Source organism: Umezawaea tangerina (assembly GCF_003002815.1).
GTDB classification, from domain to species: Bacteria; Actinomycetota; Actinomycetes; order Mycobacteriales; family Pseudonocardiaceae; genus Umezawaea; species Umezawaea tangerina.
Genome location: NZ_PVTF01000005.1, coordinates 344,403 through 401,367, shown reverse-complemented (window position 1 = coordinate 401,367; position 56,965 = coordinate 344,403). Strand labels below are relative to the sequence as shown.

Annotated in this window: 47 protein-coding genes (2 of these 47 only partly in view); 32 read left to right on the top strand and 15 right to left on the bottom strand. The window is 71.5% G+C overall.

The features are described from left to right. The 14 genes from CLV43_RS19285 to CLV43_RS19225 all read left to right on the top strand — a co-directional run. On the top strand, positions 1 to 457 hold the 3' portion of the coding sequence (locus tag CLV43_RS19285) for a GNAT family N-acetyltransferase (RefSeq protein ID WP_106188592.1). 137 nt of this gene lie to the left of the window's left edge; only the last 457 of its 594 coding nucleotides appear in the window; its start codon lies off the left edge, out of view; its stop codon occupies positions 455 to 457. Positions 458 to 478: 21 nt separating this feature from the next. Then, a complete protein-coding gene (locus CLV43_RS47845) occupies positions 479 to 1,186 on the top strand; it encodes an alpha/beta hydrolase (RefSeq protein WP_170155909.1) in 708 nt (235 codons plus the stop codon). A gap of 17 nt (positions 1,187 to 1,203) precedes the next feature. After that, positions 1,204 to 2,160, top strand: a complete 957-nt coding sequence (locus CLV43_RS47840) for a cupin-like domain-containing protein (RefSeq protein WP_170155908.1) — start codon at positions 1,204 to 1,206, stop codon at positions 2,158 to 2,160. Positions 2,161 to 2,221: 61 nt separating this feature from the next. Beyond that, positions 2,222 to 3,415, top strand: coding sequence for an ATP-grasp domain-containing protein (locus CLV43_RS19275; RefSeq protein WP_211304419.1), 1,194 nt, complete (start codon positions 2,222 to 2,224; stop codon positions 3,413 to 3,415). Then, positions 3,412 to 4,629, top strand: coding sequence for an MFS transporter (locus CLV43_RS19270; RefSeq protein WP_106188590.1), 1,218 nt, complete (start codon positions 3,412 to 3,414; stop codon positions 4,627 to 4,629). Before CLV43_RS19275 ends, CLV43_RS19270 begins: the two co-directional genes overlap by 4 nt. A 15-nt stretch (positions 4,630 to 4,644) precedes the next feature. Beyond that, positions 4,645 to 5,082, top strand: a complete 438-nt coding sequence (locus CLV43_RS19265; RefSeq protein WP_106188589.1) for a GNAT family N-acetyltransferase — start codon at positions 4,645 to 4,647, stop codon at positions 5,080 to 5,082. 377 nt (positions 5,083 to 5,459) lie between these two features. Further along, positions 5,460 to 14,795 (top strand): non-ribosomal peptide synthetase, encoded by a 9,336-nt coding sequence (locus tag CLV43_RS19260; protein WP_106188588.1) that lies wholly within the window; start codon positions 5,460 to 5,462, stop codon positions 14,793 to 14,795. Positions 14,796 to 14,803: 8 nt separating this feature from the next. Next, positions 14,804 to 21,439 carry a non-ribosomal peptide synthetase gene (locus tag CLV43_RS19255; RefSeq protein WP_106188587.1) on the top strand — a complete coding sequence of 2,212 codons (6,636 nt, stop codon included), beginning with the start codon at positions 14,804 to 14,806 and terminating at the stop codon, positions 21,437 to 21,439. Further along, a complete protein-coding gene (locus tag CLV43_RS19250) occupies positions 21,436 to 22,434 on the top strand; it encodes a beta-ketoacyl-[acyl-carrier-protein] synthase family protein (RefSeq protein ID WP_245886685.1) in 999 nt (332 codons plus the stop codon). Before CLV43_RS19255 ends, CLV43_RS19250 begins: the two co-directional genes overlap by 4 nt. 8 nt (positions 22,435 to 22,442) lie before the next feature. Beyond that, on the top strand, positions 22,443 to 22,697 hold the full coding sequence (locus CLV43_RS19245) for an acyl carrier protein (RefSeq protein ID WP_106188586.1): 255 nt from the start codon (positions 22,443 to 22,445) through the stop codon (positions 22,695 to 22,697). Between the two features lies 1 nt (position 22,698). Further along, positions 22,699 to 23,787 carry an acyl-CoA dehydrogenase family protein gene (locus CLV43_RS19240; RefSeq protein WP_106188585.1) on the top strand — a complete coding sequence of 363 codons (1,089 nt, stop codon included), beginning with the start codon at positions 22,699 to 22,701 and terminating at the stop codon, positions 23,785 to 23,787. Then, positions 23,784 to 24,815 (top strand): HAD-IIIC family phosphatase, encoded by a 1,032-nt coding sequence (locus CLV43_RS19235; RefSeq protein ID WP_106188584.1) that lies wholly within the window; start codon positions 23,784 to 23,786, stop codon positions 24,813 to 24,815. Before CLV43_RS19240 ends, CLV43_RS19235 begins: the two co-directional genes overlap by 4 nt. 25 nt (positions 24,816 to 24,840) lie before the next feature. Next, positions 24,841 to 25,758: a 3-hydroxyacyl-CoA dehydrogenase family protein gene (locus CLV43_RS19230; protein WP_106188583.1), complete on the top strand. Its 918-nt coding sequence runs from the start codon at positions 24,841 to 24,843 to the stop codon at positions 25,756 to 25,758. Between the two features lie 89 nt (positions 25,759 to 25,847). Further along, positions 25,848 to 26,840: an aldo/keto reductase gene (locus CLV43_RS19225; protein ID WP_106188582.1), complete on the top strand. Its 993-nt coding sequence runs from the start codon at positions 25,848 to 25,850 to the stop codon at positions 26,838 to 26,840. A gap of 31 nt (positions 26,841 to 26,871) precedes the next feature. Here the strand turns inward: CLV43_RS19225 and CLV43_RS19220 are convergent, their stop codons facing one another. Further along, complete coding sequence (locus CLV43_RS19220) at positions 26,872 to 28,122, bottom strand: sensor histidine kinase (RefSeq protein ID WP_106188581.1); 1,251 nt, start codon at positions 28,120 to 28,122, stop codon at positions 26,872 to 26,874. A 163-nt stretch (positions 28,123 to 28,285) separates the two neighbouring features. On the opposite strand from CLV43_RS19220, the gene CLV43_RS19215 reads away from it, so the two are divergent. Together CLV43_RS19215 and CLV43_RS19210 are read left to right on the top strand one after the other, a co-directional pair. After that, complete coding sequence (locus CLV43_RS19215; RefSeq protein WP_245886683.1) at positions 28,286 to 28,654, top strand: PadR family transcriptional regulator; 369 nt, start codon at positions 28,286 to 28,288, stop codon at positions 28,652 to 28,654. Next, the gene (locus tag CLV43_RS19210) at positions 28,651 to 29,613 is read left to right on the top strand and encodes a hypothetical protein (RefSeq protein ID WP_146174808.1); all 963 of its coding nucleotides are present in this window, start codon (positions 28,651 to 28,653) and stop codon (positions 29,611 to 29,613) included. The genes CLV43_RS19215 and CLV43_RS19210 overlap by 4 nt, the downstream gene beginning before the upstream one ends. 29 nt (positions 29,614 to 29,642) lie before the next feature. Here CLV43_RS19210 and CLV43_RS19205 read toward each other — a convergent pair whose 3' ends face one another. After that, entirely contained in the window at positions 29,643 to 31,043 is a 1,401-nt protein-coding gene (locus CLV43_RS19205; protein ID WP_106188579.1) for a zinc-binding dehydrogenase, read from the bottom strand. A 213-nt stretch (positions 31,044 to 31,256) separates the two neighbouring features. On the opposite strand from CLV43_RS19205, the gene CLV43_RS19200 reads away from it, so the two are divergent. Continuing rightward, positions 31,257 to 31,910 carry a TetR/AcrR family transcriptional regulator gene (locus CLV43_RS19200; protein WP_106188578.1) on the top strand — a complete coding sequence of 218 codons (654 nt, stop codon included), beginning with the start codon at positions 31,257 to 31,259 and terminating at the stop codon, positions 31,908 to 31,910. A 30-nt stretch (positions 31,911 to 31,940) separates the two neighbouring features. On the opposite strand, the gene rpmB is transcribed toward CLV43_RS19200, so the two are convergent. Then, on the bottom strand, positions 31,941 to 32,252 hold the full coding sequence (rpmB, locus tag CLV43_RS19195) for a 50S ribosomal protein L28 (protein ID WP_211304418.1): 312 nt from the start codon (positions 32,250 to 32,252) through the stop codon (positions 31,941 to 31,943). 106 nt (positions 32,253 to 32,358) lie between these two features. Next, positions 32,359 to 32,793, bottom strand: coding sequence for a MarR family winged helix-turn-helix transcriptional regulator (locus tag CLV43_RS19190; RefSeq protein ID WP_106188577.1), 435 nt, complete (start codon positions 32,791 to 32,793; stop codon positions 32,359 to 32,361). On the opposite strand from CLV43_RS19190, the gene CLV43_RS19185 reads away from it, so the two are divergent. Together CLV43_RS19185 and CLV43_RS19180 are read left to right on the top strand one after the other, a co-directional pair. Beyond that, entirely contained in the window at positions 32,758 to 33,612 is an 855-nt protein-coding gene (locus CLV43_RS19185; RefSeq protein ID WP_245886681.1) for an SDR family oxidoreductase, read from the top strand. The genes CLV43_RS19190 and CLV43_RS19185 overlap by 36 nt on opposite strands. Positions 33,613 to 33,649: 37 nt before the next feature. Then, on the top strand, positions 33,650 to 34,771 hold the full coding sequence (locus CLV43_RS19180; RefSeq protein WP_106188575.1) for an agarase: 1,122 nt from the start codon (positions 33,650 to 33,652) through the stop codon (positions 34,769 to 34,771). Here the strand turns inward: CLV43_RS19180 and CLV43_RS19175 are convergent. Continuing rightward, on the bottom strand, positions 34,746 to 35,558 hold the full coding sequence (locus tag CLV43_RS19175; RefSeq protein WP_106188574.1) for an SGNH/GDSL hydrolase family protein: 813 nt from the start codon (positions 35,556 to 35,558) through the stop codon (positions 34,746 to 34,748). The genes CLV43_RS19180 and CLV43_RS19175 overlap by 26 nt on opposite strands. A 484-nt stretch (positions 35,559 to 36,042) precedes the next feature. Between CLV43_RS19175 and CLV43_RS19170 the strand changes: the two genes are divergently transcribed. Next, a complete protein-coding gene (locus CLV43_RS19170; RefSeq protein WP_106188573.1) occupies positions 36,043 to 36,822 on the top strand; it encodes a winged helix-turn-helix domain-containing protein in 780 nt (259 codons plus the stop codon). A gap of 31 nt (positions 36,823 to 36,853) precedes the next feature. Here the strand turns inward: CLV43_RS19170 and CLV43_RS19165 are convergent, their stop codons facing one another. Beyond that, a complete protein-coding gene (locus tag CLV43_RS19165; RefSeq protein WP_170155906.1) occupies positions 36,854 to 38,653 on the bottom strand; it encodes a CocE/NonD family hydrolase in 1,800 nt (599 codons plus the stop codon). A 279-nt stretch (positions 38,654 to 38,932) separates the two neighbouring features. Between CLV43_RS19165 and CLV43_RS19160 the strand changes: the two genes are divergently transcribed. Both CLV43_RS19160 and CLV43_RS19155 read left to right on the top strand, forming a co-directional pair. Beyond that, positions 38,933 to 39,562 carry a nuclear transport factor 2 family protein gene (locus CLV43_RS19160; protein WP_106188820.1) on the top strand — a complete coding sequence of 210 codons (630 nt, stop codon included), beginning with the start codon at positions 38,933 to 38,935 and terminating at the stop codon, positions 39,560 to 39,562. Positions 39,563 to 39,655: 93 nt separating this feature from the next. Beyond that, the gene (locus tag CLV43_RS19155) at positions 39,656 to 40,288 is read left to right on the top strand and encodes a TetR/AcrR family transcriptional regulator (protein WP_211304417.1); all 633 of its coding nucleotides are present in this window, start codon (positions 39,656 to 39,658) and stop codon (positions 40,286 to 40,288) included. Positions 40,289 to 40,310: 22 nt separating this feature from the next. Here CLV43_RS19155 and CLV43_RS19150 read toward each other — a convergent pair whose 3' ends face one another. Beyond that, a complete protein-coding gene (locus tag CLV43_RS19150) occupies positions 40,311 to 40,835 on the bottom strand; it encodes an SRPBCC family protein (protein WP_106188570.1) in 525 nt (174 codons plus the stop codon). 178 nt (positions 40,836 to 41,013) lie between these two features. Here CLV43_RS19150 and CLV43_RS19145 point away from each other — a divergent pair, with 178 nt between their 5' ends. Continuing rightward, the gene (locus CLV43_RS19145; protein ID WP_106188569.1) at positions 41,014 to 41,622 is read left to right on the top strand and encodes a TetR/AcrR family transcriptional regulator; all 609 of its coding nucleotides are present in this window, start codon (positions 41,014 to 41,016) and stop codon (positions 41,620 to 41,622) included. A gap of 50 nt (positions 41,623 to 41,672) precedes the next feature. Here CLV43_RS19145 and CLV43_RS19140 read toward each other — a convergent pair whose 3' ends face one another. After that, complete coding sequence (locus CLV43_RS19140; RefSeq protein ID WP_106188568.1) at positions 41,673 to 42,254, bottom strand: HSP18 transcriptional regulator; 582 nt, start codon at positions 42,252 to 42,254, stop codon at positions 41,673 to 41,675. A gap of 102 nt (positions 42,255 to 42,356) precedes the next feature. Between CLV43_RS19140 and CLV43_RS19135 the strand changes: the two genes are divergently transcribed. Continuing rightward, positions 42,357 to 42,800: an Hsp20/alpha crystallin family protein gene (locus tag CLV43_RS19135; protein WP_106188567.1), complete on the top strand. Its 444-nt coding sequence runs from the start codon at positions 42,357 to 42,359 to the stop codon at positions 42,798 to 42,800. A 282-nt stretch (positions 42,801 to 43,082) separates the two neighbouring features. Here CLV43_RS19135 and CLV43_RS19130 read toward each other — a convergent pair whose 3' ends face one another. Continuing rightward, a complete protein-coding gene (locus CLV43_RS19130) occupies positions 43,083 to 43,805 on the bottom strand; it encodes a DJ-1/PfpI family protein (RefSeq protein WP_245886679.1) in 723 nt (240 codons plus the stop codon). Positions 43,806 to 43,875: 70 nt separating this feature from the next. Here CLV43_RS19130 and CLV43_RS19125 point away from each other — a divergent pair, with 70 nt between their 5' ends. Beyond that, entirely contained in the window at positions 43,876 to 44,862 is a 987-nt protein-coding gene (locus CLV43_RS19125) for a GlxA family transcriptional regulator (protein ID WP_106188566.1), read from the top strand. A gap of 154 nt (positions 44,863 to 45,016) precedes the next feature. On the opposite strand, the gene CLV43_RS19120 is transcribed toward CLV43_RS19125, so the two are convergent. Next, positions 45,017 to 45,628: a TetR/AcrR family transcriptional regulator gene (locus tag CLV43_RS19120; RefSeq protein WP_106188565.1), complete on the bottom strand. Its 612-nt coding sequence runs from the start codon at positions 45,626 to 45,628 to the stop codon at positions 45,017 to 45,019. A 92-nt stretch (positions 45,629 to 45,720) separates the two neighbouring features. Between CLV43_RS19120 and CLV43_RS19115 the strand changes: the two genes are divergently transcribed. Then, positions 45,721 to 46,893, top strand: a complete 1,173-nt coding sequence (locus CLV43_RS19115; protein WP_106188564.1) for an alpha/beta hydrolase family protein — start codon at positions 45,721 to 45,723, stop codon at positions 46,891 to 46,893. A 77-nt stretch (positions 46,894 to 46,970) separates the two neighbouring features. Here CLV43_RS19115 and CLV43_RS19110 read toward each other — a convergent pair whose 3' ends face one another. Further along, a complete protein-coding gene (locus CLV43_RS19110; RefSeq protein ID WP_106188563.1) occupies positions 46,971 to 47,630 on the bottom strand; it encodes a response regulator in 660 nt (219 codons plus the stop codon). Positions 47,631 to 47,636: 6 nt separating this feature from the next. Then, entirely contained in the window at positions 47,637 to 48,791 is a 1,155-nt protein-coding gene (locus tag CLV43_RS19105; protein ID WP_146174807.1) for a sensor histidine kinase, read from the bottom strand. Positions 48,792 to 48,911: 120 nt separating this feature from the next. Between CLV43_RS19105 and CLV43_RS19100 the strand changes: the two genes are divergently transcribed. Together CLV43_RS19100 and CLV43_RS19095 are read left to right on the top strand one after the other, a co-directional pair. Continuing rightward, a complete protein-coding gene (locus CLV43_RS19100; protein WP_106188818.1) occupies positions 48,912 to 49,655 on the top strand; it encodes an ABC transporter ATP-binding protein in 744 nt (247 codons plus the stop codon). Then, the gene (locus CLV43_RS19095; protein ID WP_106188561.1) at positions 49,655 to 52,114 is read left to right on the top strand and encodes an ABC transporter permease; all 2,460 of its coding nucleotides are present in this window, start codon (positions 49,655 to 49,657) and stop codon (positions 52,112 to 52,114) included. The genes CLV43_RS19100 and CLV43_RS19095 overlap by 1 nt, the downstream gene beginning before the upstream one ends. Positions 52,115 to 52,225: 111 nt before the next feature. Here the strand turns inward: CLV43_RS19095 and CLV43_RS19090 are convergent, their stop codons facing one another. Continuing rightward, the gene (locus CLV43_RS19090; RefSeq protein ID WP_106188560.1) at positions 52,226 to 53,197 is read right to left on the bottom strand and encodes an NAD(P)-dependent alcohol dehydrogenase; all 972 of its coding nucleotides are present in this window, start codon (positions 53,195 to 53,197) and stop codon (positions 52,226 to 52,228) included. A 213-nt stretch (positions 53,198 to 53,410) separates the two neighbouring features. On the opposite strand from CLV43_RS19090, the gene CLV43_RS19085 reads away from it, so the two are divergent. From CLV43_RS19085 to CLV43_RS19070, 4 genes are read left to right on the top strand one after another with little or no spacing between them, the layout of a single operon-like run. After that, complete coding sequence (locus CLV43_RS19085; RefSeq protein ID WP_106188559.1) at positions 53,411 to 53,833, top strand: ester cyclase; 423 nt, start codon at positions 53,411 to 53,413, stop codon at positions 53,831 to 53,833. Further along, on the top strand, positions 53,830 to 54,300 hold the full coding sequence (locus tag CLV43_RS19080) for a DUF1772 domain-containing protein (protein WP_106188558.1): 471 nt from the start codon (positions 53,830 to 53,832) through the stop codon (positions 54,298 to 54,300). Before CLV43_RS19085 ends, CLV43_RS19080 begins: the two co-directional genes overlap by 4 nt. Positions 54,301 to 54,355: 55 nt before the next feature. Further along, positions 54,356 to 54,673 carry an NIPSNAP family protein gene (locus CLV43_RS19075; protein ID WP_106188557.1) on the top strand — a complete coding sequence of 106 codons (318 nt, stop codon included), beginning with the start codon at positions 54,356 to 54,358 and terminating at the stop codon, positions 54,671 to 54,673. Positions 54,674 to 54,716: 43 nt separating this feature from the next. Further along, positions 54,717 to 55,985, top strand: a complete 1,269-nt coding sequence (locus CLV43_RS19070; RefSeq protein ID WP_106188556.1) for an alpha/beta hydrolase family protein — start codon at positions 54,717 to 54,719, stop codon at positions 55,983 to 55,985. Here CLV43_RS19070 and CLV43_RS19065 read toward each other — a convergent pair. Together CLV43_RS19065 and CLV43_RS19060 are read right to left on the bottom strand one after the other, a co-directional pair. After that, a complete protein-coding gene (locus CLV43_RS19065; protein WP_245886676.1) occupies positions 55,952 to 56,914 on the bottom strand; it encodes an AraC family transcriptional regulator in 963 nt (320 codons plus the stop codon). The two genes, CLV43_RS19070 and CLV43_RS19065, sit on opposite strands and share 34 nt — an antisense overlap. Positions 56,915 to 56,942: 28 nt before the next feature. Then, positions 56,943 to 56,965, bottom strand: the end of a protein-coding gene (locus CLV43_RS19060) for an MBL fold metallo-hydrolase (RefSeq protein ID WP_106188555.1). 892 nt of this gene lie beyond the right edge of the window; 23 of the gene's 915 nt are visible here — the last part of the coding sequence; its start codon lies off the right edge, out of view; the stop codon is at positions 56,943 to 56,945.

The window sequence follows — 56,965 nt, the reverse complement described above, 5'->3', positions numbered from 1 at the left end:
CGCGACGCAGGACGATCTCGACCAGTTCATCGAGACGTCGGTGCGCGACACGCTCACGGGGACCCGCATCGTGTTCGCCATCATCGACCGCGAGACCGGTCAGGTCATGGGGAGCTCCGCCTACGGCAACCTCAACGAGGCCGACCGCAGGCTGGAGATCGGCTGGTCGTGGGTGGCTCCGCAGGCGCGGCGGACCGGCGTCAACCGCGGGGCCAAGCTCGCGCTGCTGGACCACGCGTTCGACGAGCTCGGCTGCGAGCGGGTCGAGTTCAAGACCGACGTGCTGAACACCGGCGCCCGCGACGGGCTCAAGGGGATCGGCGCGACCGAGGAAGGCGTGCTGCGCAGCTTCAACTACATGCCGGGTGGCCGTCGTCGCGACGTCGTCTACTACAGCATCCTGCGCAACGAGTGGCCATCCGTGCGGCAGGAGCGGTTTTCCGCGCTCAGCACGTGAAGTGAGATCTGGGGGAGGACAATGAACACGGAAGAACTGACGTTCGTCGTCGGTGAGCACCGGCTCGCGGCGACGAAGGTCCTCGGCGACGACGGACGCGCGCCGAGCGTCGTGCACCTGCACGGACTCGGGCCCACCGCGGACCGGCACGGCGTCCGCTACCTGCTCGACGAGCTCGCCGAGCACGGCCACGGATCGCTGACCTTCGAGTTCTCCGGGAACGGGGACAGCACCGGGGTGCTGGAGGAGTCGACGCTGGGCATCCGGCTCGCGGAGTCACGGGCGGCGGCCGCCCAGCTGGGCGCCGACGAGGCGCCGGTGCTGATCGGCACCAGCATGGGGGCGCACCTCGGTGCCGCGCTCGTGCCCGAGCTGCGGCCACGCGCGCTGGTCCTGTTCGTGCCCGCCGCGTACCCGGCGGGCTCGGACGACGACCGCTTCTACGACACGCTCGCCAAACCGGGCAACCACCCGGATTCCCCCGCGTTCGCGGGCATCCGGGAGTTCGACGGCGACCTGCTGGTCATCTCGGCCGTGCACGACCAGGTCGTGCCCGCCGACGTCGTGGACGGATACGTGACGAACGCGGTGAAAGCCCGTTCCGTCGAGGTCGTCGAGCTCGACTGCGACCACTTCGTCCACCGCTGGCTGCCCGCACAGGACTCCATCCTGGAAGACGTCCACAAGGCGATCCTCCAGGTCGTTTCCGCATCCGTCCCACGCCGTTGACACAGGAAGGCAATCGAGTGGTCATCGAGGACAACATTCTCCGACGCCATGACCGGGAGAGCCAGGACGCCGTCGAGGCGGGCTTCCAGGCAGGCCCCCTCGCGGACGCACTGGCCTCGGCGCCCGTCCTGGAGACGCGCAGCGGCCTGTCGAAGGAGGAGTTCGACCGGGAGTACCGCGAGCGGCTCCGCCCGGTCGTGCTCAAGGGCTTCGTCAAGGACTGGCCGTCGGTGCAGACCTGGTCCTTCGAGCACCTCGCGCAGCGGTGCCCGGACGTCCAGGTCACCGTCAACAGCTACAGCTCGAAGGAAGCGCGCACGGTCACGTTCCCCGAGTTCGTCACGCTGCTGAAGGAGAACGAGGGCAACACGGAGTCGCCCCTGTACCTGCAGGAGTGGTACTACCAGACGACCGCGCCGCAGATCGCGGCCGACATGCCCGAGCTGGAGGTCGCGCGGTACGACTTCCGGCAGGACCTCTACGGCGAGAAGGCGTCCACCAACCACCAGTTGTGGCTGGGGCAGGAGGGCGGCGTCACCCGCCTGCACCAGGACTCGTACTCGGTGGACGTGATGCACGCGCAGATCGTCGGTTCGAAGCGCTGGTACGTCATGGGTCCGAAGGCCGAGCTGCGCCTGGGCGCGGACGGCGAGCCGGACTGGGACGGCCTGCTCGGCTCCCCGGAGACCCAGCTGCACCAGTTCGACCTCATGCCGGGCGACCTGCTGTACCTGCCGGCGAACTGGTTCCACCGCATCCGGTTGCTGGAGAACTCGATCGGCCTCGGTCGCAAGTGCCTGGACCAGGCGCACCTGCGGGTGCACATGAAGCAGCGGATGAACGAGCTGCTCGCGCTGCTGCTCAACTTCGACGAGGTCAAGGAGACGCACCCGGAGCTGGTGCCGGTCCTGATGTCCCGCAGCCGGGCGTTCGCCGACCGCCTGGGTGTCGACCTGTCGAGGCTGCGCCCGTAGTCACGCGAGTTCCCCGGACCCCGACGGGTCCGGGGAACTCGACTTTCCGAGGAGATTCGTCGTGAAGCACGTTCTGGTGGTCGGTGGGCCCAGCTCCACTCTGGACAAGCTGGAGAAGCTCGGGGTGCGGTACTCGATGGTGCAGATCCCGCGCATGGTGGACGAGCGGCAGTTCCGCGGCGCCGCGCGCTACGCGGTGCTGGACTACCGCGACCACGGCGAGCTGTCCGCGGTCGCGCGGGCGTGGCACGCCCTCGATCCGTTCGACGCCACGGTGTCGTTCACCGAGTACGGCCTGGAGCCCGCCTCCCGCATCGCCCGTGACCTCGGCATCGCGGGTGACAACCTCCGCGCGGTGCTGGCGACGCGGGACAAGACGAGGACGCGCGCGCTGCTCAACGAGCACGGCCTGAGCTCGGTCCGGCATCGGGTGTGCGCGACCGTCGAGGACGCCCGCGCGTTCCTCCACGAGCTCGGTGGCGGTCCCGTCGTGCTCAAGCCCACGGACGGTGGGCTCAGCGAGGGCGTCTTCGTCGTCGAGGCGGAGCACGAGTTGGACGAGCGGTGGGCGTGGACCAGTGCCGCCGCCTCGGGTGCCGTGCTGGCGGAGGAGTTCCTGAGCGGTCCCGAGTACAGCGTGGAGACCATCTCGTTGGACGGTGTGCACGAGATCGCGATGATCACCGAGAAGCTGACCACCGCGCTGCCCAGGTTCGTCGAGCTGGGCCACCAGGTGCCCGCGCGCCTCGACCCGGTCGTGCGCGCGCAGGTGGAGACCCTGATCCTCGACTTCCTCGACCTGATCGGCCAGACGACCGGCCCCGCGCACACCGAGATCCGCGTGACGGCGACCGGGCCGAAGCTCATCGAGTCCCAGACCCGCGTGGGTGGCGACCAGGTCTGGGAGCTGTGCGAGATGGTCAGCGGCGTCGACCTGATGGCCGAGGGCATCGCCCGGCAGGTCGGGCTGCCCGCACCGGCCAGGACCCCGGTCGCGCCGGCCGCGGCGATCCGGTTCTTCGGCTACGAGAACGTGCGCGTGCTGGACGTCCAGGACGTCGCGTCGGCCGAGAGCGCGCGCGGCGTGGTGCGCGTGCTGTGCTCGTTGGAGCCGGGGCAGGAACTCCGGTCGCTGGAGTCGTCCAACTCCCGGCAGGGCTACGTGCTGTGCACCGGTGACGACCCTGAGGACGCGATCGCGAACGCCGAGGCGGCTCGTCGCCTGGTGCGGGTGAAGGCGGAACCGCTGGCATGACCACGACCGCACCGCCGCCCGTCGACAGCGCGTACACGCGCCGGGCCACGACCTACGTCGTCACGCACTACCTGTTGGTGTACCTGGGTTACTACGGGGTGCTGTCCACCCTGGTGGTCGCGTTGACGGCGGCCTCGTTCGACGCGGGGCAGATCGCGGCGCTGGTCGTGGTGTTCTCGCTCACCAACAAGATCGCGAACATCCCGCTGGCGCCGTGGCTCGACCGCATACCGGCCGCGCAGTCGGTCCTTCTCGGCTGTTCGATGGCGGGCGTGGGCTTCGTCGGCCTCCGCTTCGCCTCCGGCATGACGATGACCGTGCTGTCGCTCGCGTTCGCCGGCGCGGGCATCTCGGTCAACGCGCTGGCCACCAAGCAGCTCGCGGCCGCGGCCAGCGACCGGATCGCCAACCACGCCAGGCTGTTCTCGCTGGTCAGCATCGGCGTGAACATCGCGGCCGCGGTCGCCGCACCGGTCGCGCTGTTCTTCGTCGACCGCGGCATGCACGGTCAGGTGCTGCTGACCATCGCGGCGATCTACGTCGCCGCCGGTGTCGTGGCGTTCCTGCGGCGCGACACCGTGCGGACGCGGCGGACGTCCAGGGCGACCTCGTTCCGCAGGTACCTGGAGGTGCTCGTGGAGCCGGGGATGCGCCGGTTCCTGCTGATCAACTCGTTCTACTGGATCATGTACGGCCAGCTGTTCACCGTGCTGGCGGTGTACGTCTCGTCCACGCTGGGGTCACCGGGGCGGCTGGGGTGGCTCTACACCGTCAACGCGCTGCTGGTGGTGTTCCTGCAACTGCTCGTCACCCGCTTCGCGAACAAGGTGGTGAAGGGCAGGACCCTCACCATCGTGGTGCTGTCCTACGGGCTGTTCGCGCTGTCGTTCCTGACGCCGCAACTGGTGCCGGGCTACCTCGGCGCGGTCGTGTTCGTCGTGCTGTTCACGGTCGCCGAGATGATGTTCGTGCCGAGCGGCGACGTGCTGATCGTCGGCCTGATCAACCCCGAGAGCCGGGCCGTCGGGTACAGCCTGTTCGCCATCAGCACCGCGCTGGGCGAGGCGCTGGGCTCCGGTGCCGGTGTCGCCGCGTACCGCCACCTGGTCGACCAGGGCCAGGGAGGCTGGTTCTGGGTGGCCGCCGCCGTGCTCGCCGTGGTGTTCGCCGTGATCACCCAGAGCCTGCGCGGTGCGTCGCTGGCCGGGAAGTGATGGTTGGATCGACGCATGATCGAAGTCAGCCCGTTGCGTCAGGACGATCGAGCGGCATGGGAGGTGCTGGCCCGCGCGTACAAGGACTTCTACGAGACCGAGGTGCCGGACACCGGGTACGACGAGGTGTGGCGCAGGCTCATGGAGGGCCCGGAGCTGTTCGGCCTCGCGGCCCGGCTGGACGGTGAGGTGGTGGGCATCGTGCACTACCTGTTCCACGCCAACGTCTGGTCGCCCGGTGCGTGCTACCTGCAGGACCTGTACGTGGACGAGAAGGCGCGAGGTCACGGTGCGGCACGCGCCCTCATCGAGCGGGTGGCGCGGGAGACGGGCGAGCGCGGGCTGTCACGGCTGTACTGGAACACGAAGCAGGACAACGCCCTGGCCAGGACGCTGTACGACAAGGTGGCCAGGTTCCGCGGCTTCATCACCTACGAGTACAGCTTCCACTGACGCCTCACCGCGATTCCCGCCCGCCGAGATCCCCTCCGCACGGAGCCCGGCGTCGGCACGGGCATGTGGCCCGAGCCCTCGCCGGGCGGCGGAGGTGCACAGGTGATCCGGCTGGCCTCGGTCAGGTGTGGGACCGCGAGCACAGCCATGGCAAGTCGATGGCGTGCTGCGCGATCGAGTGTCCACAGTGGAGAGAATGGTGCCCGCTCCGCGGGAGATCCCGTTTCGATGCGTGGTGATCATCGTGAGCAGCCCGTCTCCGGGTGCGGAGTGGCTGCGGCACAGGGGCGTTCTGCCGCCTGACCCGAGCTTATAGGCAATGTAGAGAGCGCACTGCGAGCCTGATCTTCCTCGTCCAGCTGACGACCGGAGGGCCGATGCGCAGACCGACGGTTATCGAGTTGTTCGCGGCTCAGGTCTCCCGCACGCCGGACGCCGTCGCGGTGGTGTCCGGCGAGACCAGTCTGACCTTCGCGGATCTGGACACCGGTTCGGCGCGGCTGGCTTGGCTGTTGGCCGAAAGGGGCGCCGGGCCCGGAGAGGTGGTGGCGCTGCACCTGGACCGAGGGCCCGCGATGGTGGTCGGTCTGCTCGCCGTGTTGCGCGCCGGGGCCGCGTTCGTGCCGCTGGACGTCGCTCAGCCCGCCGAACGGCGGCGGTGGGTGCTCGACGACTCGGGCGCACGGCTGGTGGTGTCGGATTCCCCGCTGCCGGGCGGTTTCGGGGACCGCGTGGTGCTGCGGGTCGAAGAGGACGACTCGGTGCCGGTGCTGCCGGAGCGTCGGGTCGATCCGGCGTCGGCCGCCTACGTCATGTACACCTCGGGGTCGACCGGCAGGCCGAAGGGCGTCGCGGTCGAACACCGCCAGCTGGCCTCCGTGTGCGAGGCCTGGGCTGAGCTGTACCGGCTGCGCGAGCGTCCGCTGCGCTTCGTGTCGATCACGAGCTTCACCACCGACCTGTTCTTCGCCGACTTCGCCCGGTCCGCCCTGCGCGGCGGGACGATGGTCCTGGCCCCGCGGAAGGCGGTCACCGACCCGGTGCTGCTGCTCGACCTGGTGGAACGCACCGGTGGGACGGCGCTGGAGATGTTGCCGTCGCTGGCGAAGGCGCTGGGTCGCGAGGCGGGACGGCGTGGTGGCGGGCCACCGCTGGAGCTGCTGTCGGTAGGCGCGGAGGCGTGGCCCGCGCAGGACGGTCGGGATCTGCTGGAGCTGCTGGGGCCGAGGACCGAGCTGGTGAACGCCTTCGGCACCACGGAGACCACGGCGGACTCCTGCGTGTTCCGCTTGGAGCAGGGGTCGGCGGAGTCCTGGCGCGAGGCGGCGACCGTACCCATCGGACGGCCACTGCCCGGAACCGTGCTCCACGTGCTGGACGACCGCCTGGAACCGGCCGCGGTGGGGGAGCTGTACATCGGAGGTGACGGTGTCGCGCGCGGCTACCACGGACGGCCGGGGCTGACCGCGGCCCGCTTCGTGGCCGACCCGTTCCTGCCCGGTCGGACCATGTACCGCACCGGGGACCTGGTCAGGCGCCGGGATGACGGTGTCCTGGAGCACCTGGGCCGGTCGGACGACCAGCTCAAGGTCCGGGGTTTCCGGATCGAGCCCGCCGAGGTCGAGGGTGTGCTCGCCCGCCACGCCGAGGTGGACCGGGCCGTGGTGGGTGTGCCCGAGGAACCGGGCCGTCGCAGGCTGGTCGGGTACTTCGTCCCGGCGGGCGCGCGGACACCCACGGCGGACGAGCTTCGCGACTTCCTCGCGGCCAGGCTGCCGGAGCACCTGGTCCCGACCGCGTTCGTCGCGCTGGACCGGTTCCCGACGCTGCCCGGCGGCAAGGTCGACCGCCGGGCGCTGCCCCCGCCGCCGCAGGTGCCCACCGGCACCGAGCCGCGCACGGAGGCGGAACGGGTGCTGGCCGGGATCTGGCGCGAGGTGCTGGAGGTCGAGCGGGTCGGGATCGACGACAACTTCTTCGACCTGGGCGGCGATTCCATCCTCGGCATCCAGGTCGCCGCACTGGCCAGGACGCGACTGGGACTCGTGTGGCCCTACCGGACCCTGTTCGACCGGCCGACGGTCGCGGAGCTCGCGGCGGCGCCGACACTCCCGGACGTCGAGCTGGAGGTTCGCGACGTCGAGTCGGAGGACCGGTTCCCCCTGTCCTTCGCCCAGCGGCGGCTCTGGTTCCTGCACACGCACTCACCCGGCGCGGAGCACAACCTCCCCAAAGCCCTGCGGCTGCGGGGCACCTTGGACGTCGGAGCGCTGCGGTCGGCCCTGACCGCGTTGGTGCAGCGGCACGAGATCCTTCGCACGAGCTTCCACGTCCAGCAGGACGAGCCGGTGCAGGTGGTGCACCCACCGGCCCCGGTGCGGCTCGAACTGGTCGATCTGCCCACTGGTCCTGACCAGGACGCCGTACTCGATGCCCTGCTGCACACCGAAACCGCCGTCGTCTTCGACCTGGCGGAACGGCCACCGCTGCGACTGACGCTGGCCAGGCTCGGGCAGCGGGACCACGTGCTGGTGCTCACCATGCACCACCTGCTGACCGACGACTGGACCAATGAGATCCTCCTGTCGGAGCTGGCGGAGCACTACCGCGCCGCGGTGTCGGCTGAACCTCCCCGGCTCGCGCCGCAGCCCGTGCGGTACGCGGACTTCGCCCGACGGCAACGGGATCGGCTCACGCCCGAGGTCGAGGAGCGGCAGCTGTCCTTCTGGCGCGGCACTCTCGCGGGGCTGCGGCCGTTCGAGCTGCCCGCGGACCGCCCTCGACCCGCCCGCCGGTCGACGGCGGGTGCGGCGCACCAGGTCCACCTCTCGGCCGAGGTGACCGCACGTCTGGTCGAGTTCGCCAGGACGCGGCGGGTCACCCTGTTCACCACGCTGCTCGCCGCCTGCCAGCTGGTGCACTCCCGGATCGCGGGTGACCCGGACGTGGCGGTCGGCACCGTGGAGTCCGGGCGGGGGCAGGCCGAGGTCGCGGATGTGGCCGGGTTCTTCGTCGGCACCCTGGTGATCAGGTCGACCGTGGACGAGGAGCTGGGCTTCGCCGACCTGGTGGCGGGTTTGCGGGAGACCGTCCTGGAGGCGATGGACCACGCGGACGTGCCGTTCGAGCAGGTGGTCAAGGCGCTCGCACCGAAACGCGACCTCACCGGTCTTCCGCTGGTCCGGACGATGGTGGTGCTGCAGAACGCGCCCGTCCGGCACCGCGACTTCCCCGGTCTGTCCTCCGAGGAGGTCGACCTGCCGGTCACCACGGCGACCTTCGACCTCACCACCGAGTTCCGGCTGACCGGGGACCGGCTGCGGATCGTCGTCATCTACAGCACCGACCTCTACGACACCGGCACCGTCGAACAGCACACCGCCCAGCTCGTCGACGTGCTCTCGATCGTCACCCTGGAGCCTGACCGTCCACTTCGGACTGTGATGTGGGCCGCGCCGGTGGTGCATCAGCCTGCCGTCGAGCCACCGCTGCCGGTAGCGTCGGTCCTGTTCGCCGAGGTCGCCCGTCGCCACCACGACGAGGTCGCGGTGGTGGCCGGAGCGGTCGAGCTGACCTACGGGCAGCTGGCCCGACGGGTGGAAGCGCTCGCCGACCGCCTGGCCGAGCGCGGTGTGCGCGCGGAAACCCTGGTGGGCGTCTGCCTGCCGCGCGGTGTGGACCTGGTCGTGAGCCTGCTCGCGGTGCTCAGAGCGGGTGGGACGCTGGTGCCGATCGACCCGGAGCACCCCGCGGACCGCATCGCTTTCATGCTGGCCGACTGCGGCGCGTCACCGGTGCTCGTGGACGTGGCGGGCGTGGACCGGCTGCCGGACGGGACGCCCGTGGTCCGGGTGGACGACGACGAGCCGGTCGCGCCCCGGCGTCAGGAAGTCGTGCCCCGGCCGGACAACCTGGCCTACGTCGAGTACACCTCGGGCTCCAGCGGTGTGCCGAAGTCGGTGATGGTCCCGCACGGGTCGCTGGTCAACTGCGTCGCGCACATGCGGGCCGACCTCGGTGTCGGTCCCGGCACGCGGATGCTGCTGCACTCACCGGTCACCTTCGACTTCGGGCTGATGCAGGTGCTGGCGCCCTTGCTGTCCGGGGCGACCGTCTGCCTGAGCGAGGCGGGGGAGCGGGACGGCACGCTGACGGTGGACGAACAGGTCCGCCGCGACCGGATCACCCTGCTCGCGCTGCCGCCTGCCCTGTTGTCCACAGTGGATCCGCGGTCGGTGCCCGGCGTGGAGCAGGTGATCGTGGGCGGTGAGCTCTGCTCGGCGGACCTGGCCCGCAGGTGGCTGCCGCACGCCGGTTTCGCGAACCTCTACGGTCCCGCCGAGACCACGATGCACGCCACCGGTCTGGTGCTGCCACGGGCCTCGGATCCGGGGCCGGGTGCCTCGATGCCGATCGGCACGGCCATCGCGGGCAACCGGGCCCACGTGCTCGACAGGTACCTACGTCCGGTGCCGCCGGGCGTCGAGGGTGAGCTGTACCTCGGTGGCGAGGGCGTGGGCCGCGGGTACCTCGGACGTCCCGGCCTGACCGCCGAGAGGTTCGTGGCCGATCCGTTCGGCCCTCCCGGTGCGCGGATGTACCGCACCGGGGACCTGGCCCGCCGCCTGGCGAACGGGGCCCTGGAGTTCCGCGGCCGGGTCGACCGCCAGGTCAAGACGCGGGGGTTCCGGGTCGAGCCCGCCGAGGTCGAGGCGGTGCTGTCCAAGCACCCCGCGATCGCCGAGGTGGCGGTGGTCGCCGATCGCGGCGGACGGCTGATCGCCTACGTGGTGGCGGGTGACGGCGCCCAGGTCCCGTCGACCGAGGAGCTGCGGCGGCACACCGCTCGGGTGCTGCCGGAATTCATGGTGCCCTCGGTGTTCGTCGCCATCGACGAGGTACCGTTGACCGAGAACGGGAAGCTCGACTTGGAGGCGCTGCCCGCACCGGAGGTGAGGTCCGGGAACGAGTACCGCGCTCCCCGCACCCCCGGTGAGGTCGTGCTCGCGCGGGTGTTCGGTGAAGTGCTCGGCGTGGCACGCGTCGGTGTCGACGACAACTTCTTCGAGCTGGGCGGCGACTCGATCCTCAGCATCCGGGTGGCCGCGGGTGCCAACCGGGCCGGTCTGCGGCTGTCCTCGCGCGAGGTGTTCGAACGGCAGACGGTGGCCGATCTCGCGGCAGGCCTCTCCGTCGAGCCCACCGCGGGAGTGGCGGAGAACGGTCCTGTCTCGGGTGAGGTGGTCCTCACCCCGATCCAGCGGTGGTTCCTCGACCTGTTCACCGTCCACCCCGAGCAGTTCACCATGTCCCGGTACCTCGAACTCGTCCCGGAGGTCGAGCGTGATGCCGTGCGCACCGCGGTCCTCTCGTTGGTCGAGCACCACGACGCGCTGCGCGTCCGGGTCCGCAGGCAGGACGGGCAGTGGCGGCAGCACATCCCCGCCACCGAGACCGGACCGGTGTTCCGGGCCCACGACCTGTCCGATGTGGACGACGTGGACACCGAGCTCGCACAGCGGGTCGACACCGCTCGCGCCGAGCTCGACCTCGCCGAGGGGCCGCTGCTGCTGGCCGACTACTTCGAGCTCGGCGCGGCGCGACCGCCGAGGCTGCTGCTGACCGTGCACCACTTCGTCGTCGACGGCGTCTCGTGGCGCATCCTGCTGGAGGACCTCCGCACCGCCTGCGCCCAGGCCGCCTCCGGAGCGACGATCGACCTGGGGCCGAGGACGACCTCGTTCCAGCGCTGGTCTCGATTGCTCCACGACCAGGCGGCGGCGGGCGCGCTCGACCACGAACTGCCGTACTGGAGCCGAGTGCACGAGCGCACCGCGCCGCCGTTGCCGCTGGACGGGTCCGGAGTGGATGGACGTGCCGAGACCTGCACCGTCCGGTTGACCGCCGGGGAGACCACCGCGTTGCTGCGCCAGGTCCCCGGTGTCTACCGGACCCAGGCGAACGACGTGCTGCTCAGCGCGCTGTCGGTCGCGGTGGCCGAGTGGACGGGCCAGGACCGCGTGCTGGTGAACCTGGAGAGCCACGGCCGGGACCAGCTGGCCGGCCTGGCCGACCCGTCCCGGACTGTTGGCTGGTTCACCACCCAGTTCCCCGTGGCGCTCGACCTGCCATCGACCAGGGACTGGCGGGCGGTGCTGAGGTCGGTCAAGGAGCAGCTGCGCGAGATCCCCGGCCGTGGGCAGGGCTACGACGCGCTGCGCCACCTGTCCGGCACCCGGTCGCTCGACGGGGGCCACCGCGCGGAGATCAACGTCAACTACCTCGGCCGGTTCGCCGACTCGGCCAACGAGCTGTACCTGCGCCAGCTGCCGGTCGCCGACGGCGCGCACCCCGACGAGGTGCGGCCGTTCCCGCTGGAGGTCACCGCGGTCGTGGTGGCCGGGGAACTGGTGCTGCACTGGGACTACAGCCCCGGCACCCTGGCCGCGTCCACCGTGCGCCGACTGGCCGAGCGCACCGCGGCCGCGTTGCGGGAGATCGTCGAGCACTGCCTGGCCGAGGGCGCGGGCGGCCGCACCCCTTCGGACTTCCCGCTGGCGCGCCTCGACCAGTCCACTGTGGATGACTTGGTGGGGGACGGGCGGGCCGTGGAGGACGTCTACCCGCTCACCCCTATGCAGGCCGGAATGCTGTTCCACGGGCTGGCGGGCGGCGCCGAGGACATCTACGTCCGCCGGATCGAGATGGTCGTCGACGGGGTGACCGACCTGGACGCCTACGTCGCCGCGTGGCGGGTGGTGGTCGCCGCGGTGCCCGCGCTGCGCAGCACCGTGCACTGGGCAGGTCTGGCCGAACCCGTGCAGGTGGTGCGCCGGGACGTGGAGCTGCCGGTGACCCGGTACGACTGGCGCGGGTTGTCCGCGGAGCAGCGTCGCGACGAGGTGCGGCGGCTGTGGGACCGCGACGAGCTCGACGGCGTGGACCTCGCCGCCCAGCCGCCGACCCGGCTGGTCGTCGCGCGCCTGCCCCACGGCCGGGTGCAGGTGCTGCTGACGACGCACCACCTGTTCATCGACGGCTGGAGCATCGCACGCCTGCTCGCCGGAGTAGCCGCCGCCACGGTGGCGCTGAGTCGGGGCGCAACGCCCGACCTGCCGCCCCAGCGGCCGTTCCGGGACTACTGCGACTGGCTCACGGCGCAGGACCACGACGCCGCGTCGGTCTACTGGGCCAAGGTGCTCGCCGGCGTGCGCGAGCCCACCCCGCTGCCGTTCGACCGGCGGCCCGCACCGGGCCACCTCACCCGGCGGGTGGGCAGGAAGGCCTTCCGGCTGACCGAGGAGCGCACCACCGGGCTGCGGGAGTTCGCCCGCCGACACCGGATCACGCTGCACACCATCGTCCAGGCGGCCTGGGGGCTGCTGCTGTCCCGGCACAGCGGCGCGCACGAGGTGGAGGACGTGGTCTTCGGCACCACGATCACCCTGCGACCGCCCGAGCTCCCCGGCGTCGAGACCATCTTCGGCCCGCTGATCAGCACGCTGCCGGTGCGGCTCACCGTCGATCCGGGCGCCACGGTGCTCAGCTGGCTCTCGCGGATCCAGGACGGGCAGCTCGACTCCCGTGAGCACGGGTTCTTCCCGCCCGCCCGCTACCAGGAGCTCACGGACGTCCCGCCGGGCGTGAACCTGTTCGACAGCGCGATCGCCTTCGAGAACTACGCCGACGAGCCGGTCGCCGACGACGGGGACGAACCGCGGGTGGTGGAGGTCGACAGCCACGAGACGACCAACTTCCCGCTCGGCCTGGTCGTGCTCCCCGAGTCGGCGCTGTGCTTCGAGCTGGTCTACGACGTGGACCTGTTCGACGACGTCACCGCCGAGCGGCTGTCCGCCCGGCTGGTCACCGCGATGTCCTCGATGGTCGACGCACCGGACCAGCCACTGGGATCGGTCGAGGTGTTGCCGCCCGCGGAACTGGCGCTGATCACGACCTGGAGCCGTTCGCCGCTGGAGCCCACCCAGCCGCGGACCGCCGCCGAGCTGTTCGCCGACCAGGTGCGCCGAGTGCCGGGCGCGGTGGCGGTGTCGGCGGGCACCGAGCTCACCTTCCGCGAGCTGGACGAACGGGCGGGAAGGCTGGCGCACCGGCTCGGCGCGCTGGGCGTCGGCCCGGAGTCGGTGGTGGGCATCTGCGTCGACCGCGGGGTGGACTCGATCACCGCGGTGCTGGCCGTTCTCCAGGCGGGCGGCGCCTGTCTGCCGCTGGACCCGGCCCAGCCGCGGGAACGGCTCCGGTGGCTGGCCGGGGACGCGGGCGCGGTCGTGGTGCTGACCGACCGGAACTCGGCGGGTTCCTTCACTCCCGCCGACCTGGTGGAGCTGCGGGTGGACGGGCTGCGGCTGGACGACGGGCCGGTGCTGCACCGCGCGTCCCGGCCCGACGGCGCGGCCTTCGTGATCTACACCTCGGGCACCACCGGGCGACCGAAGGGAGTGGTGGTGCCGCACCGCGGCCTGGCTGTCCTCGCGGCCTCGGTGCGCCGGATGCTCGGCGTCGACCGGCACAGCCGGGTGCTCCAGTGGCTTTCCCCCGCCTTCGACGCCTCGGTCCTGGAACTGCTCACCGGGCTGTTGAACGGGGCCACCCAGGTGCTCGCGCCGCAGGGAACCCCCGTCACCGACCTGACCGACGTGGTGACCGCGGGTGGGGTGACCCACCTGATCCTGACGCCGTCGGTGCTGGCGGTGCTGCCTGTCGACTCGTGGCCGGCGGGCACCACCGTGGTTAGCGGCGGTGAAGTGCTCCCACCCGGGCTGGCGGCCCGCTGGTCGACCCGGTGCAGGTTGTTCAACGGCTACGGGCCGACCGAGGCCACCGTCTGCGCGACCATGAGCCCGGCACTGTCCGGAGTGGACGATCCCTCGATCGGCACGCCGATCGAGGGCGCGGTGGTGTACCTGCTGGACTCGGTGCAGCGGCCGGTGCCGCTGGGCGCGGTGGGCGAGGTCCACCTCGGCGGTCCCGGACTCGCCCGCGGCTACCACGCCCGGCCCGGCGCGACCGCGGCGAGCTTCGTGCCCGACCCCTTCGGCGAGCAGGGAGCACGGCTCTACCGCACGGGCGACCTGGCCCGCTGGTCCTCGGACGGGTCGCTGTCCTTCGTCGGCCGCGCGGACGACCAGGTGAAGGTGCGCGGGGTGCGGATCGAGCCGGGAGAGGTCGAAGTGGCGCTGCTGCGGCATCCTGGGGTCCGCGAGGTGGCGGTGGCGGCCACGGGGGAGGGTGCGACACGGCGGCTGACGGCCGCGATCGTGCCGCACCACCATCCCGGTCCGTCGGCGGGTGAGCTGAGGAAGCACCTCGCGGCGATCCTGCCCGAACAGCTGCTGCCCGCCGAGTTCAGCACGCTCGACCGCATGCCGCTGACCCCGCGGGGCAAGGTCGACCGGGCGAGGCTGCCCCGCGCGGGCGCCGTGTCCGACAGCGAACACCTGGCTCCGCGCACCGAGAGCGAACGGCTGGTGGCCCGCGCCTGGGCCGCCGTGCTCGGCCGCGACGGGATCGGGGTCAGGGAGAAGTTCTTCGAGGCAGGCGGTTCCTCGCTGACGCTGGTCCAGCTGGCGGGCGAGTTCGCCCGGCTCGGCCGGACCGAGCTGCCGGTGGCGGTGCTGCTGGACCACCCGACCATCGAGGCGATGGCGAAACGGGTCGGCGCGGGGCCGCGGGCGAGCACGGACCACGAACTGTGAGGCGGGGGATGGACACCGAGGCGATTGCCGTCGTCGGGGCGGCGTTCGCGCTGCCGGGCGGCGTGCGCACCTTCGACGCGCTGCACGACGCGCTGGCCGCCGGGCAGGACGCGATCCGCCCACCGGGGCGCGAGCGAGCGGTCAACGCGGGCGGTCGGTCCGATGTGGACTACGTGCCGCGGGGCTACCTGGACCGGGTCGACCTGTTCGACCACCGGTTCTTCGGCCTGTCGCGCGGGGAGAGCGACCTGCTGGACCCGCACCAGCGGATCACCCTGCACCTGGTCCACGAGGCGCTGGAGCACGCCGGCCACGCCCCGTCCGCTCTGCGAGGCACGGACACGGCGGTGATCATCAGCGCACCCGAACCGTCCTACGCCGACCTGTACACCGGTGAGGACTCCCGGCAGATCCTCGGTTCGCTGCCCGCGGCCGCGGCGGCCAGGATCGCCCACTTCTTCGACTTCACCGGACCGGCGCTGGTGGTGGACACCGCCTGCAGCGGCAGCCTGACCGCGGTCGCGCTGGCGGTGGAGCAGCTGCGGGCGGGTCGGACGGGACTGGCCGTGTGCGGCGGTCTCACCGTGGAGTCCGTGCTGGTGCCCGCCCGCGACCACGACCCGGTGCCGGGGGTCATGTCCGCCTCCGGCGTGTGCCGCCCGTTCGACGCGGCCGCCGACGGGACGGTGGGCGGCGAGGGCGGCGGGTTCGTCGTGCTGAAACGACTTTCGGAGGCCTTGGCCGACCAGGACAACGTGCTCGCGGTGCTCCGCGGCGTGGCGGTCAACCAGAACGGCGCCCGCGCGGTGGGCATGAGCGCGCCGAGCTCGTCCGCGCAAGCCGAGGTGATCCGCGCGGCCCAACAGCAGGCGGGCGTCGCCCCGGAGACCATCGGCTACGTGGAGGCCCATGGTTCGGGCACACCGCTCGGTGACGTGGTCGAGGTGGCCGGGCTGGCCGAGGCGTTCCCCGACGGCGTGCCCGCGATCGGCTCGGTGAAGGCGAACTTCGGCCACCTCGACCACGCCGCCGGGATCACCGGGCTGCTCAAGGTGATCTGCGCGCTGCGCCGCGGGATCCGTTATCCCACCGTGCACTTCGACCACGTCAACCCGTCGTTCTCCGCACCCGTCGTGGTGCTGACCGAACCGCGGGACTGGCCGGAGGACGGACGACCGCGGCGGGCGGGCCTGAGCTCCTTCGGGCTCACCGGGACGAACGTGCACGTGGTGGTCGAACAGGCACCGGTGCGACCTGCCGCGCCTGACGACGGCGAGCCGCGACTGGTCACCGTCTCGGCTAAGACACAGGCGGCGCTGGGCGAGTACCTGCGGGCGTTGGCGGACTTCACCGAGCGCACCGGGCACACGCTGGCGCAGATCGCCGCGACGGTGAACGAGGGTCGCGACGACCACCCCCATCGCCGGGCCTTCGTGGTGCGCGACGTCGGCGAGCTCACCGACGCGCTGCGGCAGGCCGTGCCCGCGGAGCAGCCGTCACCCGCACAGGCGCCGTTGGTGCTGCTGTTCTCCGGCGACGGCGAGCACTGGGCGCGGCAGGTGGAGCTGCACCGGCTGGTGCGGTCGCTCGGGCTCGACGACACCAGGATGGTCGGCAGCGGCACCGGCAACCTGGCGGTGCGGCTGGTGCGCGGTCGGATCACCCCGGACGAGGCCGAGTCGTCCGCCGCGGGGCTGTCGGCGGAGGTCGACGCCGACGGCCTGCGCCGGGCGGCGCGCGGGTTCGTCGCGGACGGCGCGGTGCTGCTGGAGATGGGGGAGGACGGTGTCCTCGCCAGGGAGATCGCGGCGCTGGAGCCCGGCCTGCCGATCGTGCGGCTGCTCGGAGACCGCGGACCGCTCGGCGCCGTGGCCGACCTCTACGAGCTCGGCGTGGACGTCGACTGGTCCGCCCACCACGCCACCTCGCGGCCACCGTGGATCGAGGCGCCGACCTACCCGTTCCAGCCGGTTCCGTGCTGGGTCCCGCACGCCGAGCCCGCCGGGGAACCGCGGCGGGCCACCGGGAACCTCGAAGAGGCCGTGGCTGCGATCTGGACCCGCGTGCTCAGGGCCACCGGCATCGGACCGGACTCCGACTACTTCGACCTCGGCGGCACCTCGATCGCCGGTATCAGCCTGATCCGCGAGCTCGAGGCCGAGCTGGGGGTCCGGCTGGGATTCACCGAGCTGTACGGGCACCGCACGGTCCGGGCGCTCGCTGCACTGATCGCCCAACGGCGGGGAACCGCGCCGGAGGACTGGACGATCCCGGTGCTGCCGCGCGGAGGACGGCTCCCGGTCTCGGTCGGACAGGAGCAGCTCTGGTACCTCGACCGGCTCAAGCCGGGGACGGCGCTCTACAACATCCCCGTCGACCTGCGCTACCGCGGCCCGCTGGACCGGGAGGCGATGCGCGGGGCGCTCGCCGACCTGTCCGTCCGGCACGAGGTCATGCGCACGAGGATCGTGGCCGACGAGAACGGCCGTCCGCACGCGCTGGCCGACGTGCCGCCACTGGACCTCCGGGTCGTCGACATGACGTCGGCGGGCGAGCGGGAACTGGCGGAGGCCGTGCGGCGGGAAGGGGCCAGGCCGTTCGACCTCTGCGCGGGGCCGCTGGTGCGGGCCGTGCTGTTCGCACTGGGCGAGCACGACCACCAGCTCCTGTGCACCTTCCACCACATCGCCTTCGACGGCTGGTCGCCCAGGCTGTTCCTGCGCGACCTCGCCGAGCTCTACGCCGCACGGGTCTCCGGAAGGGCACCGGTGCTGCCCGAGCTGCCGATCCAGTACCCGGACTTCGCGGGTTGGCAGCACTCCTGGCTGGAGGAGGGGCGCCGCGCGCGGGCGCTGGACTTCTGGCGGACGCGGCTGGCGGGCCTGCCGCGCCTGGAACTGCCGCTGGACCGCCCCCGGCCCCCTGTCGAGTCCCACGCGGGCGCGTTGTTCGGCTTCACCCTGGAACGCGAGCACGCCCAACGCCTGCGCGAGTTCAGCGCGGCGGCCGGGGTGACCACGTTCGTGACCATGCTGGCCGTGTTCGACGTCCTGCTGAACCGCTGGGCCAGGCACGAGGACGTGGTGGTCGGAGCGGCCACGACCGGCCGGGTCAACCCGGCGACCCACGAGCTCATCGGCTACTTCAACAACCTGCTGCCGTTCCGCACCGGGCTCGCTGGCAGGCCGGGCTTCCGCGAGGTGGTCCGGCGGTGCGCCGAGACCGTCGCGGGCGTGCTCGACCACGAGGAGCTGCCCTTCGCCGACATCGTGGCCGACCTGCGCCCGCAGCGGGACCCGTCGCGCCACCCGCTGTTCACCGTGGCCTACACCCACCAGAACACCGAGACGCATTCGGCCGACCTGCCCGGACTGGAGGCCAACACCCCGGAGGAGGGCGGGTACGGCATCGTCTCCGGGACCTCGAAGTTCGACCTCACCCTCGGTCTGTCCGATCAGGACGGTGGCCCGATGCGGTGCTACCTCGAGTACGCCACCGACCTGTTCGACGAGTCCACCATGCTCGCCGTTTCCGAGCTGTACGAGCGGATCGTGGTCGAGGTGCTGGACCACCCGGACCGGCCGTTGGACGAGCTCGCGCACGTGGACCACCGGCCGGTCCTGGCACCCCGCGTCGGGATGGCCTGGGACGCGGTCGCCGACGGGGCACTGGTGCACGACCTCGTGCTGGAGCAAGCCGTGCGCCGACCGGACCGGCTCGCGGTGGTCGATCGCGACGGTGGCCACACCTACCGCGAGATCGTCGCCGCGGCGGCGGCCTTGTCCCGCAGGCTGGTCGCCGCTGGCGCCGGGCCCGAGGTCGCGGTGCCCGTGATCGCGGGCCGGGGAGCGGGACTGGTCATCGCCTGGCTCGGCGTGCTCGGCGCCGGGGCCGCCTTCGCGCCCATCGACCCGGCCGTGCCCACCGCGCGACGGCACGGGATCATCGAATCGCTCGACCCGCCGGTGGTGGTCGCGGACGCCGGTATCGACGCCGGGGCAAGGCCGGTGCTGGTCCCCGGCGAATCCGCCGACGCGCGGCCGTTCCCCGGCGGTGCGACCGACCGCAACCTGGCTTATGTGGTGCACACCTCCGGGTCCACCGGACGCCCGCACGGCTGCGGCGTCGAGCACCGGAGCCTGCTCACCCTCCTGCGCCGGTACGGCGAGGCCGTCGGGCTGTCCGACCACGACCGGGTGGCCCAGTTCTACGCCCCCGGCTTCGACGGCGCGATCATGGAGGTGCTGTCCGCGCTGGTGCACGGCGCCACCCTGCACGTCGTCCCCGACGTGCTGAGCACGCCCGTCGACCTGGCCCGCTCGTTGACCGGGGACGGCATCACCGTGGCGGCCATGCCCACCGCGCTGGCGGAACTCCTCGTCGCCGAACGGCCGCACCTCCCCGGGCTCCGGGTGCTCGGGGCGGGCGGTGACCGGCTGCGCGCCCGGCCCCCGGCGGACGCCCCGTACCGGATGCTGAACCTGTACGGCCCCACCGAGTGCACGGTCCTCACCGTGTACGGCCCGGTGGCCGCCACGGGCGCGGAGCTGCCGGACATCGGCCGTCCGCTCGCCGGGACGACCGCCCACGTGCTCGACTCCCGTGCGGAGCCGGTGCCCGCCGGCGCGGTGGGGGAGCTGTACCTCGGCGGCGTCCAGGTCGGCCGCGGTTACCACGCCATGCCGGGGCTGACGGCCGCGCGGTACGTGCCGGACCCGTTCGGTGCCGAGGGCGCCCGGATGTACCGCACCGGGGACCTCGTGTCGGTCCGCCCGGACGGCACGCTCGCCTTCCACGGCCGCGTGGACGACCAGCTGTCCATCCGCGGGCACCGGGTGGAACCGGCCGAGGTGGAACGGGTGCTGACCGCCCACCCCGGAGTGGGGGAGTCCGCGGTGGTCGCCGACGGGCGCGGCGCCGCCGTACCGCGGCTGGTGGCCCACGTCGCCGGTGACGCACTTCCGGACGACGGGCGGCTGCTCGCGGCACTCGGCGCGCAGCTGCCGCGCCACCTCGTGCCCGCCCGGATCGTGCGGCACCGCACGTTGCCGAGGACTGTCAACGGAAAACTCGACCGCGCCGCGCTGACCACCCACCAGGGAGACCCGATGAGCACGCCCACCGACACCGAACGGGTCCTCCACGGGATCTGGGCCGATCTCCTCGGCCGCGAGTCCATCGGCCCCGACGAGGACTTCTTCCGCATCGGCGGCGACTCCATCCTGAGCGTGGGGGTCGCGGCCCGCGCGGCGGGGGCGGGGGTGTCGGTGTCCGCGCAGGACGTGCTGCGGTACCCGACCCTCCGCAAGCTGGCCGCCGTCGCATCACCCGCCGTGCCACCCGCGGCGCCAGTGGACAGCGGGCCGATCCCGCTCACGCCGCTCATGCTGGAGCTGCTGGACGCGGCCGAGCCGGTCTCGCCGGGCGCGCCCGACTTCGTGGTGTCGGAGGTGCTGGAGGCCGCACCGGGTGTGCGCCCGGACCGGCTGCGGGCCGCCTTCGCCGAACTGCTCCGGGTGCAGGAGCCGTTGCGCTACCGCTTCCGCCGCAACCGCCTCGGGTGGCGCATCGAGACCGCCGAGGCGGGTTCGGAGTCCATCATGGACACCAAGGTCCTGCCGCTGATGGACCACGACGAGGAACTGGCGGTGCTCACCGCCGACGCCGCCGAGCTGGTCGGTGACCTCGACCTCGCGCGTGGGCCGCTGCTGCGGGCCCGCTACTACGACCGGGGCGCCAGCCGTTCCGCGTTGGTGCTGCTGGTGATCCACCACTTCGTCCACGACGAGATCTCCACCGTGCCGCTGCTAGAGGACCTCAACGAGGCGTTGACCGGTACCGGTGGCGGTACCGTGCCGGCACGCCCAGCTGCGTGGCGGGACTGGTCCCGGCTGCTGAACGGCCTGGCGCAGAGCGACGAACTCGCGGGTGAGTGCGACTACTGGACGAGCGTGCTGCGCCAGGGCGTCACCGGGACGCCACCCGCGAGTGCGGACGGTGATCCGGGGGTCGTCGCGAGGATGGTGGAGGGCGAGCGCCTGGCGGCGCTGCTCTCGGCGTCGGGGCCGTCCAGCCGGGAGGCCGCGCTGTGCGCGGTGGCCTGCGGCTGGTCCCGCTGGCGCGGCGAACCGGGCGCCTACCTGTCGACCATCGGCCACGGCGTCCCGACCCCGTTCCGGCCGGAGGACCGGTCGCGCTCGGTCGGCTGGTTCACCAACGCGTTCCCGGTGCACCTGCCGGTCGACCCGGCGACCAACGCCGCGGACGCGCTGCCCGAGGTCACCGACGTGCTGCGCTCGGTGCCGAACGACGGTGTCGGCTACGGCATGTTGCGCAGGCTGAGCCCGTCGACGCCCGCGGTGCGGGAGCTGCGTTCGCTGGCCGAGCCGATGGGGCTGGTGGAGCACACGGCCAGCGGGATGCACCCGATCGGGCTCGGTGGACCGCTGTCGATCCGGTCGATGCCGATCCCGTTGCCGCTGCCGAGCCTGCTGGAGCTGCACCCGCTGCTGCTGTCCACCGGCGTGGTCGACGGGCGGACGGAGATCCGCATCGTCCACAGTGGACGAGTCAGTGCGAAGGAGGCCGAGGTGCTCGCCGACCGGATCGCCGAGGCCTTCGCCGAACTGGGCGCGGGAACGTGACCGCGGCACTGGCGGTGCGCGCGGTCACCGACTTCTGGCCGGACCGGGCGACGGCGCTGGCCGACCTGCCGGAACTGGCGGAGCTGTCGGAGGACCGACGGCAGACCTGCCTCGGGCTGGGGATCGACCGGGTCCGCGCGGATCCGCGGTACGACGCGGTGGAACTGGCGGCGAGCGCGGCCGGGAAGCTGCTGGCGGAGACCGGCGCGACCCCCGGCGCCCTGCTGGTGATCGGCTCGCGCGCGCCCGAGCGGCTGATGAGCTCGGAGGCCACCAGGCTGCAGGCGCTGCTCGGCCTCACCGACGCGCTCACCTTCTCGGTGGGCGGCCTCGGCTGCGTCTCGCTCACCCCGGCCCTGCTCACCGCGCGCGGGTTGCTGGCCGCCGATCCAGGGCTGGAGCAGGTGCTGGTCGTGCACGGGAGCAAGCCGCCCACGCCGCGGCGGTACCGGCACCCGGTCACCGTCAGCGGTGACGGCGGGCAGGCGGTGCTGCTGTCCAGGACCGGGCCCGTGCGGGTGCTCGACGTGGTGCAGGCCACCAACGGCCACTACTGGGACCTGTACACGGTGGACTTCCGCGACCGGGCACCGGAGGACTGGAGCGAGGAGTGCGCCGACCTGCGCCGGTACTCGTTCCAGCTCGCGCTGGAGGGCCGGACGCGCCTGCGCGAGATGTACCGCGAACTGCTGGACCGCAACGGGATGACCGCCGCCGACGTGACCTGCCACGTCAGCCAGAACCTGTCGGCCGGGGCGTTCCGGTTCACCGAGGAGGCGCTCGGCGTCCGGCTCTCGCCCGTCTGCGCGAGGAACCTCGCGTCGTACGGCCACCTCGGCCCCAACGACGTCCTGCTCAACCTGTACACCGCCATCGCCGAGGGAGACCTGCCCGCGGGGTCGCGCGCGGTGGTGTTCAACGCCAGCCCGGTCGCGGCCTGGAGCCTGTTGCTCGTCGAACACGGCGGCGGCGAAGCGGAAACGCACTACCTGTAGGAGGAACGATGCGGAACGGTCTCCCGGCCGACGAGGTGCGCGGCCAGCTGCTGGAGTTCGTGACCTCGCTGGTCGATGCCGAGCCCGACCCCGACGAGGACTACTTCGAGCGGGGACTGGTCAACTCGCTGGCCGCGCTGGAGCTGGTGACGTTCGTGGAGCACCGGTTCGGGATCACCGTGCGGGCGGAGGACCTGGACCTGGACAACTTCCGCACGGTGAACCGGCTGACCGGGTTCGTGCTCGTCAAGACGGCGGGCTGAGGTGCGACCCGCCGAGTTCGACGCCGCGGGCTGGGACGAGGGCGGTGCGCTGCCCGCGGAGGTGCGCGACGCCGTCGCGCGGGCGGGGTGGTTCGGCGTCGACCTGCCCACCGAGCACGGCGGTCGCGGCGGTTCCCAGGCGGAGCTGGGCGAGCTGTGCGCCGAGATCGGCGCCGTGTGCAGTTCGGTCCGCGCGCTGGTCACCGTGCAGGGCATGGTGTCCGCCGCGATCGCCCGCTGGGGCACCGACGAGCAGCGTTCCACCTGGTTGCCCGCGCTGGCCGCCGGGGAGCACCTGGCCGGGTTCGCCGCGACCGAGTCGGGCGCGGGCACCGAACTGTCCGCTGTGGACACCCGCTTCGAGCGCACCGGTGGCGAGATCACCGTGACGGGCGAGAAGCGCTGGGTCACGTTCGGCCAGGAGGCCACCGTGTTCCTGGTGCTGGGCAAGCTCGACGGCCGCCTGGCCGCCGTGCTGGTGGAGAAGGGGGCGGGGGTGAGCACCGATCCCGTGCGCGGACAGCTCGGCCTGCGCGCGGCGATGGTCGCGCACGTCCGCTTCGACGGGGTGCGGGTGCCGGTGGGGAACCTGGTGGCCTCACCCGGTTTCGGCCTGTCCCACGTGATCGCGACCGCGTTGGACCACGGCCGCTTCACCGTCGCGTGGGGCTGTGCCGGGATGGCCGCCGCCTGCGTCGCGGACGTGGCAGACCACACCGTGCGCCGGCGCCAGGACGCCGTTCCGCTGGCCGCGCACCAGCTGGTGCGCTCGATGCTGGCCCGGATGGCGGTGGACGCCACCGCGGCGCGTGAGCTGTGCCTGTCCGCGGCCCGTGCCCGCGACGCCGGGGAGCCCGGTGCGGTCGCCGGCACGGTCATGGCGAAGTACGCGGCCGCGCGGGCCGCCGCCTCGGCGAGCCAGGACGCCGTGCAGCTGCTCGGATCCGCCGGGTGCGCGTCGGACAGTCGCGTCGGCAGGTTCTTCCGCGACGCCAAGGTCATGCAGATCATCGAGGGCTCCGACCAGGTGTCCGAACTGCACATAGCCGATCACCTGCTGCGCGAGCACAGGGTTGGGGGGAAGGCATGACCGGGCCGGTGAAGTGCCTCGTCTGGGATCTCGACGACACCCTGTGGCGAGGGGTGGTGCTGGAAGGCGACCGGGCCGCGCCGTTCCCGGACGCGGTCAGGACGCTGCGGGAGCTCGACCGGCGCGGCATCCTGCACGCGGTCGCCAGCCGCGGTGACGAGGCCACGGCCGTCGCGCACCTCGACCGCCTCGGCCTGCGGGACCTCTTCACGGTGGTGCGGGTCGGCTGGGGCGCCAAGTCCGCCTCGGTCCGCCGCACCGCGGACCTGCTGAACCTCGGCCTGGACAGCTTCGCGTTCGTCGACAACGACCCGGTCGAACGGGCCGAGGTCGTCGCGGCGCTGCCGGACGTCCGGGCGTACGCCGCCGAGGAGGTGGGCTCGCTCCCGGACCGGGCGGAGTTCCGGCCGGTGACCCGAACCGCGGAGTCGGCCCAGCGCAGGCAGCTCTACCAGGTGGAAGCGGGCAGGCGGGCGGCCGAGCAGGAGCACGACGGCACCGCACCGGAGTTCCTGGCGTCGCTCGACCTCACCATGGCGATCCGCCGCGCCACCGCGGGTGACCTGGCCAGGGCCCACGAGCTCACCGTGCGCACCCACCAGCTCAACACCACCGGCCTCACCTTCGACGAGGACGACCTGCGCGAGCTTTCCGCCTCACCCGACCACGAGGTGCTGGTCGCCGAGCTGACCGACAGGTTCGGCCCGTACGGCGTCATCGGGCTGGCCGTGACCGAGCGGGACGCCACGAGCACCACGATCAAACTACTGCTCACCTCCTGCCGCGTGGCATCGCGCGGTGCCGGAGCGGCGCTGATCGAACAGGTCGTGCGCCGGTCGCTGGCGGCGGGGCTGCGGCCGATGGCGGAGTTCGTGCCCACGCCGGTCAACCGGATCATGCTCGTCACGCTGCGGTTCAGCGGTTTCGAGGCGGAGCGCGACGACGGTGACCGGGTGCTGCTCGTGCACCGGGGCGAGCCGGTGTCGCGTTCCCGGCACATCCGGGTGCTCACCGATGCCGTCCGCTGACCGAAACGCAGGGGAGGAACCGGAGATGGAGAACTACGCGGTGCTCGGCGGCGGGACGATGGGCTGCGGTGTGGCGCAGTGCCTCGCCGCCGCGGGGCACACCGTGGCGGTGTTCGAGCCCTCCGCCGCCGCGCGCGAAGCCGGGCCGCGCCGCGTGCGGGACGGGGTGCGCCTGGCCCGGATGCTGCGCCGCACCGACGCCGACCCGGACGAGGTGCTGGGCCGCATCCGGTGGACCGACCGCTGGGACCTGTTGGGGTCACCGGGTTTCGTGGTCGAGTGCGTGCCGGAACGACTGCCGCTCAAGGAACAGGTGCTGCGTGCGGCCGACGAGCGCAGCGCGCCCGGCGCCGTGCTCGCCTCCTGCACGTCGGCGATCCCGATCGACCACCTCGCCCGCTGGATCCGCGACCCCGGCCGGATGATCGGCACCCACTTCATGAACCCCGCCCCGCTCAAGGACACCGTCGAGGTGGCCTGCGGCCCCCGCACCCTCCCGGACACCCTGCGCCGCACCACGGAACTGCTCGGTCGCCTCGGCAAGCAGGCCATCGTGGTCGGTGACGGACCGGGGTTCGTGTCCAACCGGGTGCTGATGCTCACCATCAACGAGGCGGCCGCCGTGCTGGCGCAGGGAACCGCCGACGCCGCCACCGTGGACGCGGTGTTCGAACGGTGCTTCGGGCACCGCATGGGACCGCTGCGCACCGCAGACCTGATCGGCCTGGACACCATCGTCGACACCCTGGCCGTGCTGCTGGAGTTCACCGGCGACCCCCGGTTCCGGCCGACCCCGCTGCTCGCCGAACTGGTGTCGGACGGGCGCCTCGGCGAGAAGACCGGCCACGGGTTCCACGTCTCGACGCGCGGCTTCGGTGTGGGCCACGGCGGCCGCGGGCCCACCGCCGCGATGCCCGCCGTCGGGGGCGCTTCTCGGGCTTGACCTGGAGCGCGCTCCAAGTCGTAGTGTCGCTGGCGTTCGTCATCCCTGGAAGTACGGCCCGGTCCACCGGGCAGGAGGAGCGTCCGCGCATGATCACCCGAACCACGCTCGGCTCGCCCGGTCTCACCGTCAGCGCGATGGGCCTGGGGTGCATGGGGATGAGCGAGAGCTACGGCGCCGCCGACTGGGACGGCGGCTTGGCCACCATCGACCGGGCACTGGACCTGGGTATCACGTTCCTGGACACCGCCGACGCCTACGGCACCGGGCACAACGAGGTGCTGGTGGGTCGGGCCGTCCACGGCCGCCGGGACCAGGTGCAGCTGGCCACCAAGTTCGGCATCGACCGCAGCGGCGGCGACCGGGAACGCCGCATCCGCGGCGCCCGGAACTACGTGCTGCGCGCCTGCGACGCCTCGCTGCTGCGGCTGGGCGTCGAGGTGATCGACCTGTACTACGCCCACCGCCCGCCCCAGGACGTCGAGATCGAGGAGACCGTCGGCGCGATGGCCGAGCTGGTCGAGGCGGGCAAGGTCCGCCATCTGGGCCTGTCCGAGGTCGACGGCGGGCTGCTGCGCCGGGCGCACGCGGTGCACCCGATCACCGCGGTGCAGAGCGAGTACTCGTTGTGGACCCGCGACGTCGAGTCGGTCACCCCGGTGATGGCCGAGCTGGGGGTCGGGCTGGTGCCGTACTCGCCGCTGGGGCGGGGGTTCCTGACCGGCGCCGTGGACCGCTCCGCGTTGGGGGAGAAGGACTTCCGGCGCACCAACCCCCGGTTCGCCGGTGAGGCGGGCGAGACCAACGAGAAGATCGCGCGGACCGTGCGCGAGGTGGCCGACCGGCTGGGTGCCACCCCCGCCCAGGTGGCGCTGGCCTGGGTGTACGCCCAGGCCGAGCGGCTCGGAGTGGCGGTGGCGGCCATTCCGGGCACCCGCAGCCCGGTCCGGCTGGAGCAGAACGCGGCCGCGCTGGAACTCACCCTGGACGCCGAGGCGCTGGCCGCGCTGGACCCGCTGAGCGACCAGGTGGTGGGCGAGCGCTACGCCCCCGTGCACACCGCCGAGGTCGCTCGGGGTTAGCCGGTGGGCGCTCGGTTCCTCGCGCCCCGGTTCAGGACGGGTTCGCCCTGCTCTCCGCCAAAGGGGTGCCCAGGAAGGTCGAGATGGGGATGCGGGCCTGGACCTCCCAGCCCGCACCAGGGCGGGCGCCCGCGGTGAACGTGCCGCCGAGCAGTTCGACGCGCTCGCGCATGCCGACGAGCCCGTAGCCGCCGGACCCGCCGATGGGGGCCTGTCCGGCACCGCTGCCGTTGTCGGCGACGCGGAGGTGGATCACGCCTTCCCGCGTCGACACGGACACGTCGACCCGCGTCACGTCCGCGGCGTGCTTGCGGGAGTTGGTCAGCGACTCCTGCACGAGGCGCAGCACCGACCGCTCGAACTTCGGCGGCACCTGCTCGACCAGGTCGAGCTCCAGGTGCACCGGGAGGCCGGACTCCTCGGTGACGGTGCGGATGTCGGCGGTGAGGTCGCTCGTCGGGTCGGCCGACCCGGACCCCGCCGGTTCCGAGCCGCGCAGCGTGCCGACGAGCGTGCGCATGGCGGCCAGTGCTTCCGTGCCGCTGCTGGTGATCACCGGCAGGACCTCGCGGGCCGCGTCCGGGTTGAGGTCCAGCACCGCTTCGGCGGCCTGCGAGTGCACGACGATGGTCGTCACGTAGTGCGCGACCACGTCGTGCAGGTCGCGCGCCAACGCCATCCGCTCGGAGCGCTGAGCGGCCAGCACCTCCGCCTCCACCGACCGCCTGCGCTCCCGGTCGCGGAGCCGGAGGTACAGGCCGAGGCCGACCGAGGCGACCAGGAGGATTCCGCCTATCGTGACGGCGATGCCCGGGGCCGGCTCGTAGACGCGGACCGCGCCTCCGACCTCCTTCCGGTAGTTCGGCCGGATCGACCACGCCGACGCGGTCCCGACCAGCACCACGGCCAGGCCGATCACGGCTCGCGACGTCGACGCCTCGCGAACCAGGACGGCGATCAGCGCCATCACCGCGACGACCTCGGTGACCAGTAGTTTGATGTCCACCGGCGGGGAGATGAGCACATCTCCCAGCCTGATCAGGACCGAGCCGATCGGTAGCGCCGCCGCCGCGACGAGAGCCGCGGTGAACGAGCGCCGCGATGCCAGCGCCGTGATCGCGCACAGCATGGCGACAGCGGCCAACTGCCACAGCCTGGCGCCGATGTGCGAAGTGTTCAGCCCCCGCAGGCCGGCCTCCGCGCCGAGCAGGAGGAGCAGGGCGAAGGTCAGCGGTCCCGGACTTCCGACCACGGTCCGCCAGACGCGGTTCGGGCTCTCCACGTGGGCAGCGTAGATCCGGCGGGACCGGCATCGCGTCAGCCTCCGGGAGGGGTGTCACATCAGCCTGGGGGCTGACGCGATGCCGGTCCCACCGCATGTCCGGGGTGACAGTCCACCGCTGTGTTGCTAGTCTGAAAAAAGACTAGTCCGGAATACTCACTAGGTGAACGGTGGACGAGTGGTGTCGGGAGCTGATCCGTCGGCGAGCTGGCTGCGCGGAACGCTGGAACTGGCGGTGGCGGCCGTGCTCGCCGAAGCGGACCTGCACGGGTACGCGGTGGTGCAGCGGCTCGCCGAACTCGGCCTCGGGACAGTGCGCGGCGGTGCGCTCTACCCGGTTCTCGGCCGGATGGAGACCGCGGGTCTCGTGGAGGCCGAGTGGGTCGCCGGACAAGGCGGCCCCGGCCGCAAGACCTACCGGCTCACCCCGGCGGGACGGGCCCGGCTGGACCAGGAGGCCGGGCTCTGGCGGGACTTCTCCGCCGCGATGGACAGGCTGCTCACGGTGCGAAAGGACGGGACGGGACGATGACCACCACCCTGTGGAGCGACCGAGCACGTTGGGAACTGGCCTTACTGGGCGTGGACGCCGCCCTCGCCGACGAGGTGCTGGCCGAGGTTCGGGAGCACTGCGCCGACAGCGGTGAACGACCGGAGCAGGCGTTCGGCGAGCCGGCGGACTTCGCCGCGGGGATAGCGGCGGACCGGATGCCGTTGGCCGACCGCGCGAATCGTGACCGCAGTGGCACCACGGTGTTCGAAGCGTGGTCCGCCGTGATGGCCAGTGCCGCACTTGTGACGATCCTGGCAGGTGCCGCCTTGTGGCTGTGGAACGGGCTTCTCGTCCCGCTCACACCCGCGGGCCTTGCCGGGATCCCGATCCTGTACGCCGCGCTGCTGTGCCTGTTGTACGCGGTCGTCGTCGCACGGCCGCTCGGCAAACCCCGGACCGTGGTGCCCGCTGGGATCGCGACAGCCGTGCTGGTGGTCCTGGCGGCGTGCGCGTTCGTCCTGCTGCCACGTGAGGCCGTCGCCTCGATGCCCGCGCCCGTGCTCCTCGCCGCCGGTGTGCTGCTGGCCTGGTGGGCCTTCGCCCGCAGGTCGACCACCCGCGTGATCGCGGGGGTCGAGGGGGCGGGGGAGTGGTTGGTCGAGCTCCGCGGCCTGCTGGAAGGCCGTCACGACGTGGCGCGCGACCGCGCCGACGACCTGGTTCGGGAGACCGCGCAGCACCTGCGGGCCTGCGGTCGCCCGCCGCGGGAGGAGTTCGGGCCGGTCGACGAGTACGCCGTGACGCTGGCCCACCAGCACCCCGCAGCCCCGGTGTGGTGGCGGCGCGAGACAACCCGCCGCTGGCTGCTCGTCGGTCTCGCCGCCGGCTTCGTCGCCTCGGCCGTGTTCGGTGGTCAGCCGACGTGGTACGTCGTCATCGCGGTGGCACTGCTGATCGGGTCCGGTTGGCTGCTGGCCCGTGGGCTGCGGGGAGCGTGACCGCGCGAGTGCGCCGGTCAGCGTCGCGATCATGCCTCCGCCACGTCCAGGAGAACTTTGCCGACCGCTCCTTGCTCGACCGCGTCCTGCGCCGCCGCGGCTTCCGCGAGGGGGAAGTGGTGGATCGGGAGCCCGGCGTCCTCGCCGACGCGGAAGCCCCCGGTGGCGATGGCCGTCGTCACGTCGCCCGTCGCCCGCGCCAGTGCCTCGGCGTGCAGGGTGTACAGGACGAGGTACTGGTACCGGAGGTTCTTGAAGTAGGTCTCCAGCAGGGGCACCGAGTACTCGTCGCCGCCGTGCTTGGCGTAGATCGACACGGTGCCACCGGTTTTCAGAACAGCGAGGTCCAGTGCGTTGTTCTGGGCCGGAGCGACCTCCACCACCACGTCCACTCCGTCGGGTGCGGCCGCGCGTATCGCGCTCTCGGCGTCGCCTTGCCGGTAGTTGACGACGTGATGGGCACCGGCGGCTTTGGCCAACGCCTCCTTCCTCGCCGAACTCACCGTGGTGACAACGGTCGCGCCCGACCAGCGCGCCAACTGGACCGCGGCGTTGCCCACCGCGCCCGCACCGCCCTGCACCAGGACCGTCAGTCCGGCCATCGCACCTGGCCCGAGATGCGAGGGGCCGCCATCGTGCACCGTCAGAGCACGATGCGCGGTCAGTGCCGGCACCCCGATGGAGGCGCCGACGTCGAAACTCACCCCGTCGGGTAGGGGAACGACGTGGCTGGTCGGTTGCACCACGTACTCAGCCGCTGTGCCGTAAGGCTTCTGGTGCTGGGCGAGGATCAGCCAGACGCGGTCGCCGACCGCGACATCGGCCACCTGCGGCCCCACCGCGTCGACGACACCGGCACCGTCCTGGCCCGGCGTCACCTCGTCGAACGACAGCGGTCGGACGCGGAATCGCCAATCGGTGGGGTTGACCCCGGCACGCATCAGGCGGACCCGCACTTCGCCCGGTCCGGGCTCGGGAACGTCGCGCTCGGCCAGCGACAGGACGTCGGAGGTGCCGGGGCGGGTGTAGACGATGGCTCGCAAGCGAGGCTCCTGATCAGAGGTTGGGGTTGGGCTTGCCGTTGCTGCCTCGGGTGGCACCGCGTAGTTGATCGCCCCCATTCGGGCCAGTTCGGCGGCCGTGCAGGGCTTGGCGAGGAGCAGGTACTCCATCGCCTTGGCGGGGAACATGTGCAAGGGCACCAGCGCACCTCCGCCGTCACCCGGAACCGTGTCGAAACCGAAGATCTTCTGCAGGTCCATGTGCACGTCCGCCACCACCGCGTGTTCCCTGGCGACGATCAGGTCGCAGCCGAACATGATGCTCTGGCCGAACCCGACGCAGTCCCCGTTGACCCTGGCGATCACCGGCTTCTCCATCTCGGCCAGCGTTTGCCGAGTCAGCCGTACACCCTGGAACCCCTTCCACATCCAGTCCGGGAAGTAGCTCCACCTCGACCGACTCGTAACCGACGGACGTCCCCATGTGGCACCTCCTCACCTGCGGATTTCTCCAGTGTCGAACGCCCAGGGGCCCTGGTACCGGTCGTTCAGCGATGTGGAAGAAACTGTTCCACATCGCGGTGACCGTACCGCGGCCCGACAGAAGATGGAAGTATTACTTCCAGATGCTAGGGTCGGGGCATGGATGCGAAGCCGCTACGACGGGACGCGGTGGAAAGTCGTGCTCGGATCATCAGCGCCGCGCGCGTGGTCTTCGCCGAGCACGGTTGCGAGGTGCCGCTGTCCGAGGTCGCCGCCGCCGCAGGAGTCGGTGTGGCAACGCTTTCGCGTCACTTCGACCGCGCGCAGCTCGTCCAAGCCGTCATCGAACAGCGTCTGCAGGAGCACGTGAACACCGCTGACGACGCGCTCGCGTTGGCGCCCGAAGAAGCGGTCATCGCTTACGTTCGGGGTCTGTGCGCTCGCGGGCTCGTCGATCGCAGCCTGATCCGGACGTTCACGCTCCCGCTGCCGGACTCGCCGATCGCGGGTCGTTTGCGGCGTCAGCTCCGGCAGCGGCAACTGAAGCTCATCAAGGCCGGGCAGGATGCGGGTGTGCTGAGGGCGGGCGTGGTGCCCGAAGATCTTCTTCTTGTGCTCCTGGCTGTGCAGAGCAGCATGGAGAACACGACCAGAGGCGCCGCGTGGCAGCGCACTCTGGCCATCCTCCTCGCCGGACTGTCCGATACCGCCGCGGATCACGAGCTGCCGAGCCCTCCTCGGCTGGACGACCTGGCCCACCTTGCCGGCGGGCCGCGACCGGGCCGACGGCCCAGCTCGGTCTCGAAGTCCTGACGCCAAGCCGCAGGCGGTGGTCCACCAGCGCTACGAGGTGCGGCGCTGGACCTTTCCGGCCTTCAGGCACGCCGTGCAGACCTTGAGCTTGACCGGCGTGCCGTTGATGGTGGTCTTCACGGACTGGATGTTCGGCCGGAACATCCGCGCCGAGCGCCCGAACACCCGTCGCCTCTGGGCGTTGCGCCCCAGTCGGGCCACGTGGTTGCCGAAGCTCGGTTCCTTGCCGCACACGTCACAACGTTGTGACGTCAGCGTTCTCGTAACGGCACGCCCCGGTGCGTTCAAGCGGTTTACGGCCTGCGCGGGACGTGTCGGTCGCCGCGATCCGGTCCTGCTCATCGACACCGTCCACTTCGGACATCCGCACACCGGAATGGGACGTCGAAGTGTGGGTGCTCAAGCGGCCGAGCGCCTCGCAGCTCGACGATCCCGCGTGTTCGGTGCCTCAGGCCGGTGGTCGTCCGAGCGCGCGGACGGCCGTCCAGAACTGCGTCGCGACGTCGGAGTCCACGCGGTCGAGGAGTGCTCGGCGTACCGCTTCGGCGTGTGCGCGCCGCGCGGCGCGGGCGAGCTCCCTCCCGGAGTCGGTCGGTTCGACCACCGTCGCCGCGACGGTGGTCGTGCGGACGACCAGGTCGCGCTCCTCCATGCGGGACAGCTGGCGGGACAGGCGGCTGCGCGACCAGTCGAGGGCGTCGGCGATGTCCTGCTGCCGGGGTGGCCGTTCGGACTCGACGACCCTGGTCAGCACGGAGAAGTCGGCGCCGGAGAGGCCGGTCGACTCGGCGATCTCCCGGAGCACGTCGTCCCGGACGCGGTCGGTGGCGCGCTTCCAGTCGACCCAATGGCGCATCTCGTCGTCGGTCAGCGGTCGGCTCATGGCCGGATCCTACCGACGTGTTTACATGGAAACACAAGGCGCTATGCTGTTTACATGGAAACAGTCAAGACCGTCTTGATCACGGGAGGAAGCCGGGGCATCGGACTCGGACTCGCGCGGCGCTACCTCGACAGCGGTGCGCGCGTGCTGGTGACAGGTCGATCCACGGCCTCGCTCGCCCAGGCGGCCGCGCGAGGTGTGGAGACGGTCGTCAGCGACATCGGCGACGCCGCTTCACGTGAAGCGCTGGCGAAGCACGTGTCGGCGGTGATGCCGGAGGTGGACCTGGTGATCAACAACGCGGGGGTCCAGCGCCGGGTGGTCCTGGCCTCCGACGACGCGCCCTGGGAGGAACGGGAAGCGGAGATCCGCGTCCTGCTCAGTGGTCCCGTCCACCTGAACCACCTGCTGATTCCGACGCTGCTGGCTCATGGCAGGCCCGCGACGATCGTGAACGTCACCTCGGGCGGTGCCTATGTACCGCAACCGTTCGCGCCGCTCTACAGCGCGGCCAAGGCGGCGCTGCACAGCTACACCACGAACCTCCGGTTCGCGCTCGCGCACACCGCCGTCCGGGTCGTCGAACTGGTGCCGCCTGCTGTCGCGACCGGGTTGGCGGGGTTGGACAACCCGCACGGCGCCCCCGTGGACGACTTCGTCGACGTGGCCTACGCCGGTATCAACAGGGGTGACCGGGAAGTCGGTTACGGCCCGACGGCCACCGCCGAGTTCACCCAACGGCTTCAGCGGGAGCATCAGGTGTTCACCGCTCAAGCCGGGCGCTTCCCGGTAGCGTCCTACGCCGCGGAGGTTGCCTGATGTCCGCCGGAGGAAACCGCCACGAGGGCGTGGTTTCGTGATCCCACAGGCGTTCCGGGTCGTCAAGGAGTCCGACCGCTGGTCGCTCGTCGACCCGGAGGGGGCCAGGTTCATCAGCGTCGGTGTGACCCATGCCGACGAGACCAACCTGATGTACCCGCACAACCTGGACATCTGGCGCCGGCGGTACGGGGGCAAGCAGGCCTGGCTCCGCGACGGGCTCGAGGCGGACCTGCGCGCGTGGGGTTTCACCACGATCGGCGCCACCGAGGAGGTCGTCACCGGTCGGGAGCTCGCGGTGGGCGGCGGACTGGTCGACATCGCGCACACGACGGGGTGGGCGCCGGGTGACTACCTGTTGGCCGACCTGCCCTACTTCGTCCCGCTGCGGCCCCTCGAGATCGAAAGCTGGAACGCCTTCCCCGCGTACCGCGACCCGCGCGGCCCCGACTTCGCGGAGTACTGCGACTACCTGGCCCGCAAGCACGTCCTCCCGCACGTCGGCAGCAAGGGCCTCGTCGGATACCTGTTCACCGACGCGCCTCGCTGGACCGGGCACCCCGCGGGCGCCGGCTTCGACACGTCCGACGGGTTGTACGAGGTGGCCGAGGCCTACTACCGGACCCTGTCGGAGGCGATCCGCCGCCACGACCCCGACCACCTCGTCTTCGGCGACCGGTACGGCATGGTCGCGGGGATGCCGGAACCGGTGATCGCCGCCGCCTCGCCCCACGTCGACGCCTGGGCCGTCCAGGTCTTCACCGGCGCCGGCGCCGACCGCCTCGCCGCGGCCGTCGACGTCCTCGACCAGCTCCACGACACGACCGGCAAGCCGATCCTGATCGCGGACACCGGCAACTGGTGCGCCACCCCGACCAGCCCCCACCGCGCTTCCGACATCCCCGACCAGCGCACGCGTGCGAAGCACTACATCGAGACCATCGGCAGGTACGCCGAACACCCCTGGCTGCTCGGCTGGCACTGGTGCGGCTACCTCGAGAACCCCTCCCGCGGTGTGGGGATGAAGGACCCGTACGACGAGCCCTACCGCGACTTCGTCGAGCCGGTGGCCGAGTTCAACCACGACCTGACCCGGCGGCTCGGACACGGCGCACCGTCACCGGTGCTGTCGCCTAGACCAGGTCGGTCTGGATGGTGAGCAGGTAGGTGTACACACCGGCGTGGCCGTCGTGGTTCGGGTGGAAGATCTCGCTGTAGTGGCTGAGGTCGACCCCGTTGATCCAGGGCGCGGTGCCGCACGCCTGGTGGTCGGCGAAGGCCGGGCGGACGTCGACGAAGGTCACGCCCGCGTCGCCCGCGGCGGACCTGATCCCGTCGGAGGTCTGGTCTGCGGCGTAGTTGAGCCACTGGCGCTTGGTCGCGCTCGGCGTGATCGCGCCGCAGCTGCCGGTGCCGGGGTCGACGAGGCGGGGGTAGCCCAGCACGACGACGCGGGCGTTCGGGGCGCGATCCTTGACCTGGGCGTAGAGCGCGCGCAGTTTCGGCGGGACGACCAGCTGCGCCCGCCAGGCGCTGGCGTAGGCGGCGTTGCCGCAGGCGTCGTCGCTGCCCGTGAGGCACGTCGTGACCGAGTCGGTGAAGCCGACGTCGTTCCCGCCGACCGTGATCGTCACGAGCCTCGTCGCGGTGCCGAGTGCGCCCAGCTGCGTGTTCTCCACGTCGGCGATCGTGGCGCCGCTGCAGGTCATGTCCTTGAGGGTGAAGGCGGGGTGGTTCCTCGCCCAGCTCCGCGGATAGCTGTTGGGGCTCTGCTTGCAGGCCCCGCTGTCGGAGTTGTACGGGTAGGCGCCGACACCGGAGGCGTAGGAGTCGCCGATGGCGACGTAGTCGCCGGGGGTGACGGCGGCGTTCGCCGGGATCGCGACGCCGAGAGAGGCGGCGACGGCCGCCACGGCGGCTGTGAACAGGGACGACGCGGTTCGCATGGTTCCCCTCCTGTGTGATTGGGATGTTGTCGCAGCCTATTCGGGAATCGGGCGGCGCAATAACGGAAAGAAACAGTCCGAATATTTTGCGCAAACCGCCGCGGCAACCGATTCCGGCACTCGGGCGTGTAAGGCAGAACTTTCGGAGGTGTGGTCCGTTTTGCCATTTTCCGCGCTGAGTTCATAGCGCAAGCGGACTATCCGGACTGGCCCGTTCGCAGCACTCGCGCTACTCGGGGATCCACTCTCCGTCTCAACCGGCCGATCCGATCTTAACTGTTCACCGACGTGAACTGGGCCGGTCGTGCGGCTTCGCGGGCTTGTCCCCCTGAGGAGCTACAAGCAACTGTCCGCTGACCGGTGACGAACTGCGATCGTCGAGCTCGTAACATTTCGCCTGTTGGGCTTCGGCGGTCGCTCCACGAGGTGTGACGGCCGTTCTGGTCATGGTGTGCACACGCGCCCGTGAGGTGAAAGTAGAAGCATGGGCGATGCGCGTCGCAGAATCGATCCGCAGGATCGTCTACGCCTTGTCCGGTTGATCGACGAGGAAGATTACGATTCGCAGCTGGTGGCCGACGTTCTCGGTGTAGGCCACTCCGTGGTCCAGGATTGGCTGGTCAGGTATCGTCGGGGTGGATCGCACGCCATCACGTCCGGACGGTTCGTGGGTCGCCCCACCTCGCTCGCGGATGAGCAGTTGAGGAAGCTGTACCGGCTCATCAGAGACCGTGATCCGGACGATTTCGGCTTCGACGCGGCGCTGTGGACTCGCGCTGTCGTCCGCCTGCTCGTCCATCGCGAGTTCGGACTGTCGCTGTCCCCGCCCACGGTGTCGAAGGTCCTCGGTGAGCTGGGGTTGCACCCCGCGCGAAGCTCGCCACCCGCGGACGTCCTGGGTGCCATGGCGGTGATTCGTGCGAGATCCGCGAGGGCAGGCGCGAAGCTGTTCTTCGGAAAGGTCTACCGGGTCGACCGCGAGGGGTACCGCGAGGAGGGCTGGCCGGATCACGTTGCCAGCGTGATCGACGGGCGCGGTCAGATCATGTTCCACCTCTTTCCCGAACGGCCTGATCCGGGTCATCTGACCGACTTCGCCAGGAGGGTGGTCGGAGACCTCTCCAAACCCGCTTTCGTCGTCGTGTCCGGCAGTCCGGACTGTGCGGACTCCCTCCGGCGGATCGCCGGAGGGAGTCACGGCCGACTCAGCATCTTCCTTGTTCCGGACAGTCGTGGGGGTGGTGCCGATTTCATGCAGATGTGAGCTTGCCGAAATCGGTGTCGGCGCTCCGGTCCTAGAGGGTGATCGCGGCGCGGCCACCCACCACGGGCACGGTGATGGTGGTCCTGGTCAGGTCGAAGTCGATGGCATCGGCGTCCGGGTCGGGGGTCGTGTCCGAGTTGTAGTTGTCCCCCAACAGGATCAGCGCCACGCGCTGTCCCGCAGGCACCGTGCGGTCCAGCGCGCTCATCTCCCAGCTGATCGTGACCGTCTCACCGGGGACGAGCGGTTCCGGTCGGTAGGAGGAGTTCCGGTTCTTGAGGTCGACGAACCCGTGCGACAGGACCTTGATGCCCTTCACCCCGTCGGTGTAGCTGACGAGGTAGGCCGACAGCGGGGTGCTCCTGGTGTGCGGCCGGACGGTGGCGGTGATGGCCGGTGTGCCGGAGAAGCGGGTGTCGGCCGCGGCGGGCGGCGTGACGGCGAAGATCCGGTAGGGCGGCCCCGGAGCGGGCTGGGTCTTGAGCAGCGGGCCCACCTTGGTGTCGCGGACCATGGGGAAGTCGGCGGTCGCGGACGGCTCGGTGGTGAGCGGTGCGGAACCGCCGGCCATGTCCCCGGCGTACAGCCGCACCGGTAGGGAGGCCGGGTGCGGCCAGGAGGGCGTGACCTCGGCGGGGGACTCGCCTTCCGGGGCGTTCTCGCCCTGCGTGTCCACGGCGGGTTCGCGGTCGACGCCGTTGTCGAGTCCGACCAGCCAGCGGTCCATCCAGCGGCGCAGGGTCCGCTTCCAGTCCTGGTAGCGCCAGCCGTCGGGCCTCGCGCCGTGGTCTCCGTCGAGGACCCAGAGCTTGCGGGGGATGCCGTTGTCCCCCAACGCCTTCCAGAGACCGGCGAACTGCACGGAGTCGACGGTGTTGTCGTCGCGGGCCCAGGTGGAGAGCACGGGCGAGGTGAACCGGTTCATGTCGTGGACGTAGTCGCGCCCGTCCCAGAAGGCGTTGCGATCGCCGGTGTCGGCGTCCTCGCCGGTCACGAGCGAGTCCACGTGGCCTGCGCACACCTGCCTGGCGTCCGGACCCGCGACCATGTCGGCGAGCTCGGAGGTGCGGTGCGGGGTGGCGGTGAGGCCGTTGGAACGGGACCAGGAGTACCAGTCGGTCACCGGTGCGGTGGGGACGATGGCCTTGAGGCCCGGCGCACCGGCGGAGGCGGCGCCGACCTGGAGCGCGCCGTCGTAGGAGTGCCCGTACATGCCGATCGAGCCCGTGCTCCACTCGGCGGTGGCGGGGGAGCCGTCGAGGTGGAAGGCCTTGCCGGAACCGGTGAACCACGCGGTCACCGCGGCGACCGCGGCGATGTCGTGCGGACCGCCCACGTCCGTGCAGCCGGTGGAGCGGCCCGTGCCCTGGACCTGCATCTGCGCCACGGCGTATCCGCGCGGCACGAAGAGGTCGGTCTTGGGATCGCCCTGGATCCTGGTGGAGAACCCCGGCCCCGCACCGAAGGCCTGACCACGGGGGATCCCCTCGTTGTCCGGGTCCTCGAAGCCCTCGTTGTACGGGGTGGCGGTGAGCAGGACCGGCGACTTCAGCCCTTGCTCGCCCTCCCTCGGGCGCATGACGTCCACGTAGACGTGGTCGACGACGCCGTCACCATCGGTGTCCTGCCCCGTCTCGACCGACACGGACTCGACGATCGCGTCGGCGTAGGAGAAGACCGGCTGGGTCTCGTTGTCGACGATGGACAGGGTCGGCGGTCCGGCCGCACCGGCGGCGGAGTGCCCTGGCAGCACCAGGATCAGCGTTGCGGCCAGCGACATCGCCTTGACGTGCGACGCCCGCAGCGGACGTCCTCGGGTCTTCCACGCCATTTTCGAACTCCTGTACTCGGAAGTGCCTGACAAGAACGGGGGCGCGACCGGCATTCGACGGTCGGCGCCTGGTTGCCCGGACACGGGTACACGCGCGGCGCGGAAGGACGGGTGCCCGCGGTCGCTTCGATGTGACTGGGGACACAGCGGGGTTGATCGTGGGTTGGTGGCCGCTCGCGCCATGTCCGCGACCGGGTAATCAAACAAGCGCTTGACAAGGAGTCCCCTCGGGGTCGTAAGGTCAAACAATCATTTGATTTGTTCCTGAAGGGGATGGACATGAGGGTGCACAGCTGGAAGACGACCGCCGTTCTGGCGGTGGCCGCGAGCCTGGCGCTGGTGGTCGGGGTGGCGTCGTCGCAAGCCGCGACCTCCACCGGAGGAACGCGGGTCGACGTCGGTCCGGGTGGGAGCGACCTGGCCAAGTTGCCGCTCACCGACCGCGACCTGACCGATCGCGAGAAGGTCAACCTCGCGGTGGTCCTGCGCGCCTACCGCGTGGCGGAGGGCAACAGCCTGGACGTCCCGGCGTACGTCGAGGGCTTCACCAAGGACGGGGTTTTCAACGACATGGTCGCGGGGCGGACCTACCGGGGCAAGGCGGTGGGTGACGTGCTCACCACCATGGCCGGCATCTACCCCGACGTCCACCGCGACCTGCGGAAGATCACCGTGGACGGCGACGTGGTGGCCGTCGAGCTGTCGATCCAGGGCACGTTCACCGGGACGCTGCCGACGCCCGCGGGCGACCTCAAGGGGAACGGTGCGAAGATCGATGTGCCGACCGCCGACTTCTGGTACCTGCGCAACGGCAAGATCGAGAAGTTCGACTGCTTCGTCGGGTTCACCGCCATGTACAGCCAGATCGGCGTGACCATCGACTGGGAAGCGGCGGTCGGCGGTCGCTGAGGCGTTCCCGGTTCGCGTGCCGGTCGCGTCCGCGGCGCCATGAAGTCAATCACTTGTTCGACTTTGTGTCGAGCAAGTGATTGACTTCGGGTCATGGGCACGGGAAGGTCCGATCTGCGCCGTGAGAACGGTCAGCGCACGCGACAAGAACTGCTGACGGCCACCATGGAGCTCCTCTCGCAACGCGGCCAGGAAGGCGTGACGCTCCGCGAGATCACCGAGAACGCCGGAGCCAACGTCGCCGCCGTGAGCTACCACTTCGGGTCGTTGAAGACGCTGTGCGACTCGGCGGTCGAACACGCGCTGGAACGGTACCTGGACGCGCAGTTCCAAGCTGTCGCCCATCTCGACCCCACCTCGACACTGGAAGAGCTGGCCGCGGCGTTCGCCCGTCCGATGGTGCTCGCGTTCGCGGCGGGCGGGCAGGACCTGGTGGTCATGCGGACCGTCGCGCGCGCCGGGATCGACCCACCGCAGGGGTGGGAGCGCCTGAACGGCAAGTTCGAGGAGGGCCGCCGGACCGTTCTCCGGGTGCTGAGCGCACAGCTTCCGGAGGTGGACGAGGAGGAGCTGGTCTTCCGGACGCGGTGCGCGGCGGGCATGCTGAACTGGCTCGCCCTGGCACCCATCGGCACCGAGTTGGCGACGCGGCCCGTCGAGCAGATCGAGCGGCTGCTGAACCCCGTGGTGGCCGGGGCGTTCCACGGGTACTCGCACACCGGCTGACCGGTCCCAAGGGTGGTCGTCATCACGCGGCCCCATCGGCTGGGGCACCGGTTCGTGGAGGCGGGCCCGCCGCGGACACGCGGGCCAGGCCGTCGACCCAGAGCTGGTGCTGGCGAAGCATCCTGGGGCGGAAGAGGGGGCGGCTCAGCCGGGCCATCCGCCCGCGTTGGGTCTCCTCGGTGATGATCGTGGTTCCACCACCCCCGTCGGCTCGCAGCAGCCAGGCGTGGTGGCCGGTCGAGCCCGCGCCCGATCCGGTCCACGCCAACCGTTCGAACGGTTCGAACTCGGTGACCGTCGTCGTCACCGTCGTGCCGAAGGTCGACCAGCGGAACCGCGATCCCAGGCCCAACCGGGGCCACGGCCCGTCGAGGTGCTCGATCCGCTTGGCGTTGTCGTAGAAGTGGTGCCACAGATCGGGGCGGGTCACCCACTCCCAGACCTGCTGGGGGCTCGCACTCGTCACGCCCCGGTTCACCGCGTGGATGTCGGCGCCCGCGGGTTCGTGCGCCCTGGGCCAGGTGACGTACGTCTGGTCGGTGTTCATGCCCGTCCTTCTTCCTCGGGGTGTGTGCGACGCATGCCTTGGGGGAGTGGGCGAAGCAGGGGCGGGTAATCCGGCTGCTTTACGGTCACGAGGAAACTGTTAACGAAGTCGGGCAGGTTGTCAACGTTCTTCGGCGCGTTGTCGTCCACGCGGTCCACACGGCGGTTAGGGTTGTCCGGTGGCCACCAGTGACACCTCGAAACCGCTGCGCGGCGCCCAAGCGCGTCAGGCCGTCCTCGACGCCGCGGGTGACGCGTTCCTCGCCGACGGGCTCCGCAAGACCTCGATCGAGTCCATCGCCCGTGCGGCCGGTGTCTCCCGGCCGACCGTCTACGCGCACTTCGCCGACAAGGAGGACATCTTCCGCACGATCGTCGCGAAGTTGCACGACGAGCAGTTCACCGCGATGCGGGCCGCGACCACCTCCGACGGCCCGGTCGCCGGACGTCTCCACGCCGCCCTGCTGGCCCGCTTCGCGCCCTTCGTCGCGCTCACCTCGTCCTCCGAGCACGGTGCGGAACTGCTCGACGAGAACAGCCGCGTCTGCGGCGACATCACCCGCGCCTCGCGGACGCGGTCGCTGCGCGTGCTCGAGCAGGTGCTGAAGGACGGCGAACGCGACGGCGAGCTCGACCTGGCCGCACTGGACCTCACCGCCGCACAGGCGGCACGCGTGGTCTACGACGCGGCGCGCGGCGCCAAGGAAGACGCCTCCGTCACCCCCGCTGCCTTCCGACGCAGCCTGCAACGGCTGGTCGACGTGTTGCTGCGCGGGCTCGCGCGCTGACGCCGACCAGCTCCCTCGGTACGGCCGTACCACCGGGTTCCGGGGCGCGGCTACGTCGGCAGGTCGTTGCCGGGGGTGGCCTGGTCGCGTTGGGTCTGGGTGTCGCGGCGGACGCGGTCGGTGTGTTCGCCGACCGTTCCGATGCGGTCGGCCAGTGCGGGGTGGGTGGTGCGGAGGTGGGCCTGGGCTCCCGCCAGTGGGCCGAGCAGGGCCGCGGGGTCGTCCTGGGCGAGTGCGCGGTGCACCGTGGGATCGAGCTCGCCGATCTGGCCCGCGAGGGTGCGCAGGATGGCGGAGTTGTCCCGAGCCCACTGGGACACTGCGCGGTCGCCCGCGCGCCGGTCGCGTTCGGCTTGGACGCGTTGTTCGCCGGTGGACCCGGCGATGTCGGAGGTGCGCAGCCTGAGGTAGCGGCGCTCGGCCGCTTGGCGGCTCGCGACGCCGAGGGCGGGGGCGAGGTCCGCCCAGCTGGTGCCGAGGTGGCGTGCGGCGGCGATCAGCTGGGGTTCCCAGTCGGCCAGTTCGGCGCGGAGCTCGCGGATCAGGGTCAGTGCCGCCAGGACCTGGCCGGGGGAGAGGTCGTGGGAGGAGCCGACGGCGTTGCGGAGGGTCTCGTAGTCACCGGAGGGCATGTTGTCATCCTTTCGATGACTTGAGTGTTGTCATCGTTTGGACGACATGATAGAACAGTGGTGCGCGTTGACGACAGTCGAAAACACACGAGGAGGTGCCGGATGTTGATGCGCACGGACCCTTTCCGGGAGTTGGACCGGGTGGCGCAGCAGGTGTTCAACGGGTCGGGAACGTGGTCGAGGCCGACGGCGATGCCGATGGACGCCTACCGCGCGGGGGACGAGTACGTGGTGGCGTTCGACCTGCCCGGTGTGTCGCCGGACGCCATCGAACTGGACGTGGAACGCAACGTGCTGACGGTGAAGGCCGAGAGGCGCCCGACTCCCACTGGTGACGGGGTGGAGATGCAGGTGGCGGAGCGTCCGTCGGGTGTCTTCTCCCGGCAGCTCTTCCTCGGTGACACCCTCGACTCCGAACGCATCGAGGCGGGGTACGACGCGGGTGTGCTGACCCTGCGCATCCCCGTCCTGGAGAAGGCCAAGCCCCGCAGGATCGCCATCACGGCCACCGACGAGAAGCACGAGGTCCGGCAGATCGACGCCTGACGCCGTCGCGGCGAGGCCGGGTTCGACGCACAGGTGTCGAACCCGGCCGCCGGGAAGCGCTCCGGGTTGGTGCTTGGTCGAATGCCGTGCGGGGCGCATGGGCGGTCTACTGGTGCCGTTCCCGCGTGTGGTGGCCGAATGGGGCGCGGAGTTCTTTTCGGTCGAGCGCGGGACGGACGTGGCCGACCACGAGGACGTCGCTTGTTGTCCGGATTTACGCGGTCGTGAAATGCACTCGACCCGAATGATGGGCGGTGCGCTCTTCCGGTCGGGTGGCAGCGGCTATTTCGCCATCGTGGCCGATCGCTTTTCGAGTACGCGGGACACCGCATCGCCGAATTTCTCGTCGAACCGGGACGCGAACCGGTCGAACAGGGCGACCACCGCGGGTCCTGCCCCTTCCGGTGAACCCGCGTCGAACGGTGGTTTCGGGTCGTACTCCATGGCGAGCTGGGACAGCTTCGCGGACTCCTCGCCGAGGACGTGGGCGATGAGGGTGAGGCCGAAGTCGATTCCGGCGGTGACGCCTCCGCCGGAGAGCCTGTTCCGGTCGACGCACACCCGCTCGGTCGACACCTCGACACCGAGTCGTGCCAGGTGGTCGCGGGTGGCCCAGTGCGTTGCGGAGCGGTAGCCGTCGAGCAGTCCGGCCGCCGCGAGGACGAGCGACCCGTTGCAGACGGACGTGATGTAGGACGCCGTGGCGCCGCGGTCGACGAGGAAGGCGATGGCCTTCTCGTCGAGCATCACCTCGTCCACGCCTCCTCCCGGCACGAACAGGATGTCCGGCCGGGCCGGGCAGTCGTCGAACGTGGTGGTCGGCGTGATGGTGAAACCGGAGTCGGTGAGCACCGGTCGGAGTGCTCCGGCGACGAGGTGGATCTCCATTCCCGCGCAGGTGAACGCCGTGTGCGGTCCGATGAAGTCCAATGCGGTGTGACCGTCGAAGAGGAGCATGGCGACGACGAGCGGGCGTTCGGCGAAAATCGATTTGTCGAAGCTCATGGGGAAACGGTAGCGATCAGCGCGTACATGATCGAGTGGCTGCTTTGCCAACATGTGCTATTTTTCTGCCATGCCGGGTCGTGCGCGGACACCCACGGCGGTCGCCAACGTCGCTGTGCTCGTCCTGGAGGGTGTGGTGACCTTCGACCTCGGCGTCCCGCTGCTGGTGTTCGGCGTCCTGCCCGAGCACTACAAGCACACCCTGTGCGCGTCCCGGCCCGGCACGGTGTCCAGCTCCGACGGCTACTCCCTGAACGTCGATCGCGGACTCGACGAACTGGCCCGAGCGGACATCGTGGTCGTCCCCGGCTACGACCTGGACCGGCCGGTTCCGGACGCCACCCTGCGGGCGCTGCGCCAAGCCCACGCCCGCGGCGCCCGGATGGTGTCCATCTGCTCCGGCGTCTTCGCACTGGCCGAGGCGGGTCTGCTCGACGGGTTGACGGTCACCACGCACTGGCGGGCCGCCGACCTGTTGGCCCGCAGGCATCCGGAGGTCACCGTGGACCCGGACGTCCTCTACCTCGACCACGGTCGGATCCTGACCTCCGCGGGCGCGTCCGCGGGGCTCGACCTCTGCCTGCACGTCGTCCGCCGCGACCACGGCGCCGTCGTCGCCAACACCGCGGCGCGGTTCGCCGTCGCCGCGCCCTACCGCGCGGGCGGACAGGCCCAGTACATCAAGAGGGCGGTCCCGAAGACGTCCGGCCGCTCTCTCGCGCGCACCCGTGAGTGGGCGCTGCGCCACCTCGGCGAGGAGCTGTCGGTTCCCCGACTGGCCAAGCACGCGGCCATGTCCGAGCGCACGTTCGCCCGCCGCTTCGTGGAGGAGGCTGGTGTGTCGCCGACCCAGTGGCTGCTGGCCGCCCGGATCGACCTGGCCAAGCAGCTCCTCGAGTCCGGCGACACCGGCATCGATGAGATCGCCCGGCGCGTCGGTCTCGGCACCACCGCCAACTTCCGCACCCGTTTCCGCAACGCCATCGGCACCAGCCCGACCGCCTACCGCCGGACCTTCGGCGACCAGGACGGCAGGGCTTCCCGCACACCGGGCTGAGTCCACTGGCCTGATCCCGTTGCGGCACAACACGAACACTGTGGGCGGTCGCGCAGTGGTCCACGAGCGCGGCCCGTCCAGGAGGAAGGTCACTTCCGGATCGACGCGCATCCGGCCCGGCCCGGTTTTTTCCCGGCCCGCGGCCTGGCGCGGCTCAGGACGCCGCCTTCAGGGCCGCCTCGACCGCGTGCGTCAGCGAATCCAGGTACTCCTCACCGCTGGAACCCTTCACCACGAGCATCCGGAACGCGAGCGGGGCGATCAGCAGGTCGGTGCCGAGCTCCAGGTCCAGATCGGGCGGTAGTTCGCCGCGGGAGATCGCGTTCCGCAGGACCGCGTGGGCCGCGGCCCGGCGTGGTGCGGCCACCTCGGTCCGCAGCACCTCGGCGAGGGTGGTGTCGTGGGAGGCCTCGGCGAGCAGGCCGGTGCCGACCTGCGTGACCAGCGGGTGGGCCAACTGGTCGCGGTAGGTCGCGAACAGCTCCCTCAGGTCGGTGCGCAGGGTGCCGGTGTCGGGCAGCGGCGGCAGTGACCCGGCGACCTTGCCGCGGATCAGGTCGGCCAGCATCGCCTGCTTCGACGACCACCGCCGGTAGAGCGCGGCCTTGCCGACGCCCGCCCGCCGGGCCACCGCGTCCATCGACGTCCGCGCGTACCCCGTCTCGGCCAGTTCGGCGAAGGCCGCCTCGGTGATCGCGTCGGTCACCTGCCGCCGCAACACGGCCCCGCCGGTCACCTGCCGTGCGCTCTCTTCACCCTTGGACATCTCCCGAGCTTAGCGAACGGAACGGTTGCGTTCCATCTCAGGTGCTGATAGAACGGAACGGTGGCGTTCCACCAGCAATCGGGAGGTATCCGATGAAGTTCCTCTTCGACGACGAGTCCTTCTCCTTCGAGGCGTTGCGCGCCGCGGGGTACATCGCCTACGCGGGCGCCGACCTGGGCGAGGTCCTGGTCACCTGCCGGCAGATCCCCGAGGGTGACGAAGCGGCCTGGTCGGCCCGGTGGGCCGCGACCGCCGCGCGCGTCGAGGGCATCGGGCGCGACGCCCTGGCGGCCGGGCACCGGGTCAGCGCCCGCGAGGCGCTGCTGCGCGCCTCGAACTACTACCGGGTCGCCGACTTCTACCGCCGCGACGACCCCGCCCACGACGAGGAGTCCACGCGGTTGGCCGCGGCCTCCCGGCAGACCTTCGCCGACGCCGCCCCGCTGCTCGACACCCCGGCCCGCGCCGTGCGCATCCCCTACGAGGGCACCACGCTGCCCGGTTACCTGTTCCTCGTCGACGACTCGGGCGTGCCGCGGCCCACCGTGCTGTTCCACGGCGGGTTCGACTCCACGCTGGAGGAGAGCTACCCGGCGATCGCCGCGGGGGCGCTGCGCCGCGGCTACAACGTCCTGGCCTTCGACGGGCCCGGTCAGGGCGCACCGCTGCGCGACCAGGGGCTGACCTTCCGGCACGACTGGGAAGCCGTGGTCACCCCCGCCGTCGACCTCGCGCTGTCCCTGCCGGAGGTGGACGGCGAGCGGCTCGTGCTGATCGGCATGAGCATGGGCGGCTACCTCGCCGCGCGTGCGGCCGCGTTCGAGCACCGCATCGCCGCCTGCGTGCTCTACGACGGCATCTACGACCTGCACGAGCCCTTCACCGCCGTCGCCGGGCTCGCCGCGTCGGCGGAAGGGGGCCTCGACGCGTTGACCGCGCACAACACCCAGGCCCGGTGGGTGGTGCGCAACGGGAGGTGGACCTTCGGGGTGTCCACTTTCGACGAGGTGGTCGACGCCACCAAGGCCTACACCGTGGCGGGCGTCGCCGACCGGATCACCTGCCCGACGCTCGTGCTCGACGCCGAGAACGACCAGTTCTTCGCAGGCCAGCCCCAACGCGTGCTCGACGAGCTGACCTGCGAGAAGGAGCTGGTCCTGTTCCGCGAGGACGAGGGCGCCGGTGAGCACTGCCACGAAGGCGCGCTGTTCCTCTTCCACCAGCGCACGTTCGACTGGCTCGACACCGCCCTGGCAGCCGCCTGATCAACGGGGACCCGTGACGGGCGAAAGGTCCGCGCGGCGCAACGGCCCCGGCGCGAGCACGCGGGGCCGGTCCCCGGCTAGGAGCACAACCCCGTCCGCCACGCCCAGGCGGCGATCTCCACCCGGTTGCGCACGGCCAGCTTCCGCTGCACGTTCGCCAGGTGGGTCTTGACCGTCGCCTGGGTCACGAACAGGTTCTCGGCGACCTCGCTGTTCGTCTTCCCCCGCGCCACCTGCCGGACCACGTCGAGCTCGCGGTCGGTCAACGGCTCGCTCGGCGCCGACTCCGGGGTGGTCGTGTCCGAGCGGTCCAGCGCGAAGTGCGACAGCAGCCGGGTGGTGACCGTCGGCGCGATCAGCGTCGCACCGGCCGAGGCCGCGCGCACCGCCTCGACGAGCAGCGCCGGTGACATGTCCTTGAGCAGGAACCCGCAGGCCCCGTTGCGCAGCGCGCGGTAGACGTACTCGTCCAGGTCGAAGGTCGTGGCGATCAGGACGTTCACCGGGTTCAGGACCCCCGGCCCGGCCAGCAGCCTGGTCGCCTCCAGGCCGTCGAGCCGGGGCATCCGGATGTCGAGCAGGCACACGTCGGGACGCAGCCGCCGGGCCTCGTCGACCGCCGCCCTGCCGTCCTCCACGGAGGCGCAGACCTCGATGTCGGGCTGGGAGTCCAGGATCATCCGGAACGCCGAGCGCATCATCTCCTGGTCGTCGGCGATCAGCACGCGGATGCTCATGACGGGTCATCCTCGCAGAGCCGTCGCGAGCGGCAGGACCGCCGTCACGCGCCAGCCCCTGTCGACGGGCCCCGCGGTGAGGGTGCCGCCCGCTGCCTCGACGCGTTCGGTCAGGCCCACCAGTCCGAAGCCCGCGCCGGAGGTGTCCGATGTGGACGCGCAGTCGTCGGTCACCACGACCTCCAGGAGTCCTCCCGGCAGCGTCGTGGCCCGGACCTCCACCGCCGTGGCGCCGCCCGCGTGGCGCAGGACGTTCGTGAGCGACTCCTGGACGACGTGGCGGACCGCGTCGGCCACGGCGGGGGCCAGGTGCGTCGTCGCGAGGTCGTCGTCGATGTCGGTGGTGATCGGCGGACCCGTGAAGTGGCCGACCGGCTCCGCGACCGCCTCGCCCAGCGTGGTGCGGGCGGGTGCCGGGTCGTCGTCCCGCAGCACGGAGATCATGCCGCGCATCGACGTGAGGGCCTTTTCCCCCGCCCTCTCGATCCCGGCCAGCACCTCGTCCAGGTGCTCCGGCCCCGGTGGCCGGCCCGCCGTCGAGACGAAGCGGACGGCCTGCGCCTGCGCGACCATCGCCGTCACGTGGTGGGCGACGAAGTCGTGCAGGTCCCGCGCGTAGGCGAGCCGCTGCGCCTGCTTGGCGAGCTCTCCGGCGTCGGCGCGGCGCTGGTCGTGCAGCCGCAGGTACATCCCGAGCAGGACGACGAACATCATCCCCATCGCGAGGATCACCAGGGCGTAGTCCAGCTGTGGCCGTTCGAGCGTGAAGCACCGGGTCGGCAGCGACACGACCGCGAGGCACAGCAGCGGGACCACCAGGGCCGAGCGGCTCGGCCGCAGCTCGATGACCGACCGCGTGGTCAGCCAGACCAGCGCGCCGGTCTCGACCACCCCGAAGGTGTTGTCCAGACCGTGGGGCAGCACCCGGCACAGCAGGGTGAACGCGATCGAGGCGGCCGCCACCTCCGCCACCACCAGCGCCCGCACCGAGGGCATCGCGAGCGCCACCAGCGAGAGCAGGCCGGTGACCACCAGCCCGGCACCGGTCGCCGCGGTCTCCGCGCTCACCCCCTCGAACACGACCACCGCGGTGGCGACGAGCAGGCCGAGTCCCGCGGACAGGCGCTGCGTCCAGGACAACCTTCCGATCTCCGCCAGCATGACCGCCACGGTAGGGCAGGCCCGCGCGCACGGGCCTCATCCCTTCGGTTGAGGGGCCCCGAGGCCGTTCGTCAGTTCGGTTGAGCCGCCCGGCACCCCGCGGCCGCCAGCATGGCGATCATGAACGAACACACGGTGGCCGAGGCGGATCGGCTCGGCAAGGTCTACGGCGACGGGGACGCCGCGGTCGTCGCGCTGGACGGGGTGTCGGCCCGCTTCGGGCGCGGGGAGTTCACCGCGATCATGGGCCCGTCCGGCTCCGGCAAGTCGACGTTCCTGCACTGCCTCGCCGGACTCGACGAGCCCACCTCGGGAACGGCGAGGATCGCGGGCACCGACCTGGGCTCGCTGGACGACGAGGACCTCACGCGCGTGCGGCGCGAGCAGATCGGGTTCGTGTTCCAGTCCTTCAACCTGCTCCCCACGCTGACCGCGTGGGAGAACATCGTCCTGCCGCTGTCGCTGTCCGGCCGCACGCCGGAGAAGGCCTGGGCGGACCAGGTCGTCGCCGCGGTGGGCCTGGAGGACCGGCTCGGCCACCGCCCCGCGCAGCTCTCCGGCGGGCAGCAGCAACGCGTCGCCTGCGCGCGGGCGCTGATCACCCGGCCGGAGATCATCGCCGCCGACGAGCCGACCGGGAACCTGGACTCGCGGTCCGGGGCGCAGATCCTCGGCCTGTTCCGGCGCTGCGCCCGCGAGTGGCGGCAGACCGTCCTGATGGTCACGCACGACCCGCTGGCCGCGGGCTACGCCGACCGCGTCCTCTTCCTGGCCGACGGCAGGCTGGTGGACGAGATGCGGCAGCCGACACCGGACCTGGTGCTGGAGCGCATGCGCCGGTTCGAGCCGCAGGAGGTGCGCTGATGCCGCGCAACGCCATCCGGTCGGTCCTCGCGCACAAGGCGCGGTTCCTGCTGTCCGCGGCGGCGGTGGTCCTCAGCGTCGCCTTCGTCGTCGGGACCCTGCTCTACGGGGACGCGGTCACGACCTCGTTCAACCGGGCCCAGGCCCGCGCCCAGTCCGACGTGGCGGTCAAGGTGGAGCCCGACCTGCGCTCCACGAAGCTCGACGACGACGTCGTCGCGCGGCTCCGAGGACTCCCCGGCGTCGCCCAGGTGCGGCCGATCGCCGACGGCTACGCCTTCCTCGTCACGAAGAGCGGGGAGGTCGCCGGACGGCCCGAACGCGCGGGCGGCACCAGCTTCGACCCCGGCCGCCACCGGCTCGGTGCCGGGCAGGCGCCGGTGGGCGAGGACCAGGTCGCGCTCGACGAGCTGACCGCCTCCCGCACGGGCTACCGGGCCGGTGACCGGGTCCGGGTGATCGTGAACGGCGTGGTGCACCCGGTGGAGGTCACCGGCGTCTTCGCCGCGGACGACCCCCGGCTCGCCGCGGGCGGCTCGCTCGTCGCCTTCGACCTCAGGACGGCGAGCGAGCGGTTCTCGCCCACGCCCGGCGGGTACACGGCCGTCGACCTCATCGCCGCGCCCGGCGTCGGCCAGGAGTCGATCGCCAAGAGCGTCCGCGGCGTCCTGCCTCCGGGTTTCGCCGTCGAGACGGGGAACTCCCTCAACACCGTCCGCGGCGACGACAAGCTCACGTCGATCCTGCTGCTGTTCGCGGGCGTGGCGCTGTTCGTCGCGGTGTTCCTCGTGGCCAACACCTTCACCATGCTCGCCACGGCGCGTGCCAGGGAGAACGCGCTGCTGCGCGCGGTCGGCGCGTCACGGCGGCACGTGCTCAGGAGCGTGCTCGCGGAGGCCGTGGTGCTCGGCCTCGTCGCGACGGTGCTCGGCTACGCGCTCGGAATCGGTGTCGCCGCGGTGTTGAACAGCGCCTTCTCCGTGCTCAACGGCCCGGAGGTGCCGCTGCGGGTGTTCGGCCTCGGCGCGCTGGGGGCCGCCTTGGGCGTCGGCGTCGGTGTCACGACGGTCGCCGCGTACGTCCCGGCCAGGCGCGCCGCGGCCGTCCCGCCGATCGCGGCCCTGCGCACCGGGCTCGCGCCGACGACGAAGTCGTTGCGCCGCAGGAACATCCTCGGCGCGGTGCTGTTCCTGCTCGGAGCCGCGGTCACCGCGGCGGCGATCGACAGCCAGGACCTGATCTACCTCGGCGCACCGCTGCTCATGCTCGGCCTGATCGTGCTCACGCCGTGGCTGGCCGCGGGCTTCACGAAGGTGCTGCGCGGCCCGCTGACCCGGTTGCGCGGGATGCCGGGGACCCTGGCCGTGGAGAACGCCCGCCGCAACCCGCGCCGCACCGCGGCGACCGCCACGACGCTGATGATCGGGCTGTCCGTCTGCGCCGCGGTCACGGTGGGGATCTCCTCGGCGGCGGCCAAGGACGAGGACGACGCCCGCACCGGCGACAACGCGGACGTCCAGATCACCACGATCCCCTTCTCGGACCTCAGCTCCGGCACCGTCGCCGATGTCGCGAAGGTCCCCGGCGTCCGCGCGGTCAGCCCGCTCACACCGGTGGCGATCGACCTGGGGGAGCGCAGGTTCCTCAGCGTGACCGCCGTGGACGCGGCGAGCGTGCGGGACTTCCTCCCGCTGACGGTCCGGAAGGGCTCGCTCGACGACCTGGACAAGGGCATCGCCGTCTCGACGGCCACGGCCGACCGGTACGACCTCGGGGTCGGGTCGCAGGTCACCGGGGCGATGCGGTCGGTGGGGGCGCAGGACAAGCCCGTGACCCTGCCGGTCGTGGCGACCTACGACGTCCCGGAGTCCTCCGGGCAGGCGGCGCTCGTCCCGGTCCGGCTCGCCCCGGACACCGCCTCGCCGCAGACGATCCTCGTGAAGGCCGCGGCCGGGCAGGATCCGGTCCAGCTGCGCGAACGGCTCCAGAAGTCCCTCGACAACCCCGTCCTGACGGTGCGGACCAAGGCGGAGGCGGCGGAGGCGGCGAGCAGTGCGGCGCAGTCGTTCCTGACCATCCTCTACGCGCTGCTCAGCGTGTCCGTGCTGATCGGGGCGCTGGGCGTGGTGAACACCATGACGATGTCCACTGTGGAACGGGTGCGCGAGATCGGCCTGCTGCGCGCGGTCGGCTTGAGCCGCAAGCTGGTCAGGTCGGTGCTGCGGCTGGAGTCGGTGGTCATCGCGCTGCTCGGTGCGGGCCTGGGTCTGCTCGCGGGCACCGGCCTCGGCGTGGTGGGAGTGCTCAGCCAGGACGGGATTCCCGTGGTGGTGGCGTGGGGGCAGCTGGGGGTGTTCGTCGTCCTCACGGTGGTGATCGGGGTCCTGGCGTCGTTCGGGCCCGCCAGGACGGCGTCCCGCACGCCGATCCTGACCGCCATCCACGCGGACACCGAGTAGGCGGGCGTGCCCTCGACGGCGGCGTGCGCGTGGAACGCCGGTGACGCGCACGCCGTTCGTCCAAGGCGTTCCACCGGGCCGGGAGCCGGTCGGCCGGCACCCGGCCCTCGCTCACCTCCGCTGTCCGGCGACCGGCCGGGTCGAGATGACGTACTTGCCCCGCACCCCACCCGCTTCGAGGCGCCGGTGGGACTCGGCCACCTCCGCCATCGGGAACACCGTGTCGACGATCGGCCGGACCGCTCCCGACTCCACGTACCGCGTGAGCTCGGCGATCCTCTCGGCGGACGGGTTGTTGCTGAACACCTTCACCCGTCGCCGGTCGGTCACGCCGACCCAGGCGGAGTAGGCCAACGACCTGCCCAGGTGGTCCGCGTCGAGCGCGAGCGGCACCATGCGGCCGTGCCGGGTGAGCACCCTGCGGTAGGCGCCGAGGTTCGTGCCGACGTTGTCGAGCACGACGTCGAACCGGCCGAGCTCCTCGGGGGCCGTCACGCGGTAGTCGAACGCCGCGTCGGCGCCCAGGTCCCGGATCCAGTCGAGGTCCCGCCCGCTCACCAGCGCCGTGACGTGCGCCCCGAGGGCTTTGCCGAGCTGCACCGCCACGGAGCCCACGCCACCGCTGGCGCCGCGGACGAGCAGCCGTTCACCCCGCCGCAGACCTGCCTTGTGCACCAGAGCGGTGACGGCGGTGGTCCCCACCGACGGAAGGGCGGCGGCCTCGACGAGATCGACGTTGGCCGGTGCGGCGGCCAGGCGTTGTGCGGGGACGACGACGTGGTCGGCGACGCTGCCGAACCTCCGGTACGGCATGAGACCCCACACCGCCGCGCCGACGGCCAACCCGTCGACACCGGTGCCGACGGACGCGACGCGCCCCGCGAAGTCGTTGCCGGTCCCCTGCGGGAAGCGGTGCGGGAGGACCCGACGCAGCTTCCCGGCCCGGAACGCGGTCTCCCCACCCCCGACGCTCGCACCGTGGACCTCGACCAGCACCTCACCAGGGCCTGCCTCGGGGGTGGCGACCTCGTTGAGGTGGAGCACCTCGGGAGGTCCGAACCGGTCGAACTGGATCGCGCGCATGGAACTGCCCTTCGACCTAAGTGGCGCGGCACGCCACTTTGCTTTCGCCACGATATGGCGGGGGCCGCCATTTATCAAGGAGGGTGAACGGCCGTTCACGGCGATCGTCGGACTTAGCAACGCTAGAAGTTGTAGCGACGCTATTGACGAGCGCGGGCCGGAGGGCTAGCGTTGCTAGCACTAGCAGTGCTAACCACTGGAAGGGCAACGCTCATGACCACGGTCGAACACCCGCTCGCCGACCTGTTCGTCGAGATGGTCAACACCCACGACCCGGACCTGGTGGACCGGTTCATCGCCGAGGACTACCTCAACCACAACGCCGTCGTCGCCGACGGCCGCGAGGCCAACCGCCGGTTCTGGGCCGCGTTCTTCACCGGCCTGCCCGACGTGGCCGTCACCAGGGAGGACCTGGTCGTCTCCGGTGACCGGGTCGTGGGCCGCTTCACCTACCGCGGGACCCACACCGGCGACCTGCTGGGCATCCCGGCCGGCGGCGCCGCCGTGGAGATGCGCACCATCGACATCTGGCGCGTGCGGGACGGCCTGTTCGTCGAGCACTGGGACGAGCTCAACCTCATGGAGGTCTACCAGCAGGTCGGTGTCCTGCCGCGGCTCGGCGGGGCCGAGGCGTGACCACGTTCTCGCACGTGGCCGCGCTCGTGGCGGTCCTGGCCACCGGGGTCGTCTACGGCACGGACGTGTTCTGCGCGCTCGTGCAACGTCCTGCGCTCGCACGGGTCGACGACGCCGCGCTCACGGCGGTCATGGGCAACCTCCACCGCGTCGCCGACCGGCGGATGGTCGTCCCCGGAGTGCTGGGCGTCATCGCCGCGGCCGCGGCCTCCGTGCCGGCGGCGGTGGCGGGCCGCACCGTCGAAGCGGCGACGGCGGGAGCGGCGTTCCTGCTCCTGGTGGTCTGGGTGCTGCTCTACCTGCGCGTCAGCGCGCCGATCAACCGCAGGCTCACCGCGGCCGCCGACGCGGGCGACACCCCGGCCGATGCCCGTGCGCTGCAAGCGGCCTGGGACCGGGTCATCGTCCCGAGGGCCGTGCTGCAGGGCCTGGCCGTCCTGGCACTGGGCGCGAGCCTGCTCTCCTGACCAAGTACCGAAAAACCGAGCACCGAAACCGAACACCGGAAGGACTCCACGAACCATGTACCAGCTCAGGACCTACACGCTGCGCACGGCCGAAGCGCTCCACGACTACGCGACCGTGCACTGGGCGCGGCACATCCCGAGCCTGCGTACCTTCGGCGTCACCACGCACGGGATCTGGACCGACCACAACGCCGACGCGCACCGCCTGATCGCCCTGATCGCCTACCCCGACGGCGCCGACCCCGGCGAGGTCACCGCCGCCTACATGGCCAGCCCCGAGTTCGCGGCGGACATGCGGGGCTTCGACATCGGCGACATCATCGGCGTCGAGGAGCTGCTGCTCGACCCGACCGCCGCGTCACCGCTGTCCTGACCCACTTTCCACGCCCACACCGAGAAGACGAGGTCCACCCGCCATGGCCGGGATTACCCCACCTCCCTACCACGTCCAGTCGACCGCCGGGACCACCCGCGACGGGTTCCCCTACTTCGCGCACCACGACTCGGTCTCGGCGCTGTGGTCGCGCAAGTGGCGTGCGCCCTGCGCGGCCGGGATCTACCCGTTCACCGACGGGAGGGTGGAGGACTTCGAGCCGGTCTTCGCCGAACTGGGCAGGATCTCGGGCGACGACCCCGCGATCCTGCACCGGCCCGACGACTACGCGAAGCCGTTCTTCCCGGTGGCGGACCGGCTGTCCGCCGCCGCGCGGGAAGCCGAGGCGAACGGTCACGCGGCCGAGGCGAGGGACCTGCACCTGCGCGCGGCGGCGGTCCACCGGATCGCCCGGTTCCCCGTCAACCGGTCGCCGTTGGGGCAGGAGGCTTGGGAGAAGGGCAAAGCCGCGTACGAGCGAGGCGGCCGGTTGCTCGACCCGCCGAGCACCCCGGTCGACGTGCCCTTCACGCACGCCGACACGACCGCGGGCGACCTCGATGCCGCCATCCCGGTGTACCTGCGCCTGCCACGGGGCCCCAAACCGGCGGGCGGGTGGCCCGTGCTGCTGTTCATCTGCGGCCTGGACGCCTACCGGACCGACCACACTCCGCGGACGCAGGCGCACGTCGACCGCGGCTTCGCGACGGTCAGCTTCGAGATCCCCGGCACCGGCGACTGCCCCGCGGCGCCCGCCGACCCGACGTCGCCGGACCGGCTGATGAGCAGCGTCCTCGACTGGGTGGCCGACACCGCGGCCGAGCACGGGTTCGACCCCGGAAAGGTCTTCGCCAGGGGCATCAGCACCGGCGGCTACTACGCGTTCCGCGTCGCGCACACCCACGCGGACCGGCTGTCCGCCGTGGTGGCGCAGGGCGGGGGCTGCCACCACATGTTCGACGCCGACTGGATCGGCGCCCAGAACCGGATGGAGTACCCGTTCGCCCTGTCCGACGCGCTGGCCCACAAGTTCGGCTACCGCGACCCCGACCCGGCGGTGGCCGTGGCCCGGTACGCCGCCGAGGCCCGCAAGTTCAGCCTCGTCGACTCCGGTGTGCTCGACGCGCCGTCGTGCCGGATGCTCGTCATCAACGGCATGGAGGACTCGATCTTCCCGATCGAGGACAGCATCATCGTCGCGACCCGCGGCAGCGGCAAGGACCTCGTGGTGCGCGGGGATCGCGGGCACATGGGCAACCCCGGCGCCGAGGACGTCCTCTACGACTGGCTGGACGAGGCGGTCGACGGCTGACGTCCCTCCGGGACCAGGGTGAGCGGGAAACCGGACGGCGGCGGCTCCCACTCGGCGATGTGCTCGTGGTCGGTGCGGCGCTGCCGCCGGTACTCCCCGGCGGGGATCCCGTACTCGCGCTTGAAGGCGTTGGCGAAGGCGTAGGGCGAGCCGTACCCGCTGCGCCGGGCGATGACCGACAGGGGAGCGTCGGTCGTCCGGAGCAGGCGCGCCGCGGTGGTGAGCCGCCACCACGTCAGGTAGGTGAGCGGTGGTAGTCCGACCAGGGAGGCGAACCTGCGGGCGAACGCGGCGCGGGACAACCCCGCCCGCGCCCCCAGGGACTCGACGGTCCACCTGCCGGCGGGGTGTTCGTGCATGGCGCGCAGCGATCGGGAGATCGCCCGGTCCCCGAGGGCGACGCACCACCCGGTGTCCTGGCGTTCGGCGCGTTCGGAGATCCAGGCGCGGAACAGGTGCACGAGGACGACGTCGAGCAGCGCGGGCAGCACCACGTCGTCGCCGGGTGCCTGTTCGGCCAGCTCGTCCCGCAGGAGGGCGATCGACGCCCGGAGACGGGGATGGCGATCGGATCGCGCGGGCAGGTGCACCAGCTCGGGCAGGTCCTGGATGAGCGGGTGGGGACGCGCCTGGTCGAGCTGGTAGGCGCCGCACACCAACTGGGTCGTGCCGTCACCGGCGTTCTCCAGCACGTGTTCCGCACCGTGCGGCAGCAGAACGGCGTCGCCGGGACCCAGCGTGACAGCGGCCGCGTGCGCACTGGTGACGCGGCAACGGCCTGCGGTGACCACGTGGAACCGGGCGCCCCCGAAAGCCGCGAAGTCCATCCTCCACGCCGCTTCCGCCGCCGTCAGCGACGAGTAGGGCCGACCCGCGCGCATCGCGCCGATCACGTCGCTCAGCACGTCCATGCCGACGTCCTCCTCCACCGCCCGGACGATGCGGCGATCCCTTGTGTCAACGGACGGACGTCAGTGGTG

What these genes read in the sequence shown, in the direction of transcription:
- CLV43_RS47845 (WP_170155909.1), top strand. Translation starts at nt 479, where the DNA reads ATGAACACGGAAGAACTGACGTTCGTCGTCGGTGAGCACCGGCTCGCG.
- CLV43_RS19270 (WP_106188590.1), top strand. Translation starts at nt 3,412, where the DNA reads ATGACCACGACCGCACCGCCGCCCGTCGACAGCGCGTACACGCGCCGG.
- CLV43_RS19265 (WP_106188589.1), top strand. Translation starts at nt 4,645, where the DNA reads ATGATCGAAGTCAGCCCGTTGCGTCAGGACGATCGAGCGGCATGGGAG.
- CLV43_RS19260 (WP_106188588.1), top strand. Translation starts at nt 5,460, where the DNA reads ATGCGCAGACCGACGGTTATCGAGTTGTTCGCGGCTCAGGTCTCCCGC.
- CLV43_RS19255 (WP_106188587.1), top strand. Translation starts at nt 14,804, where the DNA reads ATGGACACCGAGGCGATTGCCGTCGTCGGGGCGGCGTTCGCGCTGCCG.
- CLV43_RS19245 (WP_106188586.1), top strand. Translation starts at nt 22,443, where the DNA reads ATGCGGAACGGTCTCCCGGCCGACGAGGTGCGCGGCCAGCTGCTGGAG.
- CLV43_RS19235 (WP_106188584.1), top strand. Translation starts at nt 23,784, where the DNA reads ATGACCGGGCCGGTGAAGTGCCTCGTCTGGGATCTCGACGACACCCTG.
- CLV43_RS19230 (WP_106188583.1), top strand. Translation starts at nt 24,841, where the DNA reads ATGGAGAACTACGCGGTGCTCGGCGGCGGGACGATGGGCTGCGGTGTG.
- CLV43_RS19225 (WP_106188582.1), top strand. Translation starts at nt 25,848, where the DNA reads ATGATCACCCGAACCACGCTCGGCTCGCCCGGTCTCACCGTCAGCGCG.
- CLV43_RS19210 (WP_146174808.1), top strand. Translation starts at nt 28,651, where the DNA reads ATGACCACCACCCTGTGGAGCGACCGAGCACGTTGGGAACTGGCCTTA.
- CLV43_RS19205 (WP_106188579.1), bottom strand. Translation starts at nt 31,043, where the DNA reads ATGTGGAAGGGGTTCCAGGGTGTACGGCTGACTCGGCAAACGCTGGCC.
- CLV43_RS19200 (WP_106188578.1), top strand. Translation starts at nt 31,257, where the DNA reads ATGGATGCGAAGCCGCTACGACGGGACGCGGTGGAAAGTCGTGCTCGG.
- rpmB (WP_211304418.1), bottom strand. Translation starts at nt 32,252, where the DNA reads ATGAGCAGGACCGGATCGCGGCGACCGACACGTCCCGCGCAGGCCGTA.
- CLV43_RS19185 (WP_245886681.1), top strand. Translation starts at nt 32,758, where the DNA reads ATGGCGCATCTCGTCGTCGGTCAGCGGTCGGCTCATGGCCGGATCCTA.
- CLV43_RS19190 (WP_106188577.1), bottom strand. Translation starts at nt 32,793, where the DNA reads ATGAGCCGACCGCTGACCGACGACGAGATGCGCCATTGGGTCGACTGG.
- CLV43_RS19175 (WP_106188574.1), bottom strand. Translation starts at nt 35,558, where the DNA reads ATGCGAACCGCGTCGTCCCTGTTCACAGCCGCCGTGGCGGCCGTCGCC.
- CLV43_RS19170 (WP_106188573.1), top strand. Translation starts at nt 36,043, where the DNA reads ATGGGCGATGCGCGTCGCAGAATCGATCCGCAGGATCGTCTACGCCTT.
- CLV43_RS19165 (WP_170155906.1), bottom strand. Translation starts at nt 38,653, where the DNA reads ATGGCGTGGAAGACCCGAGGACGTCCGCTGCGGGCGTCGCACGTCAAG.
- CLV43_RS19160 (WP_106188820.1), top strand. Translation starts at nt 38,933, where the DNA reads ATGAGGGTGCACAGCTGGAAGACGACCGCCGTTCTGGCGGTGGCCGCG.
- CLV43_RS19155 (WP_211304417.1), top strand. Translation starts at nt 39,656, where the DNA reads ATGGGCACGGGAAGGTCCGATCTGCGCCGTGAGAACGGTCAGCGCACG.
- CLV43_RS19150 (WP_106188570.1), bottom strand. Translation starts at nt 40,835, where the DNA reads ATGAACACCGACCAGACGTACGTCACCTGGCCCAGGGCGCACGAACCC.
- CLV43_RS19140 (WP_106188568.1), bottom strand. Translation starts at nt 42,254, where the DNA reads ATGCCCTCCGGTGACTACGAGACCCTCCGCAACGCCGTCGGCTCCTCC.
- CLV43_RS19135 (WP_106188567.1), top strand. Translation starts at nt 42,357, where the DNA reads ATGTTGATGCGCACGGACCCTTTCCGGGAGTTGGACCGGGTGGCGCAG.
- CLV43_RS19130 (WP_245886679.1), bottom strand. Translation starts at nt 43,805, where the DNA reads ATGAGCTTCGACAAATCGATTTTCGCCGAACGCCCGCTCGTCGTCGCC.
- CLV43_RS19125 (WP_106188566.1), top strand. Translation starts at nt 43,876, where the DNA reads ATGCCGGGTCGTGCGCGGACACCCACGGCGGTCGCCAACGTCGCTGTG.
- CLV43_RS19120 (WP_106188565.1), bottom strand. Translation starts at nt 45,628, where the DNA reads ATGTCCAAGGGTGAAGAGAGCGCACGGCAGGTGACCGGCGGGGCCGTG.
- CLV43_RS19115 (WP_106188564.1), top strand. Translation starts at nt 45,721, where the DNA reads ATGAAGTTCCTCTTCGACGACGAGTCCTTCTCCTTCGAGGCGTTGCGC.
- CLV43_RS19110 (WP_106188563.1), bottom strand. Translation starts at nt 47,630, where the DNA reads ATGAGCATCCGCGTGCTGATCGCCGACGACCAGGAGATGATGCGCTCG.
- CLV43_RS19105 (WP_146174807.1), bottom strand. Translation starts at nt 48,791, where the DNA reads ATGCTGGCGGAGATCGGAAGGTTGTCCTGGACGCAGCGCCTGTCCGCG.
- CLV43_RS19100 (WP_106188818.1), top strand. Translation starts at nt 48,912, where the DNA reads ATGAACGAACACACGGTGGCCGAGGCGGATCGGCTCGGCAAGGTCTAC.
- CLV43_RS19095 (WP_106188561.1), top strand. Translation starts at nt 49,655, where the DNA reads ATGCCGCGCAACGCCATCCGGTCGGTCCTCGCGCACAAGGCGCGGTTC.
- CLV43_RS19090 (WP_106188560.1), bottom strand. Translation starts at nt 53,197, where the DNA reads ATGCGCGCGATCCAGTTCGACCGGTTCGGACCTCCCGAGGTGCTCCAC.
- CLV43_RS19085 (WP_106188559.1), top strand. Translation starts at nt 53,411, where the DNA reads ATGACCACGGTCGAACACCCGCTCGCCGACCTGTTCGTCGAGATGGTC.
- CLV43_RS19075 (WP_106188557.1), top strand. Translation starts at nt 54,356, where the DNA reads ATGTACCAGCTCAGGACCTACACGCTGCGCACGGCCGAAGCGCTCCAC.
- CLV43_RS19070 (WP_106188556.1), top strand. Translation starts at nt 54,717, where the DNA reads ATGGCCGGGATTACCCCACCTCCCTACCACGTCCAGTCGACCGCCGGG.